The organism is Campylobacter gracilis, assembly GCF_001190745.1.
In the GTDB taxonomy this organism is placed as follows: domain Bacteria; phylum Campylobacterota; class Campylobacteria; order Campylobacterales; family Campylobacteraceae; genus Campylobacter_B; species Campylobacter_B gracilis.
In genome coordinates, this window is record NZ_CP012196.1 from 2,230,016 (window position 1) to 2,281,652 (window position 51,637).

Below are 51,637 nucleotides of genomic sequence, written 5' to 3' on the forward strand. Positions count from 1 at the left end.
AGCTGCGCTGAAAGCAAAGCTTTAAATTCCGTAAAAGTCTCCACAATAAATCTTCGCGAAAATTCCGCAAGAAATTTCAGACGAAATTTTATATTACATTGTACGAAAAATTTTACTTGCAACGGCGCAAATAGCGCGAGTTCACTAAGCCGTGCTAGCGCCGCGAATGATCCAAATTTAAGCTCCGCAAAAAGCCTCGCCGCCGCCCATACGCGACGCTACGAGAGAAATTTTACATGGATCCTTGCAAATGATCCGGGAGCTGCTCGCACGCCTCGGAGCTTTGAATTTAAAAATTTAAAGGTGCGGAATTTCGCGAAGAAATCTAATTCGGTAGAGAATTCTAGCTCCGCTCGAAGCTTAAATCCCGCGCAGAATTTCGATTTCGCGCAAAGCTCTGATTCTACACAGAGCCCTGCTGCCGCGCAAAATTCTGCCTCTGCACAAAACTGCACGCAAGGCTCAAATCCCGCGCAAAGCCGCACGCAAAACCCCGCTCCGCCTAGCAGGCTGTGGGATCTGGGGCTGCTTTTCGTGGCGATCGTTTGGGGCTGTACCTTCGTGCCGGTTCAGCGTGCGCTGCATAGCGGCGACGTTTTTAGCTTTTTGTTTTGGCGCTTTTTGGCGGCGAGCATTTTTACCTACCTCGCCTGCCTGCGCTTCGGCGTCAAATTTGACCGCGGCACGATAGAGCGGGGTGTGTTTTGCGGGCTGATGTTATTTTGCGATTTTTCGTGCCAGACCATAGCGCTTGATTATGCGCTATCATCGACGGTAGCGTTTATTTTGGGGCTTAACGTCGTCATCGTGCCCTTTTTAATGCTTGCGTTTTTCGGCAAAAAAGTCGGTCCAAGCGCCTTTGGCGGCGCGGTCGTGGCGCTTTTGGGGCTGTATCTTTTAAGCGGAGCAAGCGGCGCGGTGGGATTTGGCATAGGCGAGCGACTGACGCTAGTTTCGGCGTTTGCATACGCGCTTCATATCGTTTTTACGGGCGTCTGCGCGCGCAAAAGCAATCTCTACGGCTTTGTGATCGTGCAGTTTATCTGCGTCTGCGTTTGTGCGCTGATCGCGGCAGTTTTTGTCCCGCACGCGGAATTTGAAGGCGAGATAAAGGTACTTGGAAATTTGATCTTTTCGCCGGACTTCGATTTTGTTTTCGCGCTGGTTTTAACCTCGATCTTTGCCACCGTCGCGGCGTTTGTGATCCAAACAATGGCGCAAAATCGCGGCGTAAGCGAGATAAAAACGGTGCTTATTTTCGCGCTGGAGCCCGTAGGCGCGGGCATAATGGGGTATGCTTTCGGGGAGAAGCTAAGCGCGCTTCAAATTTTAGGCGCGGCGCTGATACTAGCAGGTATCCTGCTTAGCGAGCTGGGCGGGCTTTTAGGCGCGAAGTTTGCTAAAGATCGAGCTTGCGAAAAAGCAGACTGAGGCGACTAGGATTATCGAAGCGCCGCTGGTTAGATTGAGCTTAAAGCTCAAAACAAGCCCCGCCGCGCAAAAAAGCGCCGATAGCCCGCAACTTATCGCCATCATCGAGCCTAAGCTTTTTGAAATTTTTTCGGCGATAAAGGGCGGGATCGTCATTAGCGAGATCACCAAGATTAGCCCCACGATCTGAATCGACGCGACCACCGCGAGGCTCGCCATCACTACGAGGACGTAGTAAAAGACGCTCGTATTTACCCCGCGCAGCAGGGCGAATTCCTTATCGAAGCTGATCGCTAAAAACTGCCTGTAAAAGCATGCTGTAAGCGCCGCAAACGTCGCGCCGCAAATGCCGATGAAGATTAAATTTTCGTGATTTATCGCTAAGATCGAGCCGAATAAAAAGCTCATCAGATCGGATTTGTACCCAGGCGTAAGATCGGCGAAGATTATCCCCAGCGCCATCCCAAACGCCCATATCGCGCCGATTACGGCGTCGAAGCGCTCGGTGTTTCGCAGCGTGACGTAGGCGATGAGCAGCCCCAAAAACAGCGCAAATACGCTAGCTCCCAGCACGGGCGAGATGCCTAAAAATAGCGCGATGCCGATGCCGCCGTATGCGCCGTGCGCGATGCCGCCTGCTATGAAGCTCATGCGATTTATCACGACTAAAGAGCCCACGACGCCGCAGACTATACTGACCAAAAGCCCGCCGAGTAGGGCATTTCGCATGAAATCATAGGATAGAATTTCAGCCATTTTCGCCCTCCTTGCAGCAGCATTCGTTAAGCGCGAGATCGACGGCGCAGAAGTGCCCGTGCTCGCGTCGCAGGTGATCTAAAAATTCCGCTCTGCCCCCCGGATCGATCTCATGAGTATGCGCCGAGCCGTTTGCGACGTAAAGCGCGCGGTTTGCATAGTTTAGCGCAAGCTGCACGTCGTGGCTGATTAGAATTATGCCGCAGCCGCTCTCGTTTAGGGATTTTAAAAGCTCGTAAATTTGGACCTGCCCCATCGTGTCGATGCTCGCTAGCGGCTCATCAAGAAGTAAAATTTTAGCCTTCGCACACAGCGCCCGCGCGATGTAAACGCGCTGTCTTTGTCCGCCGCTAAGCTCGCTGATACGGCAGTCCGCAAGGTCTTGCATGCCTACGCGCCCCAGGGCTTGCATGGCTTGCTCGCGCTCGGATTTGGAGTAGAAGCCTAAAATTTTCTTATCTATCAGCCCCATTAAAACGACTTCGAGCACGCTTATGGGAAAGCTTTTGTTTATCGCGATGAACTGCGGCACGTAGCCCATTTGCGCCCTGGCAAGCGCGGGAGATCTGCCTAAAATTTCGATCGTGCCCGAGCTTGGTCGCAGCAGCCCCAAAAGCAGCTTTAAAAGGGTGCTTTTGCCGCCGCCGTTGGGCCCGAAAATCGCCAGAAAATCGCGCAGCTCGTAGCTTAAGTTTATATCTTTTAAAATTTCGCGTTTTTCGTAAGCAAAGTTTAAATTTCTTATCGTCACGTCCGCCATGAACGCCCTTTCACCTAGATTTTGAAAGCATTTATTATAGCCCAAATTCGGAAAAATTGCCAAATTTTGCTATTATTACAAAAAATTTAAAGGCTAGCGGTGGAGAAAATCGGCGAAAAATCAGATGAAAATAGCTGGGATAAAAAGTCCGAAAGTTACGCGAAATTTAACGGCGAGCTAGGGGATTTCGGCAAGCGGGTATTTGAGATACTGCGCGGTTGGGGCGTGAGCTTTGCGGGCAAAAGCGTGCTCGACGTGGGCGCCGGCACGGGAGTTTACTCGCTGTATCTCGCGTCGCTAGGCGCCAAGATCACGGCGATCGATAGCTCGGAGGGGATGCTGCGCGAGCTAAGGCGCAGCGCGGAGGAGTTTGGCATCCCTTTGCAAAACGTATTAAATTTAAGCTTTGCGGAGTTTTGTGAGCGGCTGAGCCGCGATGGTTTTGCAGATGCGGCGGGCGAAGATTTTAAAATTTATCCGCGCCCGCAAAGTAAAATTTCAAACGTGAAAGCTCAAGAAAGCGCTGCGCGGGCTTTAAATTTGAAAGACGCTATGAGCAAAACCCGCGAGAGCGAAAATTTTAAAATTCCCGTAGTTTTTGATATCGCGTTTCTTACGATGAGCCCTGCGCTAAAAAGCACGGAGGATTTTGAGGCGTTTTTAGCTTTGGGCGAGCGCAAAATTTATCTAAACTGGGCGAGCGAGCGCAATTCATCGATGCTTGCGCCGCTGTTTGAGCGCTTCGGCACAGGAGCTAAAAGACTTGCTACCGCCGCCGAAAAATTTGAGGCGCTACTAAAGGCGCGCGACATCAAGTTTAAAAGCGAAATTTTAACCGAGAGGCGCGAGCAAAAACGCAGTCTGCAAGAAGCTGTGCAAAACGCTGCGTGGCACCTGCATATGGACGGCGCGGAGGCTAGCGAGCGCGAGATCGAGGAGATTTTGAAAAAGTGGGTTAGAGGCGGGATGATAAACGATGAGATCGAAGCGAGTTTTAAGCTGTTTTATATTTAGCCTGGTGCCGCTTTTGGGGCTTTGCGGCAATCTTTTTACGCCGCTTGAGATGCCTAAATATGACCCGCAAAAGGCGCGGCTGGGCGCAAAAATTTTTACCGATGTAAGATTTAGCCGCAAAGGCCGTTCCTGCGAGAGCTGCCACAACTTCTATCTAAATGACTCAGGCGCTTCGGTGCGCGATGGACGCGTGCCTACGCTCATAAATTCTTATTATTTTGATCGCTACTTGGGCGATTATAATTTCGCGGGCTTTGAAGCTCGGATCGCGGTGTCGGTTTTTAGCGAGAATGAACTGGACGCGAGCGAAGATAGAATTTTAGAGCTTATCAGGAAGAATTTAGCCTACAAGCAGGCTTTTGAAAGTGCTTACGGCGAGGCGAATACGGCGAACTTCATTGATGCGCTGAAGGAATTTTTAAAGTCCAAAACGGCGATAAATTCCAAATTTGACCGATTTTTGCGCGGCGAGGTTAAGCTAAATGATGCCGAATATAACGGATATGTGCTTTTTGTGCGGCTGTGTTCGGCATGTCATAACGGCGTTAGCCTAGGCACCGGCAGCTTTACTAAAATTCGCCCAAGCGTAGAAGAGGAGGATGCGCCTAGACACAGGCTCACTTCTGACGGATTTGAGCTGCGCCGCGTGCCTAGCTTGCGCAATATCACGCAAACTGCGCCTTACGTAAACGGGCAGACGGATTTGCGTCTTGCAGTGCGGCAGATCGCGAAGGATCTGCTAAAATACGATCTTAGCGATGGGGAGCTTGATGCTTTGATGAGCTTTTTAGCTACACTTAAGGGCGAGATGACGGAGGCGCAGGATGAAAGATAAGATAATGTGGGCTTTGATGGTGGGGATTATGATATTAGGCATAATCATCGCCGGGAATTATTTCTCGTCGCTAAGAGATGTAGCGAGATTTAGCACGATTTCGCGCGAGCTAGCTTTGATCGATAATGCCGACAACCGCCTAAATATACTATTTGATGCAAAGATCGCAAGAAGGGACTTTTCTATCGCAAATGCTGATATGCGTGGCATCTATCAGGTGCTGCAAGCTCTGCAAAAAGATAAAATCATCGATAAAATCGGACTTAGCAGCGATGTGCGCGCGATCGGAAGCGCTTTTAGCGATAAAATTTCGCTTTTGGACGAGCTTGGGGCTTTAAATTCGCAGAATTTAATCCTTTTTCAAAGCCTGCAGCAAAAATTTTTATCCAGTGGCGCAAATGCACAAAGAGCAAATCTCTACTCTCAAATTTTAGGGCTTAACTATAAAAATCGCTCCGAAATTTCCGCTTTAAAAAGCGCGCTAGAAAGCGCGGATGCGTCAAGCCCAGACGAAGCTGCGTTTATAGGAATCGCGCGGCAAATTTTAAGGAATTTCGAGCGTCAAAATATCATCGTAAGTGATAATCTCTCGTTGCTTAACGAGCGCTTCGCAAGCCTGCGCGAGCGATTTTCTTACGCTAGCGAGGAATTTTACGGCTCGTTTATGCAAATGACGATGCTTTACACGGCGGTGTTTTTGTCGTTTTTACTGCTTACTTACATCATAAATTCCGATGCTTTGCGTAGTAAACGCGCCCTCGCGCCCTATCACGCGCTATGCGAGCAAGCAGGCGAAGCGATAGTTTTAGCAGATCAGAGCTTTAAAATTTTATACGCCAATAAAAGCGCGCTTAGCTTAAGCGGCTACGAACAAAGCGAGCTGCAAGGGAGCGATCTTGGAGTTTTGATGCCCAAAGATAAAGGGATCGAACTTCCTGCGATGGTAAATAAAGGCGCCAAAGATACGCGCCTGCTTCGTAAAAACGGCGAGCTAGCCGATGTGAGCCTAAGGCTATCAAATATCGCAGCTGCATCCAAGCCGCCGCTATATGCGCTTTACGCTCATGACATCGGCGAGCGCGAGATTATGAAGCTAGCTCTTGCGAGCGCAAAGGAGAGCTTAAACAATCAAGTCTATATCGATCATCTTACGGGCCAGGGCAATGAAGCAGCGCTATATGAGCTAATAAACGCCGAAAAAACGGGCGTAGCGATCTACATCACTATCGTAAATTTTGCAAATTTACGGCTTTTTTACAAGGCGGAGACGACGAATGAAATTCTGCGCTCCTTTGCGCGTACGCTTGCGATGTGTATCGAATCGCACGAGATCAAAGCTAGTATCTTTCGCATCCAATCGGATGAGTTTTGCCTATTTTACGAGGGGCTAAATGTCGCGCGCGATGTGGAGATCATAAATAAATATTTCACCGATAAGGTCTTTAATCTCCATACCACCGAGGGCTTTGCCTCCGCGCCTTTAAATATCACGATGGGCGTAAGTGAGCGCGCCGACGTAGCGGGTGGTGCAAATAGGGTCTTTCAGGCGGTCATGGCGATGTATGAGGCGCAGAGCAAAAACGAGCACGTAGGCTTTTACTCGCGCCCAAATGCGATTGAGGAAAAATATTTGCAAAATCAGATTATGATCAACACCATTCAAAACGCGATCAAGAAAAATCAAGTCTTTGTACTCGTCCAGCCGATATTTGATATCACCCACCGAGATCCTAGTGGTAACACATACGGCACCGAGGGCGGCGACTACGTCCCATTAGTATATGAAATTCTAATCCGTCTAATCGACCGCTCGGGAAAGACGCGTTGCCCGGGTGAGTTTATCGACATCGCAAAGCAGACCTCGCTCTACATCCCGCTAACTCAGGTCGTAATAAACGAGGCCTTTCGCTTGCTAGACCGCTTCGCAGGGACTTGCTTTAGCATAAATCTTTCATATTTTGACATCGCAAACGAAGGCATCAAGGAGCTTTTAGAGCGCAAGCTCGCATCCAGTCCAAATGCTTCAAATTTATTTATTGAAATTTTAGAAAGCGAGGAATTCGACGATTACGAGAGCCTACGCAGCTTCATAGCCGTAGCCAAAAACTATGGCTGCAAGGTCGCGATAGACGATTTTGGCAGCGGATACTCCAACTACTATAGAATTTTAACGCTCGACGTGGATTACATAAAGATCGACGGAGCGCTCATCAAAAATATCGCAAACGACAAAAACTCGCGCGCTATCGTCGAAACGATCGCTAACTTCGCGCGCAAGCAGGACTACGAGCTCATCGCCGAATACGTAGAAAACCACGAAATTTCAATTATCTTAGAAGAGATGGGGATTAAATATATGCAGGGCTACTTCTACAGCAAGCCAATGGAGCCTTCGAGGATAAAATTCTAACCTCATCTCGCCGCAGCCTTATAGCTAGCCTTTTAAATTTATGAGCCAAAGATCGCCTCCGTAAAGTAAGAAATTCTGATTTAGCAAGCCGCCGCTTTAATTTATAGGAATTTATCCTGGCAAATACTACGCGGTTTTATCGCAAACTTATGGCGTGCCTTATAGCTAGGATTGCCATAAAAGCTTGCGCGTGGCAAATTAAGTGAGAGCTAAATTTAAAATTTAATAGCGGATTTATGGATAAAATTTTACGAAGTCCAAAATTTTAAAATTTCAAGCCGTAGAATTTTTAAATTTGAAATGCGTTAGCTACAAATTTAGGGCTAAATTTTAAAATTTCGTAGCGATAAAATTTTAAATTCCGCGCCTTAAATCCGCCTGCAAATTTTAAAATTTTATGGCGCGAATTTCGATCCATTCGTTTTATAACATTTCGCGCGAGCTTTGCAAAATAAAAATTTTAACGAGCTTTGCTCTAATTAGCGATAGAGCTTTCAAATGCAGGCGGAATTTTTAAGTGCAAACTTTCCCGCTTCAGCGCAAGAAATGGCTTAGCTTTAGATTTTAGCGCATTAGCTCAAGCAAATTCGCTCTAAGCCTTCATACTCCCCGTATCCTTAAATCTTTGATGCCACGACAGCGCCTCGCTTAGGATGTGCGGAGTATGCCCTGCACAGGGCTGCGCGCAGGCGCGCTCGAAATAATCTCTCAGCGCGTCTTGGTAAATGGGATGTGCGATGCTTATCATCGCGCGAGCCCGCTCACGAGGGCATTTACCACGCAGATCGGCGATGCCGTACTCGGTGATGATGACCTGAGTATCGTGCTCGGTATGATCGACATGGCTTACGAAGGGCACGATAGCGCTAATCGCGCCGTCTTTAGCGAGCGATGGGCTCAAAAACAGCGACAAATATCCGTTACGAGCGAAGTCACCGCTACCGCCGATGCCGTTTTTCATCTGCGAACCCATGACGTTAGTGGAGTTTACATTGCCGTAGATGTCTGCCTCGAGCATGCCATTCATCGATACGACGCCGAGCCTTCTGATAAGCGCTGGCGAGTTGGAGACGTCTTGTGAGCGCAGTATGATGTGCTTGCGGTAGAAATCGATGTTTTTTTGAAATTCCTCGACGCCTGCGGGGCTAAGCGATAGCGCCGTGGCACTTGCAGTGCCTACGACGCCTCTTTTGATGAGATCTAGCATGCCGTCTTGAATCACCTCGGAGTAGCACTGCAGCCCTTGGTAGCCAGCATCTTGTAACGAGCTAAGCACGGCGTTAGCGACGTTGCCGATGCCCGATTGTAGCGGCAGTAGCTTCTTTGCGGGAAGTCTGCCGCAAGCTTCCTCGTTTTTTAAGAATTTTACGACGTTGCGCCCAATCGCACTTGAAATTTCATCCACGGCGGTGAAATTATTGACGCGATCATGCGTCCTAGCCTCTATGACAGCGACTACTTTTGCGGGATCTACATGCATGTAGGGGCTGCCTACGCGATCACCTACATGCTTGATCGGCAGATCCTCGGCATGCGGCGGCAGGCGCAGATCCGTAACATCGTGAATACCCTCCAGCTCAAGCGGCTGATAGTAATTCACTTCTAAAATCACGCGATCGGCGATATCGAGCCAGGCTTGGTTGTTGCCTAGCGATGTAGACGGTACGAGCTCACCGCTTTCTTTAATCGCCACTACTTCGATCACAGCAAAGTTTAAATGTGGAAAAAAGCCCGCCTTAAGCTGCGCGGCAAGGCTTGATAGATGCACGTCCGCGTATCGCACGGCGCCGCTATTTATCGCACGGCGCATATCGGTATCCGTAAAAAACGGCGCGCGAAAGCTCACAGCGCCTGCTTTTGCCAAAACTCCGTCTAAAAGCGGATCGGTCGATGCGCCTGTAAAAATTTCGATTTGATAGGGCTCGCCTTTTTCGTGCAGCGCCGTCGCTCGTTGCGCCAGGGCTTGTGGTAGCGCTAGCGCGCAGCCCGCCCCAACAAAGCCGCTAAAGCCCACCGATGCGCCGTTTGGGATCAGCTCGCAGGCTTTCTCGGCGCTCATAACTTTTGATTTTAGATATTCGTTTTGCACGCGTGAGTTCATTTTCCGTCCTAGCCGTGATTTGGGCGAAATTATAATATTTTTGCGCTAAATTTCAAAATCTAAATTTCGTGCGCGAGCTAGGCTATAGAGCAAAATATGAGGCGCGGTCGGTTGGGATACGCCGCCAAACGCCTCCGATCAGGCTTTTTGCTTCGGCAGTTTGAAATACGCGCTTGCACAAGCGCTCGGTAAATAGGGTTTTAAGCGTGATTGAAGCTTGATTTGATGATCTCGCCGCGATACCATCAAACGTTCATCGCGCGCCAAATTTTGCGGAATTTAGGCGCAAAATTTACGCATAATTTGTGGGCCGCGATATTTAAATTTAAGCTTCCTTTTGCAATTTAATCGCTCACCGCACTTAAATTTAAATCTCCGCCTCGCAATTTTAAAATGGGTGTTTTGAAATTTATCGCTCGTGGCGTTTAAATTCCGCGTCTAGCAAGCCTTGAACCCATATTTGAAATTGCATCGCTTGCGGTGCACGCATTTGCCCGCCACACCTGGGTTTTAATCCGCATTAATTGAAATTCCCTCTGTCTGAAATTCTTACCTCTTCGCACAAGACGGCAGTTTAAAATTTCAAATTTCGCGCTTTTTTGGGAGCGGTTCGACGTAGATACGCAAAATTTTGATATTTTACGCTTGCGAAATTCTAAAAAATTATATCATCATCACGGTTAGATTGCAGATTTTGTTTAAATTCTAGTTCTTAAAATTATAGCTCCAGCCGTTACGCACGATTTGCAATCCAAAGAGCCTTGTTACACAAATTCTAATCTCTGCTGGCCTAAAAATCGATGCCGCTTACGACGCAAATTTAAACGCGTTTTAGAATTTAAAATTTAGTCTGCCTTGTCACCATTTTCGGCCGAGCTTTATAAAATTTCGGTAAATTTTATTTTGCTAAAATTCCCAAAATTCTACCGCCGCAAAATAGGGTGAAATTTTATCTCTGCGGCTTGCCGTCGCCGAATTTTGCGACTATCTCCTCGCTGCAGCTCTCCTTGGGCGCCCAGCCATCGCGCTTCATCCGCGCCAGATTGTCGCACGCCTCCTGCGAGCCGCCTTCGCAAAGCTCGTCGTATATCACGAGACTGCGGCACTGCCCGCTCGCGAAACTCTCCAGCGCCGCGGCATTGCCCAGGCAGGCTCGCTCGCGCAGATCGCTCATCGCGCGCCCACCTGCACCGCCCATTTTATCTCCCTGCTTCCGCTCGGCGAGGGTGGCGAGCTCGCAGGCGTCTGCGAAAAAGCCCTGCGCTTTGAGGCGGTTTCGCACGACGCCGCGACCGCCCAGCTCGTATCTCATCGCCGCTTCGTAGCATGCGGCGGCGTCCTTTTTACCGCACTTTGCTAAAAGCGCGCTAGTTTTTGCGCCGCTAAATTTAAACTCTTTGGCTTTGCCGTCCGCGTTTGCCAAACTAAGCGCCAGCGCCGCCGCCAGCGCAAGTTTTAAAGCTTTCATCTCTGCTCCTTTTTTCGTTTATCTGCCGTCCGCCCCGATTTACTGCTTCATTGCACCACATCCACGAAAATCGCTCATTCGAAGCAGAACGGGGCTGCTACGCGGTGATCGGCGCCTTTAAATGCGGATCGCACGCTCATCTAGGTGCGAGTTGTAAAATTTAAGCTTTCGTGCGGCGAAATTTGCAAAGCGTCCGGCAATCTACGCGGTCTAGCCCTAAAAAGCAATTCTGCGCCGCTCAAAGAAGCGCTTTGCCTCTTCCGTACTAATTTTTCGGTAGTAGATCGAGCACCGCGCAGGCGCGCTTGTTGTGCATTTTGCACGCCCTATCTAGCGCCTGCCCCGAGAGCTCAAAGCTTTGAGAGGTGCCGATTCCTTGGAGATATTTGACCGACAGCTCGTAGCATGCCTCGCTGCTGCCGGCATCGCACTGCTCGCGAAAAAGCTCAAACGACGCCACGACGTCCTTCTCTACGCCCAAGCCGCGCCCTAGCGCATCTGCGTAGAAAAAGCACGAGAGCTGATCTTTGCGCTCGCAGCCGCTTTTCAGACCGCGCGCGACGCGCTCGCAGGAGCCTTCGTCGCTTTTTACGATGCAGCTTTGCAGATCCGCCCGCGAAATTCCGTCCGTTTGGATGACCGCATCGGCACTGCTTTGCGAGCCGGCGCTTGCTTCGCCGCTCTTTAGAAAGTGAGCGTTTTGCGCGGCGGTCTCGCCGATACTCGTTGTTTTGTCTGCTTTGCCCGCCGCAGAAATTTTATCTACTCGCGCGCTCTCGTCGCAGTTTGCTGCAAGGGCGCAAAATAGCGCTAAGAATAGAAATTTTTTCATACCCGCCTCCGTTAAATTTAGCGCCATTTTAATCAAAAATGCTGAATTTAAGAGAAATGCGTTCTACTCCAAATTCCAGCTCCGTGTCGCAATGTGTTTGGAGCGCAAAATTTAAAGCGCGGCGCCGAAGCGATCGATCATAGGCTCTTTAGCGCCGCAAGTACGTTTTGCGCGTCCTGCTCGGGTTCAGCGATGCGACTAAAGCGCTTTATCTCCTTGCCGCCTCGGAAAATCAGGGTTTGGCGGTGGTAAAATTTCTTCCCGTCGCCGGTGGTGAAAGTCTCGAGCCCAAGCGGCGCTTCAAGCTCGAATTTTTCGTCGTTTATAAACTCAAACGTAGCGCCCGTAGCGCGCTTAAACTCGCTCGTGCCCGCCTCGCCCATGCTGCCTACGGCGATAAGCTCGAAGCCGAGGGCTTTTATCTGCGCAAACGCGCTCTCGTAGGCCTTGCACTGAAGCGTGCAGCCAGTAAGGCCCGCTACGCCGCGCAACTCCTCCGGCAAAAATTTGCCGCTGTCGCCCATTTTCGGGTAGGTAAAAACCACGCAATTTTTCGGTAAATTTATCATCTCTCGCCTTTTGATCGAAATAGGTCGCAAAAATAGCATAAAAAATCTTAAACCCGCTTAACGGATGAAATTTTAATAAAATTTAGCGTAAAATAAGGGGTAAAATTTCGGCAAATCAAATTTGGAGTTAAATTTTGGATATTGACAGAGCGATAGAGGAGCTGGCAAAAAAGCAGCAGCAGTGCAAGATAAAATTTCTAAAACCGCTGATTTTATTGCTATGCATCGCAGTTTTTTCCGTCGGCTGGTTTATCCACGGCTTGATCCAAAACGAATACTCCTCCGCCGTGCTGATGTCCGCGATGATCCCGATAATTGCGGTAAGCTGCTTATGGGGGATTTTTGATGATTCCATCGCCAAGTGGGAGTACAACGCCTTTTATAAAAACGCCTTCATTCGCGCCATCATTTCAGATATCGACCCCGCCTTTAGATACGAGCCGCAAAGCGGCATAGACGAAGAAGAGTTCCGCAAAACGGGCATCTATTCGAACAATGAATTCGTAGCTGAGGATCAGATAGACGGCGTGTATAAAGGGGTAAAATTTAGCCTAAGCGAGGCGATAAAAATCTATGAAACGCGAGAATCTATGAGGCTTGTAGAGTTATCCCAAAGATCCAAGAGCGATCTTTCTGCGACTTTTTTGCTATCGGCGATCGCGCTTTGGAACGCTTGGAGGCTCGGCGAATACGTACAGGCCTTTAGCGGCTCGGTTTTGGTGTGCGAGTTTTATAAGAAATTTAAGGGGCAAACCATCATCGCGGACCGCTCGCCAGGCACAAAATTTTTAGGCGATCAGGAGCTGATGGACGACGTGATTTTCGGAGAAGAATTTCGCGTATTCGCAAGCGATAAGATCGAGGCGCGGTATCTTTTGACGCCTAGCTTTATGGGGCGTCTAGGGGCTTTGAAGCTTAGGCTTGCGCCCAATATCGCTCTTAGCGCGGCGTTTATGGACGGCAAATTTTATCTATTTTTAAACGGCGCGAAAAACCGCTTCGAAGCCGCGCTGTTTTCGCCGCGCACTACGCTAAGAGACGCCGAGCGGATAAAGGCTGAGGTTTTACAGCTTCTTGGTATCATTGACGAGCTGCGTTTAAATGAAGGATTTTTTGGCGGCGCAAGCGAGAGCGGCGAGCCCGCAAATAGCCCGCCACCCGGCGGCGAAGAGCTGCAGAGATTGCGCGATAAAGGCTTGAGCTCGCGCGATCGCTGATTTGAATTTTAAAACGCCATCTCGCGGTTTAAAATTTAACGCTTTTAGTAAAATTTCAATTTCATTACCTGCGTCTTTAAATTTAGCGCTTTTTGAAATTCGGCGTCTCTTGAAATTTAATGCGGCGCAAGCGAGCAAATTTTACCGCTTGCGGCAGTAGCTTGAAATTTTAAAATTTGATCTCGCACACGGCAAGATATGTGATGAAATTTTACTCGTTGTTTCCCGCGATCGTTTCGATTAGTTTGCGTTTGTTGCGGCGGTTGTAAAGCACCGACGAAAGGAGCGATAGCGCGATGAATAAGATCCCCACGGTGCCGGTTATGATTTCGCTTACTTCAAATTTCAGCTTGGCAAACATTATAAACGCCAAACACGCGATGGCGTAGTGCGCGCCGTGCTCCAGATACGCGAAGTGCGACAGCGTGCCGCGGGCGATGAGATACAGCGTGATGGAGCGCACGAACATCGCGCCCGCGCCGAGACCTAGCATGATGATGAAGATATTGTCGCTTAGAGCAAACGCCCCGATCACGCCGTCGAAGCTAAAGCTCGCGTCCAGGGTCTCTAAGTATAAAAAGCCCGCAAGGCCGTTTTTTACGCCGTCCGTGCCGAAAAGGCGGTCGAAGCAGGAGATGAGTAGATAGAGTAAGATCGCGCCGAAATACGCCGCGCCGAGCGTAGCCGAGCCCGTTTTAGCAAGCAGCACGAGCCCTGCGGCTAGAGCGATCAGCGTGGGCGCGTTTGGAATGCGCTTTAAAAATCTCACGAGCCCGTTATTTTCGATTATGCCTAGCCAGTGTAGCTCGCGCTGCGCATCGAAGAAAAAATCGCAAAAGACCATCAGCAAAAACGCGCCGCCGAAAACGTAAATTTGCGCTTCGTTCTCGCTTAAAATTTCATGGTAGCGCTGCGGCTGCTTAAGCGCCAGCACGAGGGTTTCCCAAAGTCCAAGATGCGCGCTTGCGGCGACGATTAGCACGGGGAATAAAAATCTCATCCCAAAAACTGCGATCGGAATACCCCAGAGGATAAATCTACTCTGCCACACCGGTGCCATATCTTTTAGCACCTTGGCATTGACTACGGCGTTGTCGAAGCTGAGGCTGATTTCGAGCACGCATAAAAGCACGCAGATGTATGCAGCACCCGCGCCGCCGATGTAAAACGCGATAATTACGGCGATGAAGCTAACCGCAAAAGATGAGTAGAAATACTTCATATAAATTTTATCCTAGCCGATTTTTTGCGCGATTTTAGCAAAATTTAGCCCTAAATTCTATATAATTGCAAAAATTCCAAAAAAGGCAAAAGATGCTTACCAATCCCGTATTTATCAGTATCTGTGTGATGTGCGCGCTGTGCTTACTGAGGTGCAACGTAATGCTCGCGATCCTAATCGGCACGATATGCGCCGTGCTCTCAAGCAAGATCCCGCTGGGAGATGCCATAAATTTATTCATAAACGGCAATCCCGAAAACGCCGGCAGCCTCGGCATGGGCGGAAATTTAGAAACCGCACTTTCGTATCTGCTGCTAGGCGTCATCGCAAGCGCGATCTCAAAGACCAACTTAACGGCGATCTTGGTGCGCGCGGTGGCAAATTTAATCAGCGACAAAAAATACGTATTTATATTTTCAATCGCCTTTTTTGCGTGCTTCTCACAAAATTTAATCCCCGTGCATATCGCCTTTATCCCGATCTTGATCCCGCCGTTAGTTAAGATCATGAACTCGCTAAAGATCGACCGCCGCGCCGTAGCGTGCGCACTGACGTTCGGCTTGCAGACGCCGTATATGGCGCTGCCGCTGGGATTTGGACTTATCTTTATGGGACTAATCGAAAAAAATATGAACGCAAACGGCATCGCAGTAAGCCTAAGCGACATATCGAGCGTAATGTGGCTAAGCGCCGTGCCTATGCTCGCAGGTCTCATCCTAGCCGTGATCTACTACCGCAAGCCAAGAGAGTATGCCGAAACCAAACAGAGCCTGGATGCGCATTTTAGCGAGCTTAAGATGGGTATGCACGAATGGGGCGCGCTAGCGGGCATCGCGGTGTGCTTCGCCGTGCAAATTTGGATCAAATCGCTTCCGTTTGCCGCGCTTAGCGGAATTTTAGTAATGCTTGCTAGCAAAGGCATCGAGTGGAAGAAGCTCGATAACGTATTTGACGAAGGCGTGCATATGATGGGCTACATCGCGTTTTTGATGCTGATCGCCGCAGGATACGGCACGATCTTAAAAGAAACCGGCGGCGTGGATGAGCTGGTGCACGTAGCGAGTACTTTAAGCGGCGGCAAGCTCGGCGGTGCGCTGCTTATGATCGGTATCGGACTGCTAGTGACGATGGGCATAGGCTCGAGTTTCGGCACGATCCCTATCATCGCTACGATTTATTGTCCGCTAGCCGCGCAGCTGGGCTTTAGCACTGCAGCGACGATCTTTATTATCGGCGTGGCAGCGGGTATCGGCGATGCGGGCTCGCCTGCGAGCGATAGCACGCTTGGGCCTACCGTGGGGCTGAATATCGACGGCGAGCATAGCCACATCTGGGATACCTGCGTGCCGACCTTTATTTTCTTTAATATCCCGCTTATCATATTCGGCATAATCTTTTCGATGATGCTTTGAAATTTTATAAAATTTAACTGCGCGGCGTTGCCCGTAAATTTATAAATTTACGGACGCAAATATTTTTAAATTTAGCCGTGCGGCTTTGCTTTTAAATTTGCCTGCGCGATTTTGCCAAAATTTATCTGCGCTGCTCGCACGCGGTTTGCTTAAATCTAGCCGCTTTAAATTTAATCGCTCGCGGCGCGTTGATAAAAATCATTGCTAAAATTTGAAATTTCGCATAAAATGGGCGAAATTTCATAGCAAGGAGCGGTGGTGGAGCAAATTTATCCTTACGTGCAGATCGTGCATCTCATCTGCGCCATTATCTTTTTAGGCTATATATTTTTCGATGTCGTGATTTTTTCGCGGCTTAAAGGCGCGCTGGGCGCGGATTTTGAGCGCGTTAAAAAGGCGATCGGCTCGCGCGCGATTAAGATTATGCCGGTTTGCCTTTTTACGCTGATAATCACCGGCGGAATGATGATGAGCCGCTGGGTCGGGAGTGCTAACGGCGGGTATTTCGGCACGCCGCTTCAAAAAATCTTTATGCTAAAAGTCACGCTCGCGCTCATCATCGCCGCGTGCGTAGCGATAAATTTAAGTTGTCGCGCGATGGGAAAGCCCGCGCCTGAGTTTTTACGAGAAAATATCCACAAAATCGCCTTTGTATTCGGCTTCATCATCGTGCTTTGCGCCAAGCTGATGTTTGTAGTATGATTTATGGTACAAAATTTAGCGCTGGCGGCGTGACTTTTATCGCGAAATTCTGCAGCGTAGCAAAGATTTAATTTCGCTTGCTTTTGAATTTTGTCGTTTGCTAAAAATTTTAAAATTCCATTTTGCTAGGCGGGTGTAGAAATTTAAGAATTTTAAATCCTGCTATGTTTGCGCCAAAACGCGAAATTTTAAAATTTCACTCCTTTCTTGTGCTGTTTTGTCAAATGCAACCTGCAAGATTTAATCTCATAAAATTTTAAAATTTCATCGCAAGCTTTAAAACGCCCATAAAATTTTTAACCCAATCCTACGCTGAAAATTTTGTAAAATTCTGTGACTTTAAAATTTTGCAAAATTTTAAAAATTTTAAATTTTACCGCTAGGACGCGGATGAAAATTCTAAAAAAGCTCGCGTGGAATCGAAGCAAACAATGAAAAAGCGAATTTATTTGGCGACTTTACTTACTATTTAATAATCATTAAAGATATAAAAAGCTAAAATTGCTTTTCGCCTGCAGGCGAATTTAATGTCTGCTTGCCATTCGGGCGGAATTTTGAGGTTTTCCGTAGCCGTGGCAATGGTTTTGAAATTATTTATGAGAAAGGAAAAAGGATGAAGAAATTTATCTTAAGTCTGCTTGTCGCAGCTTTGGCCAGTAGCGCGCTTTGCGCAAGATCGCTCTCCGAGATCAAAAGTAGCGGAGTGCTTAGAATAGGCGTTTATGACGCGCAGCCGCCGTTTAGCAAGATAGAAGACGGCGTGCATCAGGGCTTTGAGGTCGATATGGCAAACACCATCGCCAAAGATATGCTTCCATCAGGCGGGAAGGTGGAGTTTACCTCCGTGCTTGCAAATCAGCGTATAAAATTCCTACAAGAAGATAAGGTGGACGCGGTTATCGCAACTCTTACCGTAACTCCGGAGCGCGAGAAGCAGATCGATTTTACGACCCCGTATTTTAGCGTCAATATAGGCATTTTGACCCGCGTCGAAGATAAGATTAAATCCTTAAATGAATTGCAAGATAAAACTATTTTAGTTCTTAGCGGCGGTACCGCAGAAACATACTTTGAAAAGCAAGGCTATAATATCGCCAGATGCGATAACGCAAACGCTTGCTACAAGGCGCTAAAAGCTGGACAGGGCGACGGGTATGCCGATGATAACCTGGTCGTGCTGGCTTATCCGGTATTAGATAAAAAGGTTGAAGTAAATATCAAAAATTTAGGTACTTCGGATTTCTTAGCCATCGGTGTGAAAAAGGGTAATTCGGAGCTTTTGGATTTTCTAAACGGCGAGCTAATCAAGCTAAGCAAAGAGGGCTTTTTCAAAAATTCGTTCGATAATTTCATCGAGCCTTACTACAAAGGAACTGCAGAGAAAAAGTATTTCTTGCTGGACGATCTTTATAGCTTGCTATAATTTTTAAAAAGAGGGGGACGCTATGAAAAAGATAATCTTGGCGTTAATGCTGGCTGTGTGCTCGCTTCTTAGCAACACTTTGACTCAAATCAAAGAAAAAGGGGTTATTCGAATCGGTATAGATGGCTCGTCTCCGCCGTTTAGTGTCGCTAAAGATGGCGGATATAGCGGCTTTGAGATACTCTTAATCGAAGGACTTGTTAAAGAAATTTTCGGTGATAAAGGCAGCAAGATACAATATGTCGTAACGGTAGGTGATGACCGCATAAAAGCGGTACAGGATAACAGAGTCGATTTAGATATCGCGCTAATCTCGGTTACGAAAGAGCGTGAGAAGCTAGTAGATTTCTCCGATCCATACTTTAGCGTAAATATCGGCGTGCTAACTCGTAGCGACGATAATATCAGAAAAGTCTCCGATCTAAACGGAAAGACTATACTAGCGCAGCCCGGCACTACTGTGTTTGATTACTTTACGAAACAGGGCTATAACGTAGTACCGTGTGCGAGCGCGAATGAATGCTTTAATGACCTAAAATCGGGTAAGGGCGACGGATACGGCGATGATAATCTACTTGTATTTGCTTATGCCGTAGTCGACCGCAAAGTCGAAGTAAATATCAAGAATTTAGGCTCGACGGACTTCCTGGCCATCGCGGTGCAAAAGGGCAATACTGAGCTGCTTAACGCGGTAAATGCGGGATTAATTGAGCTAAGTAAAAAGGGCTTTTTTACAAAAATTTTTGATGAGAGTATTGAGCCTTTTTATAAAGGCACCATTGATAAAAAGTATTTCTTGCTGGACGATCTTTACAGCTTGTTTTAATTTAAAGTGGCGATGGATGGAATTCTATTCGATTACGAAATTTTAGTAAAATTTAAAGGAATTTTATGAAAAAGATTATATTTGCGTTGTTAATCGCTTCGTGTTCGTTATTTGCTAACTCTTTAGCGCAGATCAAAGAAAAAGGGCTTATTCGCATTGGGATAGACGGCTCACTGCCGCCACTTAGCGTCTCCGAGGACGGCAAATACAGCGGTTTTGAAATTTCGCTTATTGAAGAGCTTTCAAAGGAAATTTTCGGCGATAAGGGCGGCAAAATCGAATATGTTGTAACTCTAGGCAACGACCGTATCACAGCCGTGCAAGATAACAAGGTTGATTTGGATATCGCAGCCATCACGGTTACGAAAGAGCGCGAGAAGCTAGTGGATTTTTCAAATCCCTACTTTAGCGTAAATATCGGCGTGCTAACCCGCACCGATGATAATATAAAAACCGTAGACGATTTACAAGATAAAGAAATTTTAGCAGAGCCCGGCACTACGGCGTTTGATTATTTTAATAAGGAAGGCTTTAAAGTTATCTCATGCGCTAGTTCTAGTGAATGTTTCCGAGCGCTAAAATCCGGTCGCGGCAGCGGCTATGCGGACGATAATATGGTAGTTTTGGGCTATTCGGTTGTAGATCGCAAGGTAGAGGTAAATATCAAGAATTTAGGCACGACGGACTTTTTAGCTATCGCGGTGCAAAAAGGCAACGATGACTTGCTAAACGCCCTAAACGACGGGCTTGTCAAGCTCAGCAAAAACGGCTTTTTCAAGAAAATTTTTAACGATAGCATCGATCCCTTTTACAAGGGAAAGGCTGAGAAAAAATATTTCTTGTTAGATGATCTTTATAAAATGTTTTAATTCAAAAGGACGAAATATGAAAAAAATTCTACTAAGTATTTTGCTGGGTGCTGGCGCGCTTTGCGCTAACTCATTAGCAGATATCAAGCAAGCAGGCGAAATTCGCATAGGCTTGCAAGATTCCCAGCCTCCGTTTAGCTTCGATGATAACGGCACGCTGAAGGGCTTTGAAGTTGATTTGGCAAATGAGCTAGTCAAAAATCTATTTGGCAATAAAAAGATCAAAATCGACTTTATCTCCGTAGCATCTAAAGATCGCGTTCCCTCACTGGAGCAAAACAAAGTAGATCTCATCATATCCAAGCTCACCGTCACAAAAGACCGCGTTCAGAAAGTCGATTTTTCTTACCCGTATTATTCAGTGCAGATCGGCGTGCTAAGCCGCAAGGATGATAATATTTCAAGAATCGATCAGATCGCGCATAAAAAAATTCTAAGTGTTAAAGGCACAACTGCCGAGGAGCACTTTAAAAACGCGGGTTATGAGATTGCGACATGTGCCGATGCCAATGAGTGCGTCGCCAGACTAAAGGCTGGCGAAGGCATAGGCTTTGCCGACGATAACACGGTCGTGCTCGGATACGCTAGAAACGATGCCGCGCTTGATGCAAAAATCATTAACCTTGGCAAGGTAGATTATATCGCCGTTGCCCTATCTAAGGGCAATACCGAGCTACTTGATGCGGTTAATAGCAGCCTGGTAAAAATGTATAAAGCAAAATTTTTTCACAAGGCTTTTGACGAGGATATCAAGCCATACTACGGCGGCAAGATCGATAAAAAGCACTTCACACTCGATGAGGTTTATAGCCTGTTTTAAATTTAGACGTATTTAAAATTTTAGGCGCCCTTTGACATCCAAACATACACGCAGCTGCGATATTTGATCGCAGCTCGTTTTTGCCGTCAAGGCTTCGGCGGCAATTTATAATTTAAATTCCGTATTTTTACGGATCCGGTTGCAATATAAAATTTTATGATATTTTGATATGCGGTTGTGAAAGGGCGCGGCTTATAAAAGATAGCCGGTCGTGCGAAATTCTAATCCGAGTAGTAAAATTTTATATCCTTTTTCAGTTGCGTCGGCAATATATTAAATTTAGCCCTAAAAATTTTAGAAAAATGCGATAAATTATTGTATCCGACCATTTTGGCGGCTTCGTTTACGCTGATTTGATCTAGACTCAATAGCTCTTTTGCAATCTCAAGTCGCTCATTTGTCAGCATCGCATAAACGCTCGTGCCGAAATATGCTTTAAAATCCCTTTTTAGTGCAAATTCGTTCGTAGCGCAAAGATGAGCGAGTTCTTTAATGCCAGGTGGATTTTGCATATTTTCGAGTAATATTTTCTTTGCTTTTTGAACTGTTTTTATGCGATTTTCATCAAGGCTAAGCGCATTTTCGGGCTCATTAAATTTATGAAAACTTCTATAAAGCATCTCTAAAATTTTACTTTCCATAAAAATTTCGCGTATTTTACCATCGTATATCGCGGCATTTTCGAGCTCTTTGAGGATGATATTTTGCACGGCGCTTGTTTTAAATTTCTTCATGCAAACGGCTTGATCTAAATTCAAATTTTTTAAAATTCCCAGCTCATTTGCAAAAGCGGTGCTAAGCGCTATGCAGGAGCTTTTATAGTGTTTATTTTCAAGCTCGTGAACGCCACGCAATTTGCTTTGCATAGTTCCGAGCCAAAACTCACCTTTATTTAAAACGAATTGATCTTTATCCGATCTGAAGCAGATAGGATTTTCGCCAGTATTGAAAAATAAAAATGAATAGCGGCTGCCCCGTTCGTGGCGATGCAAAAGGGAATCTCTGCAAATTATATCGCTGCTATAATATCCTATCTCTCCGCCCGTATAAAAGGAGCTAAAGTCGAATTTTATACTTTCGCTTTCAAGCTCAGTTTTGTTATACCCACATTGCTTGGACGGCTCAATGTCGTTAGATATTTTTTGCAAAAAATCGTCTAAACTTATCTCTTTACTCATCTTATCCCTTTAGCGTTTAAAATACTCCCTCTGCCGTTTAGTATTTCTTGATAATGCATATCTTATTATAGTAAAATGAGTTTAAATTTTAATAAGAAAAGGATCGTTTGTGCGCGCAATATATAAATTATCGCTGATCGTTGCTATAGCGACAGCCGGGATATCGAGTGAGTTAGAAAAACAGGACAAAAGCGTAAATTTGGGTGAAATTACCGTAGTCAGTGCTACGGGCTATCGGCAAAATATCCAAGACGCACCCGCTTCCATCTCCGTTCTCACGCGAAAAGAGATACGAAAGCGCAACTACCAAGATATCTCCGCGATGGTAGAGGATTTGCCAAGTGCCTTTACCGCAACGCTAGGCGCTGCATCGAGAAAAGGCATAAGCCTAAGAGGCCTATCTCAAAAATATACGAAAATTTTAATCGACGGCAAGCCTGCGACCAGCGATAGCGCTTATAAAGGATTAAGAAGTATTGGCAGCAGCCAGAATTTCTTGCCTCCCGCAAATGCGATAGAGCGCATAGAAGTCATCCGCGGTCCTATGAGCTCGCTTTACGGCAGCGACGCTATGGGCGGAGTAATAAATATCATAACCAAGGGCTTTTCAAATGAGCTTAGCGGCAACGTAAACGGATACTATACTTTCGCTAAAAAATCGCAAATAAAAGGTGATTATCAAACGGGTTTTTATCTAAACGGAGCTATCGTCCCGGACGTACTAGGTATCGCACTTTACGGCAGATTTTTTGAAAAGATAGAGGACAAAGAGCCTTATGCGAATAGAAATAATGAAGAGACGAATATGGGCGCAAAACTGATGTATAACATAACGCAAAACGATGAGGTAGCGCTTGATTATCGTAAAGTAAATAATAAATTTAGGCGTACATACGGGCGTACGCGAACAACCTCGGGAGGCAATAACGATATTGCGAAAGAGGATATGAAAGGCTACACTGCAAGCCTGTCTCACCAGGGAAAATACGATAAGTTTATGATAGATAGCTATGCAAACTACGATAGCATGAAAGAAAGCGGCGCCCAGGATCTGCATCTTAGAACGACTACGCTAAATTCTAAAGGCTCATATTTTTTCGATTCAAATGCTTTGAGTTTGGGCGTACAATACCGAAGCGAGAGATTAAACGAAGCCGCTACTACCGCAGATGAGGCAAATGTCAAAAGATGGGATTATTCGATCTACGGCGAGGATGATTTTTATCTAACTGACGATTTAACGCTAACCGGCGGAATCAGATATAACCGAGATAAAGACTACGGCGGCCATATATCTCCGCGCGCTTATGCCGTTTATCGTTTAAACGAAAGTTTTTCTATTAAAGGCGGCGTTTCGACGGGATATTCAACTCCGGATATTAAGCAGCGTAGTGAGGGCCTTGCCTTGCCGTTTGCAGGAGGCCAGGGAGCGCAGATAGGTAGAAGCTCTTTAAAGCCCGAAAGCAGCATAAGCTACGAAGGCGGGTTTTCTTACGACGATAATAATAAATTTAACTTTAGCGCTACTGCGTTTTATACCGAAATCAAAGATGGAATTTCTACCAAATTGATTTGCCGTCCAAGACCGGGAAATCCTTGCGTGCATAACGGCAAAACTTACAGGCGCGGTATTTGGGATACTATAAATATTGGAGAAGCTGAGGTTAGGGGTCTAGAGCTAAGTAGCGATTATCAAATTTTAGATAATTTGAAGCTGCATGCAAACTACGCCTATACGAAATCCGAGCAAAAAACGGGTAGCGAGAAGGGCAAAACCTTAAATAATTTTCCAATCCATTCGGTAAAGCTAGGATTTGATTACGACGTAAGCTCCAAGCTAAACTTATGGTCGCAAATAAATTATTATAGTAGGACGCGCGATAGCCTAAGCTACGATGAGGATATCCGCTCATACACGCTTTTTGATCTGGGCGCGAACTATAAAGTTACAAAAGACGCAAGTTTAAATTTTACGCTTTATAACATATTCAACGAATTCGTACTAACGCGCTCGGGAAATTATCAAATGATGGTCGTAGACGGGATGAAGGCGCAGGTTGGATTTAACGTGAATTTTTAAATTCGCGGCGCATAAAATTTCGTCTGCGGATTTAAAATTTAAGGAAATTAATGGCGATTCTAAAAAGGAAAAAATTTTGGTTCAATGTCCATCTTGTTTTGACGCTTATATGCTGCGTACCGATCTTAATCATAGCCCTTAGCGGCGCTATTATCTCGTATCACGACGAGATTATAGATGCGTTAAATCAAAGCAAATCTTTCGTGAGTCCGAGCGGAAAAGATGCCCTCGAACCCGCCGAAATTTTAAATATTTTCAGAAAAGTCAAGCCCGGTTTTACGCTCAGTTATTATAGGATTCCTCAAAACAAAAACGAAGCGATTAGGCTTTCCGGTACAGATTCTAGCGGCGAGTTTAAATCATATTTTATAGATCCTTATAGCGGCGAAATTACTTCGGAAAACATAGGCGATACGTTTATCGGCGTAATACTAAACCTACATACCAATCTGGGATTTGGGCTAAGTAAAAACGAAACTCTGCGGCTAATAGGCAAAAATATTGTGGCGCTTAGCACGGTTATGTTTATTTTAGTCTTAATTTCAGGCGTGGTGATCTATTATCCTAGCTTTAGAGGAAAGATTTTACGCGCATTTAGGATAAATTTTAAAGCTAGAGGTTACACGTTTTTATATAGCTTGCACGGCGCGGTCGGAGTTTTGCTGCTGCCCGTTTTACTTACGATAAGCGCTAGCGGGCTTTATTGGTCGTATGATTGGATAGCCAAAATCACCAACAGAGCGCTAGGGGAAAAGGAAATTTTTAGAAAAACGAGTTTTACCGAAGTGCGAGGATTTTCGCTTGAGGATGAAGATAAAATTTTAAATTTGCAGACGGCATTTGATATTTTTAAGCGTGAATGCGGTGAAAACTACGAATTCTTTAACATCATCGCCCAAAAAGATGGAGAAAATTTTATGATCTTTTATTTCGATAAAGGCGAAAAGAGCGAAGAGCATATGAATACGATGAGTGTAAACGTTAAAAAGGGCATCTTGCGGCATGCTCGCTATGATGATACGAAAAGCACCATGCCGCGCCCTTTTGCTATACATAAAGCCGTTTTGAGCGTGCATTCGGGCTATATCTTTGGCGAGGCGGGCAAGTTCTTGTTCTGCGTGGCGGCTATTTCTGTGTTATTTTTTATAGTTACGGGGTTTTGGATGAGCATAAAAAGAATTGGCAAGAAAAGATAAATCCATGAATTCAAAGCGGAGAGATAGCTTATCTGCAGCGTAAATTTAAAATTTTATCCGAAGCGGTATCGCTTCTTTTCAGTTAATAAAATTTTATATACAGCGCTTTGAAATACTGCGTGCAGAGTCTTTGTGGGCCTTGTGCCGCATCTTGATTTTGTTAAATTTGCTCCGGCGTTTCAACCGCGCTTATTTGCCGCTCATAAAATCCCTAATATTTTGCGCGATCATCTTTATCAGCCGTTTGCGAGCCTCGATGCTTGCCCATGCGATGTGAGGCGTGATGACGACGTTGCGGCGATTTTTCACGCGCAGCAGCGGATGATCCGCCCTCATCGGCTCTGTTTGAAGCACGTCAAGCGCTACGCGCAGGCCTCGCTCGTCCACGGCGCGAGCCAGCGCCTCCTCGTCCACGATGCCGCCGCGGCCGAAATTCATCAAGATCGCCCCCTCTTTCATCTTTGCAAGCTCCGCCTCGCCGATCAATCCCGCCGTTTTTTCATTTAGCGGGGCGTGGATCGAAATAATGTCGCAAGCTCTCAAAAGCGCGTCCAGGCTCACTCTGGCAAACTCGCCGTTATCGTTTGCGCCGCTGGTGGAGTAGTATCTCACGTTCGCGCCGAACGCGGCGGCGATGCGGGCGACCTTTTCGCCGATCTGTCCAAGCCCGATGACGCCGAATTCCTTGCCGTAAATTTCGCTGATCGGCGCGTTAATGTGAGTAAAAATTTCGCTCTCGTACCATTTGCCGCTGCTGCCGTAATCCGCGTAGTATCCGAGCGCGTTGGTTAGCGCGAACAGCGACGCGAAGGTCTGCTGCACGACGCTGTTCGTCGAATAGCCCGCCACGTTTTTCACCGCGATGCCGCGAGCCTGCGCGGCCTGCATGTCGATGTTATTCGTGCCCGTGGCGCTGACGCAGATCAGCTTAAGCGCGGTTTGCGCCATGATCTCGTCCGTGATTAGGACTTTGTTGGTTATGACGACGCCCGCGCCGGCTAGTCGCTGCGCAGTTTGCGCGGACTCGGTCATCTCGTAGCTTTCAAACTCGCCCAAGCTTGCGATCTCGCTAAGATCGGCATCGCTTCCCAGCGTCGCGGCATCCAAACATACGATCTTCATATTTTCCCCTTTGCGTTTTAAAATTTTCAGCCGTAGCCGCGCAGTCAAATTTAGCCGTTAAATTTCCTCGCGCGATCGGAGCGCGGCGCTTAAACGGCAAATTTTAACCTCACGAAATTTAGCTATTGCGAATTCTGTCCTCGCGAAATTTAATGCTCGCAGCGCGCGGGGCGTTAAATTTTAAAATTCTAATTTCGCGCCGAAGCAAGCGGCAAATTTTACTTCCGCTGAAATCTGCGTCTAAATTTAAAATTTCAATTTGTGCCGAAGTGAGAGATAAATTTAATCGCCGCCGCTCGCATTTAAATTTTAAAATTTAACTCGCGCAAAACTTGCTCTACGCGGAATTTTAGTTCACGTGAATTTGATCTGCTCAAAATTTTATCCGTGCAGAATTCTAGTCGCGCCGCTACATTAAATTTTACCGTAGTCTCTTAGCGTTAAATTTCGCCGCCGCCCAGCGATAAAAATTTACCGCCGCGATAGCCTTGCTGCCAAAGCTATCGCCAAAATGCTCCGCCCTAAAATTTCTCAAATTTTATCAAATTTCCGCGCCGCTACTTTGCGTCCTCGATGTAGTGCCCTACAAATTTTGAGAGATTATTGAGTATCTCGCCGCCTTTGCGGAAGCCCAGTGCGCAGCCTTCATAGGCGAAAAATACTCCCGCTTGGTAGCTCTGGGCGCGCTCGTCTTTATTTAACTCGTAAAATTCCTGATATAAAAATTTCTGATTTCCGTATTCGCCGCCGTTTTCCTCTATCTTTTTGCCGTCGGCGTCGAAAATCGCCACATTCGCCCCCTCGCGCGCCAAAAACGGCTTTTTGATCATCTTTTTGCCGATGATCGGCGAAAAGGAGCTTTGCAGCAGCAGCGGGTGGTTCGGATACAGATCCCACAGGATTTTCATAATCCCTTTGCTTTGGAAAAGCAGCGTGTATGCGGGGTTTAGGATGATCGCCTTTTGATTTTGCACGATGTTTTTTAAGATGAGCGCGAGCTCACCCTCCTCGATCGCGATCGCCTCCCAAGGGATGAGCTTGAACCAATACTCGTAGTTTTCGCCGTCAAAAAACACGCCCTCTTCGTCGTTAAATTCCACCTCGTCCACGTAGGCAAAGCGCGTCTTAAAGCCCGCATCCTCCGCGGTCTGCTGCAAAAGCTTCGTCGTCTTTTCGTCCTCGACGTTGCCCGCGACGCTGCTAAATAGAATTTTCCACCCCTCGTAAAATTTGGAAAAGTCCTCGAGCTCGCCGTCAAGCACCACGAGCCGCTTGAAATTATCGCGCAGCGCGTCGTAGAGGTCGTTGAACTGGCTCGCCTCGTCCATGCCGTTTTCTTTGAGCATCGCCCACTGGATGATCGCCGTCTCAAACACCGCCGTGGGCGTGTCGGCGTTAAATTCTATCAGCTTGATCGGCTTGCCGTCTAGCCCGCCTGCAAAATCGAAGCGCCCGTATAGGTGCCAGTGCACCTCATTTTCCCAGCTTTGTTTGATGAGATCGACGAGGCTGAAGGGGACGCCGAGCTCGTGGAAGAGGTTGTTATCGATGACGTGCTGCGCGGCCGCGACAAACATCTCGTATAGCTCGTTCGCCGCTTCGTAGTACGCATCCGCCTCCGCAGCGCTCACGCGTACGATCTCGTCGCTGACGTAAGGGGTCTCGTCGGCGTCCGTATGCCAGTAAAAGCCGAGCTTTTCGAGATATTCGTTGCTTAACGGCGTTATCTTTTTTAGTTGCATTTTTATCCTTTTTTTAAAATTTTAACTCATTTGTGCCGCGATCTTTGCGGCTTTTGCTAGTTTTGATACGCATACGTCTTCGCGTAAATTTAAAGCGCGCACGGCAAAATTTAATTAGCGTAGATCATGCGCGGCAATCGTGCGCAAATTTAAGCTGCATGAGATCTGCGGCTAAATTTTAAATGGCACACAGACGGTACGCACCGGGCGCGGCAGAAGCGATGAAATTTAGTCAAACTTCAATCGTGCGTTTTTGAAAAATCTGCGTCAAATCAATGCTAAATTCGCGCAAATTTTAAAACTCTACGCTCTAAATTTAAACTCGCTGCGCAAAGCCGCCGTATGTTTCAAAACGTGCTTAGCCGCCGAAAAATCCACCGCTCTTGCCGCCCTTGCTTCCGCCGAAAAAACCGCTTCTGCCGCTTCGCGCCTTATCGTTTTGCTGCTTTGCTTGATTGAAGCTATCGACGCTTCTAGAATATGCGCTCGGGCTTTTATAGGCGGTTTGGCGCTGGCTTTGGTAGGCGGGGTTGTTAAACAGCTTGCCGCCGATCCACGAGCCGATGATGGCGCCTGCGGCGCTTGCCAAGATCGCTTCGCCCAGGCTCATGCCGCCGCTGCTAAGCTGCGCGTTTTGATTGGTTAAATTTGAAGTGCCGGCGTCGATTTTGGCGTTTTCCTCAGCCAAAAGGGCTTTGGTTTCTTCGTCGCTTAAAATTCTCTCCGTGCCGTCGAGCGATTTTAAGATGATCTGGGTCTTTTCGCTCGGGAATTCCTCTAAAATTTTATATTTTCCCGGCGCGACCTCTTCGAGCCTGACGAGCGCGCCTTCTTGCAGACGGACATTTTGCTCCTGCCCCCTATCGTCGCAGCCTGCTAACGAGCCCGCCATAACGAGCCCGAAGCCGCTTACCAGCGCATAGCTAGCGATTTTGCGTAGTTTCATTTAGATCCTTTCAGTGATTTTATATCTAGGCTTTGATTTATCAAAAGTTCATTTCCCTCGACGCGGATAAACTCGCTCTTGCCGATATTTTCGATGATTAGACTTTGCGCTTTTGGACGCTTTTTGCGTTTGAGCGATTTTACGAATTTTGCAAGGCTCGTCCATTCGCTACGATCGAAGGTTTTTTCTTTGATTTCGACATCGTAGGGTTTGGCCTCGCGGCTTTTGCTCGAAAGCAGCGGTTTATCGAAAAACGACAAAAAATACCTGAGCTTCTCGTCGCGCTCTTTATACATCAGCTTGATTTCATCTTTTGAGGCGATTAAAATTTCCTCTTTTTCTTTGTGAAGTCTGTCCTTATCACTTTGCAGTGCTTCGATTTTGCCCTTTAGCTCGGAGATTTCTTTGATGAGATAGTCGATGAAGCTTTGAGTGCCCGCCCCGCCGCCAGTACGCGAGCTTTTCGCAGAGCTTTGCGAAGCGGGCTCGCTTTGTTGCATTTCATCATCTAAAAGCACGTAGCGCACGCCGCCGTTTTCCTCGGCGCGCAAGGAATTTCTGCGGATGCGGTTATAGACGGCTTCTTTTGAAATTCCTAAAATTTCGGCTGCTTCGCCGATCGAGACTTTTTTCATACAAAGATGCCTTTTAGCGTTTTAGGTAATTATTGCTAAATTTGCCTAAAATAGGCATTAAACGCTTCGTTTACAAAGATAGACTCCGCTTTACCGCAGCTGGTGCGCGATAAAATTTCGCTCGCTTGCGCCTGCGCGATATAAAATTTCGCTTCGCTTGCAAAGCCGCGTAAAATTATTTTTTGCTGAGGTTTTAAAATTTTAGCTCAATAATGTTGCTTAATTAAGTATATTTTTTATACACTTACAAAAATTTTTAGTATTTCAAAGGAGGCGAAATGCCCGAATCGCCTAAATATAAAAAATCCGAAATTCGCTGTAAGCTCATTTTAGACGCGGCGCTGGAGCTGTTTTTAGCCAAAGGCTACGAAGCTACGAGCTTAAGCGATATTATCGAGCTTAGCGGTGGCTCGCTATCGTCGGTTTATAAGTATTTTGATAACAAAGAAAGCCTATTTTTGCGCATAATCGAACTGCAAAGCAAAAAGCTCGACGAGCGAATGAACGAGCGCATGCGAATCAACAAAGACCTAAAATTGCGTGAGTATCTGCAGGAGTTTGCAGGGATTTATCTGGAGTTTCTTTTCGCTCCGGAGGCGATAAAATTCTACCGACTGATACTTTTCAGCGGCTTTAACGGAGCGCTTAGCCAGAGCCCAAAAATCTTTTTAAAAAGCGGCGTGCTAGGTTCGCCGAATGCGCTGGATGAGTATTTGGCGGCGCATGCGGACGAGTTTGCGCCCGGACGCACGGCAAAAAGCCTAGCGCTATATTTTTGCTTTTTGCTTAGAGAGCCGCATTTTAGCAGGCTGCTATTTTTCGATGAAAAGCTAAATTTCAAAGCGAGCGAGCTAATCAAGGACCGCATCGATATGTTTTTGCTAGGCGTAAAAAAACGCTAGTGGCAGAATTTTACAGCGCAAATTTCGCGCTTTCGCGCCTTTAAATTTTATGAGCGGTTTGGGACTTAGAATTTGATTCTATCCGTTACTAAGCGCTATAAAATGTCGCATATCCCGCGCTTAAAATTTTAATTCTATCGGCGCACAATTTTTAAAACGATTGGGGCTGAAATTTTTATTTTCCGCATTAAATTCTGTGCCGAAGTTAGAATTTCGTCGCGAAATTTCGCGCCGCTTGCCTGTGCCTTTAAATTTGTGCCACGCAGATTTTAAATTTAATAAAACCTCTTATAATCCCGCGAAATTTCAGATCAAAAGGATAAAAAATGGATTATGATATCATCGTAATAGGCTTTGGCAAGGCGGGCAAAACCCTTGCCGCAAAATCCGCCGCACTGGGCAAAAAGGTCGCTCTCATCGAGCGCTCGCCGCAGATGTACGGCGGTACCTGCATCAACGTAGGCTGCATCCCGACCAAGCGGCTAGTTACGGCGAGCAAGGAAGCAGGTTTCGTAAATTTTGGCGTGCTCGGAGAGTATTTCGTGCTGAGCATGCAGAAAAAGGACGAGCTCGTAGAGGCGCTGAGGGCGAAAAATTTAGCTATGCTAAAGGGTAACCCGAATATAGACGTAATTGACGGCGAGGGCTCATTTACGAGCGCGAATTCCGTGCGCGTGCTAAGCCCTGACGGGCAGACGCGTGAAATTTCAGCAGAAACGATCGTCGTAAATACGGGCTCGAGGGAGGTCGAGCCTAGCTTTGAGGTAAACTCGCAGATCGCTTATAGTAGCGAAGAAATTTTAAATTTAAAGATCCTGCCGAAGCATCTAGTAATCATCGGCGGCGGATTTATCGGGCTTGAGTTTGCTTCGATGTTTGCGGGGTTCGGCTCTAAAGTCAGCGTGTTGATGCGATCGAAATTTATGAAAAACGAGGATGAGGACGTGGCTGCCAGCGTCAAATCCGCTCTGCAGGCCCAAGGCGTGGAGATTATCGAAGGCTGCGAGTTTTTGAGCTTAAAGGGCGACGAGCTAAAATTTAACCTCGCGGGCGAGAGCAAGGCGGTCACGGCGGATGCGTTTTTATACGCCCTCGGTCGTCGCGCGAATACTGGCGAGCTAAATTTAGCCGCTGCGGGGGTGCAGACGGACGCGCACGGCAATATCATCACGAATGAGCATCTGCAAAGCTCGGCTGCTGGCATCTACGCAGCAGGCGACGTGCGCGGCGGAGAGATGTTTACCTACACGAGCTTAGACGATTTCAGGATCATTTTTAGCGCGCTTTTCGGAGACGGCGCGCGCACTACGAAAAACCGCGCACCGCATGCAAGCGTGCTGTTTACCCACACGCCGCTAGCTCGCATCGGCCTTAGCGAGAGGCAGGCAAGAGAGAGTGGGCGCGAGATCAAGGTGCTGAAGCTTTCGATGGCAGCGGTGCCGGGCGCCAAGGTCGTAGCGCACGATGAGGGAATGATGAAAGCGGTCGTGGACGCGGCTAGCGGCGAAATTTTAGGCGCGGCGCTTCACTGCGTAAACGCGCACGAGATCGTTAATGAGCTGGCAATCGCCATGGCACTGGGCGCAAAGGCGGACTTTTTCAAAAATCAAATTTTTACGCATCCTAGCATTAGCGAGGCGCTGAACGATCTTTTCGGACAGTTTTAAATTTGAAATTTAACGGCGCTCGAGCTTGGCGATGCCCGGGCGCCCTAGCGCAAATCGACCGCGAAATTTAATACGCCGGAGCGGGTTAAATTTAGACTGGGTTAAATAGTTTGAGTCTTTGCCGTCAGCTTCTTTCTTGGATACCAAAAGTTAGCTATAAAAGAAATGATTGAAATAGTTAATTTATAAAATATCCGCGTTTAGGAATAGCAAGATTACAATCTATTTGGCACTCGGTAAGAGTATGCGGATAAAATTTCTTCTCGCAGTTTATATAGGCAAAAACGATTTTGTCCGTCGCTTCGTTTAACATAACTCTATAATCGCTAGCCGACCATTGCGGGCATTCGTACGCTAAGTCCAAATCCACGCTAACTACCAAACTATCGAATACAATCGAGTTTAATTCCTCGTAGACTAGTCTTAAGCTCTTTTGATCTTTCAGCGCTCTAATTTTATTTATCAAGCGGTATTCGTCCGATTTGATGATCTTTGCACCCAAGAGATCCTTCGCTTTTCCGTCGCCGTAAATCGATAGCTCGGTAGGATAATCTTTAAAATTTAACTTTAAAAGTTCGTCTAAGCCGCAACCGTCGTATTCTTTCATACGAAATAAAATTTTATTTTCAATAAACCATGTCGCTATGCAGCAGCATACTTGCTCGGGATTAAAAGGATGTAGATTTAAAATTCTATTTTCTAACGATAAACACAAATTTCTAATTTTGGGCTGCATTATTTCATCCTTTATTTCTACCTATATCGACGATCTCAACAAAATTTTAGCCATTTTTTCTTTATACTTAATTTTATATTTAGAATTTCACAAATTTAATACCTTTATTAATCCCCAAATATCAAATAGGCTAAATTTTTGCTCAAATTCCCATACGCAACTACCCAGTATTCTCGTACGATATTTTTGATTTGTAAGTTATCGCCCAGAAAGTCGGCAAATATTTTAATCCTATCCCCGTCTACCGAGCCTAGCTCTTCATCCTCTTTCTCAAACGAAGCGACAATTAAATGCGACAGAGCAATCTTATCGTGGAAATTCAATGTCTTGTTTTCTAGTAGATTTAGCATAGACGTAATTTTGCCGATGTCTGCTAATTCTAGCTCCCAATCCTGCTCATCTCCCGTCGAATCTAACCCCAAAAGCTTATTTAATTTTATTGCGCTTTCTTTTCTTACGAAATAATCGGTCATTTTATTATCCTTTATATATGTTTTTGCCGCGATATTTAGACGACTGCGCCATCTAGCAGTTTCCTAGAATTTTGCAAAGCCCATACGAAATTTTCGAGCTCTACGCAGTCTTTTAATTCAAATCCAAAATTTAACAAACCAACCGATAGGGCGTCGCCATCTTTTATGACATGCGCTATTAGATTGCCTTTATGTTCTATACTCACTTTATTTTCATATCTTGTAAATTTAAAGATATTTTTCGAGCATCTTCCGTTTCTTTTTGAAAATTTCTCAAACTGCTCCGTAAAATTCGGTGTTTGATTTCCATCTTTTAGCCATAATCCCCCAGCATATAGCGCCCATATAAGCTCGTAAAAATTGATATTATGCCGAGTCTCGGTAGCAGCGACCAAAAGCTTATTCGTTTCATGGTTGATCTGTATTAAAGCCTCTCTGTCCATATGCCAAATCTCGGCTACTACTTTTTCTCTATCCGGCACGGAGGCAATTAAAAATTCAAATTCATTTTTTATCATATTAAAATCCTATTTTTTGTTTTTTACTACCTAATTTAATTTGAATGCTCTATCGTTCGAGCCTAAATCGTATTTATTCCATTCTTTTATGACGTCTCGCGCCTTTTTTACTACGATATGCCAATTTGGATCCTCTATAATGGCGCGATCATCGGTTTCGTCTTTGGCTTGATAATGTTTTATAGCATCTCTAAATTCTTGCAATAATTCTATAAGTTTTGGCGGGAATCCTAAACGACAAGCCGTATTTTTTACAAAATCGTCGAAATCAAAATCATCAAAAAGCGTGCACATTAGCTCTATATACGATGAAATATAGCCCTCTACGTTGTTCTCATTCAACCAATACATTTTTTGCTGCTTTATGTTGGAAGCCTCTTCTATATTATTATAAATGCCCTTTACGCGGAATTCCTGTCCTTCTAAATTAAGCATCTATTTTTCTCCATAAATCTTTCTATTAAGCTTATCATATCTAAATCAAATTTCTATCCATATCAAATATTTTGGGATAGTTTTTATAGTTTATTTCGATATAATCGCCTTTTTTAAATTTTGTAGCTCGCGTCGATAAAACCTCTAAAACTACAAATTCAAATCCAAAAAATAGCTCATCCCATCCCTCTTCTCCTTCTTCGAGACCTGGATCGCAGCATCCTTCAAAATCATCATAAAATCTGACTTTGTATATATTATTTTCATCAAACTCAATGATAAACTCTCTTTTGTTTAGTTCATATATATTTTTCGCCAAATTTTTCATAATATCGCGTTCGTTGTCCGAAAATCTTAACAAAAAATTCTCGTAAATTTCTCTTCCGCTTAGCATTGTGCTCCTTTTTGCAGTTTAGCAAAGATTTGTCCGCTTGTGCCTGTTAATCGACTTCTTGGCTATTGTATTTCGCACTCTCGATCTCCGCAAGCGTTAATTTTGCCAAAGGATTGATAAGCTTAGCGATACAATATTTATTATCGCATGTAATCACGCTTTGGCGCTCATCTACTTTCATTGCGTTGGAGCAATTCGGGCACATTACATAGCCTTCGCCCAAATCAACGCCAATCGGAAAATTTAACCCTCTCTGCTCTTTCAAAAATCTAAAAAATTCCTCTTTCGAAATTTTGATATTAGAAAATAATCGAAAAATTTCTTCTGCCTTTTGCCTTATCTCGCCTTCTTTAAAAAATACGTTAGGAGCCTTTTTAAAATCTTCATCAAACTCAGAAAATCTACCCACCATCATATCCAATTCTTTTAATGCCTGCTCTTCCGCTTTATTGGTTGCGCAATATTGCGATTCCAAATCATACATCTTATAAAATTCATCGCAAAACAGCTCTATATCGCACCAATCGTATATGAATCCAGCTACTAAATAATACAATTCTTCATTTTGCTGCATATTTCGCCTCATTTTAAATTTTATCGCCATTTTTATTATTTACGCCTTTTAGAATTTCATGCAATAGCTCGTTTTCGGCGGCATTTTTCTCATCTAGTATTGATACGCCCATAGTTGTTGGAGTAATCTTAGATAAAAACAGATTTACAAGCTCCGTTTTTTCATCGATTCCGTATGACAATGTAACGATATCCAATAAATCGTGCCGCTCTATAAAACTATCAAAGATATCTTCTAATTGCGACGCTTTCTCTGCGTAGAAAAATATCCACTTGACGCCTATAAGAAAATCCGTTGTGATATTACTAAAGATATCTATCTTGTCCATAAAGTGCGATCCGATAAGCAAATATATGTCCGAGCCGCTTTTAGACAAAGAGTCAAGCTCGCAAATAGAACCGATATTTTTGTAATTTAGCATTTTATTCCTCGTCGCGCTGATTTTGCACCTTCTTTAGCCACTCCTCTTCAAATTTATAATATTTCTCAAACTTTTTATTCTTTTCTATTTGATTCCACTTTTCTATCTCAGCATAATCTTGCAGTTTGCCTCCGCATTTAGGGCAAACGCTCTTATCTTTAATGCCTAAGAAATTTACTCATATTTTTGAAATTTTATCGTAATTTTCCTGTAAAATTTTACTTAAATTTGGCTGTAGCCGTCGCTTAAATTTTATCCCTTTGAAATTTAAATTTCAACCGTTATCTGGCGTAAATTTCGCCGTTTTTTAAAATGCGCGCCTCAAACGCCGCTTTAAAATTTACACAGACACGAGCGGGCGAGGAGTCGCCGCGATAAATTTAAAGTCAAATTTTATTTCTAGCCATTTTTTAATTCGTTTCTTATTTTTAATATATTAAAATCCCGCTCCGTTTCATTTGCAAATTTGAAACGTATTTCTAAAAAGGTAAATCAATGAGCGAAAGAAATTTACAAATTTTAGGTTGGGCGGGCACATGCCTGTCGGTCATCATGTATGTGTCCTACGTACCAAACATAATGGCGAATTTAGACGGCAACAAAGTCCCGTTTCTCCAGCCGCTTGCAGCTGCGATAAACTGCACGATATGGGTCAGCTACGGTCTTTTAAAGCCTAAAAAGGACTATCCGCTCGCCGCGGCGAATTTCCCGGGGATCATCTTTGGGCTACTAACCGCAATAACGGCGCTTTAACCGCGCTTTTAGCGGCTTGATAAATTTCAAAATCGCCCGCACCGCACTTTGCCTGCCACGTCCGCAACGCTTTTTAGCTGCCTACTACGCTGCAACTGCTAGCTCGCTGCCGCACCGCACCCGAGTAGCTTATCGCAAGCGCGCCCGCACCTCACAAATCCATTACGACGCGGCTTTAGAATTTCACAAAATCGCCTACGCTGCATTCAAATCTGCCGAATTTAAATAACTTTTATACAAAATTTGATAAGCTTATTTTGATTAAAATTTTATCTTTAAAAGGACGAAAAATGAAAAAGGTCATCACTTGCGTCGATCAAAATGCGCTTGCCCCAGCGGTTAGAGATTACGGAATTTACGTCGCTAAAACCTTGGGTGCCGAGCTTGTGTTTATTCACGTGGTTGAAATCCCGGAGCTTGGCGAGAATTTTTATGGGCTAGCCGCAGGCGGGATCGTCCTAGGAGAGAATGATATCCTTGCAAATAGCTACGGAAGTCCCACACTAGGCGGCGTGGATGCGGAGAAAGACCACGAAGAAGCCGAAGCGATGCTGGATGAATATATCTGCGCTGCGACTGCTGCGGGCGTAAAGGCGAGTAAGATCATTAAAGATGGCGATTTTATCGACGTTATCGCCGAGTATAAAGACGAAGCCGAAATTTTTGTGCTCGGTATCAAAGGCTCAAATAACGAGGACGTAGGCTTTAATGCAAGCGTGCTGATAAAGGAGCTTCACGTGCCGTCGCTGCTAGTAAATAAGGAATTTTCGCCGATTAACTCCGTGCTCATTGCGTTTGACGGCACTGACGCGGCGAAACGCACGCTTGAGTTTATAAAGAGCTCAAAGCTTCTTGCGAGCGCACATAAGCATGTCTTGCACATCAATGCGGGTGCCGCAGAGGGCGAGCGGATGCTTAATCTGGCGCGCGAAATTTTAGGCACTCAAAATGCCACTTTCAAATGCATCCAAGCGGAAGTGCCCGCCGATGAGATCATCAAATATCGCCGCGCCAATAACCTCGATCTGATCGCTACCGGTGCCTTTACGAAAGGGTTTTTCAAAAAGCTCTTTTTAGGCAGCGTCTCCGAGGATATCTTGCACAATGCGCTTGTACCGGTGCTAGTGCTATCGTAATCGCAAGACCAAACGCCGATAAACGCCAAATCCCGTCGCTTACGTTATTTTAAAGCGGCGGGATTTTAGAATTTTAAATTTTTAAATCCTTTGCTTTTTAAATTCATATACTTTTTAAAATTTATATAAATTTTGCTTAAAAATTCGTCAATAGATCTTATTAAATTCCATTAAATTAGTAATTGCATATAAAATTTTATGATTTAGTTTATTAAAAATTTTATTATTATTTAAGAAGAATTGTAAGATAATCTCGCCAGTAAATTGATATAGATTATAAAATCTAAAAAGGATTTTTATGAAAAAGAGTAAAATTTTACTTTCTTTTGCACTACTTTGCTCGCCGTTTTGGCTTACTGCGGCGCAAAATAGCGGCGCTTCTCAAGGCCAATCCGCTACCGCAAGCTCTGCCTCTAAAATTTCGTCGTCGCAAAGCTCGCGCGCATCCACCGCACCGCGGAGCTCCACGCCGCGGGCTTCAAATTTAGCCTCTAATAGCACGGCGCCGAAAAACTCTGCACAAAAGCCTGGAAGCCCTACCGCTGCAAATTCCGCGCCGCAGGGCAACGCCGTCGTAAGCCCCGCTACTAAAGGCGTTGCACAAAATTCCATGCCGCAAAGCGGTAGCACGGCAAATTCTACGTTGCAGGGCTCAGACGGCGATAATCTCGGCACCATAAACGTCACGGGCAAGGCCGATCTGTCCACTACCGAGGGCACGGGCTCTTATACGACGGGCAATATGAGCACCGCGACGGGGCTAAATTTAAGCATAAGAGAAACGCCGCAGTCCATAAGCGTCATCTCCAATCAGCTTTTAAAAGATCTGAGCTTGCACAACGCCGAAGAGGCTCTTTCAAAATACGCCACCGGCATTTCGCTAAATAACGACGCAGGCGGCAATCGCATCGTCTCGCGCGGCTTTTATGTCGATAATATCCAAGAAGACGGCATCGCAAGCTCGGTTTCTAGCTCCGTGTTCGGGCCGCTGGGCTCATCGAAGGAATTTACCGATTTGGAATTCTACGATCGCGTCGAGGTTCTGCGCGGCGTAGCGGGCCTTACGCAAAGCAACGGCGAGCCCGGCGGCACGATAAATTTAATCCGAAAGCGTCCGAGCGATCAGTTCGGCTTTAACGCAAGTCTAAGCGGCGGTAGCTGGGATAATTATCGCGGTATGATCGACGTAACGGACGCGGTAAATCAAAGCGGTACGGCACGCGCGCGGTTGATCGGAATTTTAAGTAAAACGGGCTCGTTTAAGGACTATCCGCGCAACGGCTATCGCGAAGGCGTCGGCGTTTCGACGGAATTTGACGTGACCGATAAGACGCTTCTTAGCGCAGGATTTTTGTGGCAAAAAACCGTCGGCGTATATGATATTTACGGCGTGCCCGTTTTAGATAATCATGGAAATTTACTAAATTTACCGCGCAGAAGCTACTTCGGTTCGGACTGGGATAAGAGCAAATATGAAAAATTTAACGTCTACAGCGAACTCTCGCACGAATTTAGCGATGATCTGAAAGCCTACGCGAGGCTCAATTATACCGATAGCGACAGCATGTTAAAATTCGGAGCGCTCGGCGGGGCAAATCCTTACAACGGCAGCTCGTCGCATACGGTGCGATATAGGATTTACGATAACGACTCCAAAGAGATCGGGTTTCAAACGGGGCTAGACGGCAAATTCGAAGCATTCGGGCAGAAGCACGACTTTTTCTTAAACGGCTCGCTTAGCAACGAAAAGCTTAATTGGCGCGAGACTAGGACGAGAGATTCTTCTCTGGCGTCGCTGGGGATGAATATTTATAACTGGGACCGCTCAAGGATTGCCCAGCCCGATTGGAGCAGTGCCGCTAGCTTTAAAGACCGAAGCTCCACTACCATAAAACAGCGCGCGATCTCGCTCGGGACTAGATTAAACTTAACCGACAATTTTCACTTTTTGCTCGGCGGGCGCTTTTCGAAGGTAACTTACAGCAGGTATTATTATAATATTTTGCGCGGTACGGCTTCGCATAGAGCGAGCCCGAGCAAATCGGATTTCACGCCGTATGCAGGGGTGGTCTGGGACTTTGCGGATAATTTTTCGTGGTACGCAAGCTATGCCGAAATTTTTAAGCCGCAAGCCGCGCGCGATAAAGACGGTAAAATTTTAGATCCCGTCGTCGGCTATAATTTAGAAACCGGCGTGAAGGGAGAATTTTTTGACGGCGCACTTAATACGAATGTCGCGCTATTTCAGATCATTCAGAAAAATAGGGCGATGAGCGATCCTCTTAATACGAACTACTCCATAGCCGAGGGCAAGGTGCGAAGCCGCGGCGTGGATGCCGAGCTGCAAGGCTCGCTTACTGAGAATTGGAAATTATTCGCAGGATATACTTTCAACCGCAGCGTCTATTTAAAGACGGAAAGAACCTCCGCGACGGTTGATTATAGCAAGGGCGCAAACGCCAAACGCTACATTCCGAAGCATCTGTTTAAGCTCTATACGAACTATGAAATTCCGCTCGGCGAAAATCGCAAGATCACCCTGGGTGCGGGCGTGCGCTATCAGAGCAAAACCGCTTCGATATATCGCGAAAACGTTGCGTACTACGCCGCACCGCAGAAGGCTTACGCGCTGTGGGACGCGAACGTCGGCTATCATTTCGACAAGCACTTTAGCGTAAATTTTGCGGTCAAAAACATCGCGGATAAGAAGTATTTTCAAAACACGCAAAATCGCGTCGCGGGGATGAATAATTACTACGGCGAGCCGCGAAATTTTATGCTAACGCTTAATTATACGTATTGAGTGCGGATGAAATTTGCGCTTATGCGAACTCGGACCGACCGAGCTTGCACGCGGCCTTGGATAAATTCCGCGCTTCATAAGGGCGCGGATGAGGCGGGCGCAGAGGCGCGAGGCTAGGCTTTGTCGCAAGTAGCACGTAGCGAGGCGGGTAAAATTTGAACGAAGCCGCGGGATTAAAATTTAACTCGCGATTTGGTTGATTGGCGATTGATTAGCGCGGGCGATCGCGGGCGATGCGGGCAAGGGCGATAAATTTAATCCCGCGAAATTCCAAGCGAATTAAACGCGCAGACTTGCGAGCATAAAATCCGCTCGCGAGCCTGCGGGATCAAATTTAATCCCGCGATCTCGCTGCAACCGGCGCTAAATTTTAAAATTTAAAGAGAAAATTTGAAAACGCTAAAGCAATTTTTTGAAATTCTACGTCCGCACTGGTTCGGCAAGGGCGCGGCGAAGCTGTGGGCGCTACTGCTGCTCGCGCTTGGTTTTAGCCTCGCTATCATCAAAATCAGCGTGCTGATGAACGCGTGGGATAAGCGCTTTTACGACGCGCTAAGCGAACTTAAAGGCGAGCTCATTCCCGCGCTCGTGGGCGAGTTTTTGCTCTACACGGCGCTCATCGTGCTTTTCATCGTCTGCGGTAGCTGGCTTCGCAAACTGCTCGTAATCGTCTGGCGCGAGCGGCTAAGCGCGATGATGGAGCGCAAATGGCTACATAACGCAAACTTCTACCGCACGAGTCTTGAGGGGAATTTCAGCGCTGTAGGCGGATCAAATTTAGAAAAACCCGGCGACGTAAATTTAGATGAAAATTTAAACGAGCACGCAGAGTGTTCCGCAGCCGAGGCGGATAGCGCGGCTTTGCATAGAGATGTAAATGAGCTTGAAATTTTACCGAGCACGGCGAAGCAAAATGCAGCAGGGCAAAGCGGCGCAAGCGAGAATAAAATTTCATCCAAAACTCGCGCAGATTGTGAAATTTCAAAAACGATTGCAAAGCTAGACAACCCCGATCAGCGTATCGCCGAGGACAGCTTGCTGCTCGTGCAAAAAAGCGTCGATCTCGTAAAATCGCTCGTCTATAATCTCGCCAAGCTCATCGCCTTCGTTGCGATATTGTGGCAAGTCTCGAAGGTGCTGAAATTTGAAATTTTCGGCATGCGCTTTGAGATCGAAGGCTTTTTGCTCTACGTCGCGCTCCTTTATACGCTACTTTGCTCGCTGATTACGCATCTCATCGGGCGCAGGCTTAGGGGGCTAAATTTTGCCAAGCAGCGCGCCGAAGCCGATTACCGCTCGGATCTGCTGCTCGTGCGCGAAAACGCAGAAGCCGTAGCCTTTATGCGCGGAGAGGATGCCGAGCGCGGCCGCTTTCGCGCGAGCTTCGGCAAGATCATGAGAAACTGGCGCAGCATCATGAATACGGAATTTCGCCTCGAATGCTTTTCGGCAAGCTACCTAAAAATCACGAATTTAATCCCGATCTTTGCCTGCTTGCCGCTGTATTTGTCGCGCGCGATGAGCTTTGGCGACATGATGCAGGCGCGCTCGGCGTTTTACAGCGTGCAGGACGGATTTGCATGGTTTATGGACTATTACAAGCAGATCATGGAGTGGGCGGCGAGCGTGCAGAGGATCTATGAGTTCATCTCGCGCATGGACGGCGAGAGCGCAAATCTGCGTGCTTGCGTCAAACAAAGCGACGAAAATTCCGCTCGCTGCGAGGGCTTGTCGGTCTTCACGCCTGCGGGCGAGCCGCTGATCGAGGATCTACGCTTCGAGCTTGCGCCCGCGCAGTTTATAATGCTGCGAGGCAAGAGCGGCGCGGGTAAAAGCACGGCTCTGCGCTACGTCGCGGGTCTTTGGAGATACGGTCGCGGCGAGATCAGCCTGCCGCGCACGGGCGTGATATTTATCCCGCAAAAGCCCTATCTAGCACCGCTTAGCCTAAAAGAGCTTATCGCTTATCCGCAGCCGCCGCGCGCAGACGATGCGGAATTTTTAGAAATTTTACGCCGCGTAGGGCTTAAAAAATTTGCCCGCATGCTAAACTCGCGCGCCGATTACGTTAAAATTTTAAGCGGCGGGGAGGCGCAGCGGCTTAGTTTTGCGCGGATACGCTACCACAAGCCGAGCTTTGTTTTCGCAGACGAGATCACCTCCGCGCTCGATCTCGCCTCGGCGCGCGAGCTACTACTGGGTTTGCGCGCAGATCTGCCGAGGCTCGGCATGCTAGCGATCGTGCATCAAACGGGGCTTGAGGACATATTTGAGCGGACGATAGAGCTTTAAATTCGGCCCTTTAAATTTCACGCGCCAGGGATTTCGCCTTTAAATTCATATCTTTTTAAATCCAGATTTATTAAAATTACTCGTTTATATTAAGCGACGATAAAATTTAGCCGAGGCACTCGGTGCCTGTGCGCATGAGTAATTAGCGCTCGCTACATAGGTGCAGAAGCTCGCATCCGTATATGCTCGGACCCATACATGTAGTCGTCAGCACGGCGGCGTCATGGGCCATACGACTACGTAGCGGCGAGCGGCTTGGAGGTCGGTAAACGGCGCGCGATCGCGATTTTGCGCGAAATTAAGTCGGTAAAATTTAAACGCAAGATGATCCGCCAAGAAGACGGCGCCTAGATAAAATTTTAAACCGAGCCGCGATCGGTAGCATAACGGCGTGCTAAATGAGCGGGCTACGTAAGCGGTGCGATGCGCGGGCGTCGCAATAAGTCGGTAGTGCGTCAGTCAGATGGCATGTAACACATCGGCGGTGCAGACGGCACGTCGTAGTCGAGAAGCGGAGCGGCGATACGTACCTACTCAGCGCCGTATGACATAATCTTCGCTCGGACAAATAATTCATCATAACGACGCGATGATCGAAGCGAACAGCGCGGCCGTGACAGCGGATCGACAGCACAAAGCGGCGCGGCATGATTGCGGCGACGATAGCATAAAATGCCGCAATATGGCAACCGCGATAACAGGATGCGTATAGGTAAAGCGCAGTGCAAGTAGTGCAAACGCGTGATACGATGATGGTGATCCACGGAGCATATAAGTGAAACAGCGGTGCGGACGGCGCAACAACGCCGCTGCGATACTATAGCGGCGATCGGCGAGGCGTACCGGTGCAGCAGCTTAGCGCTTGCAGGCACTCCGCGTGAAGTCGCTAAATTTTAAAAACAAAGCAAGGAGATTTGATGCTTAAGGCGGGGATTGTTTATAAATTTGCGCTCATCGTGCTGCTAGGCTGCGCGCTTTGCGTTTTGGGCTTTTCAGGCGTTAATTTCGCGCGCGGCGAATATGACGAGGCGTGGATGAGCCTGCATAAGATCGCGGGATTCGGCCTGCTTTGCGTCGCGATCTTGCATTTAATCACGAGGCGAAAGAAGCTCATAAAGCTCTGGGGCGAGTTTTTGGACGTGATCTTAAGTCGCAAGAATCCGGGCTTTTGCAATATGGACCGCATCATCGGCGCGATCGAGTCCTATAATATCAGAGAGATCGCTGGTAAAATGGGCTTTGGCGCCGATGAACTCGCTGCAATTTTAAAATCGAACGGTATCAAGCTCGTAAGCGCAGATCAAGATCTGCGCGAGCTTGCGAAGTTCAACGACGAAAAAATTTTCTTCATCTTGGTACTTTTAATCGAGGCAAAATTCGGTAAAGCAAGCGGATGTAAGGTCTAAATTTAAAAGGCTTAATAGCCCGCGTTTGCGATCGCTTCGGCTTGAGAGTGCGCAATGAGCGGGTCGATGATCTCGTCGAACAAGCCGCCCGCCATGATCGCGTCCAGGCGGTAGAGAGTTAAATTTATGCGGTGGTCGCTGATGCGGTTTTGCGGATAGTTGTAGGTACGAATTCGCCCCGAGCGGTCGCCGGTGCCCACCTGATCCTTGCGATCTTTGCGCTCTTTTTCTAAGCGCTCCTGCTCCTGCATATCGTAAAGGCGCGCCTTCAGCACCTTCATCGCCGCCTCTTTGTTTTTGTGCTGATCCTTGCCGTCTTGGTTGGTGACGACTAAACCGGTCGGGATGTGAGTGATGCGAACGGCGCTATCGGTGGTATTTACGGACTGCCCGCCGTGGCCGGAGCTGCGCATAACGTCGATACGAAGGTCGTTCGGATTGATCTGTATCTCGCTATCCTCGATCTCGGGCATCACGGCGACGGTGATTGCAGAGGTATGCACCCTGCCCTGGCTCTCCGTTTCTGGGACGCGCTGCACGCGGTGGGTGCCGCCTTCAAATTTCAGCCGCGAATACGCTCCCGCGCCCTTTACGAGCAAGATCACTTCTTTGTAGCCGCCGACGCTGCCTTCGCTAGTGCTTACGATCTCGCATTTATAGCCGCGAAGATCGGCGTAGCGCAGATACGCGCCGAGCAGATCGCCCGCAAACAGCGCCGCTTCGTCGCCGCCTGTACCGGCGCGGATCTCTAAAAAGATATTTTTATCGTCGTTGGGGTCTTTTGGAAGCAGTAAAATTTTGATTTTTTCTTCAAGCTGCGGTTTTTGCGTCTCTAAGTTTTTAAGCTCCTCTTTGGCTAGCTCGCCGAGATCGGCATCGCTTAGCAGAGCTTTGTTTTCTTCGATCTGATTTAAAATTTTAAGATACTCGCTAGCCGCCTCTTTGATCGGCTCGATACTGCGCTGCTCTTTAGATAATGCCGTCATATTAGCGATATCTGCGGTAATTGCGGGATCGCTAAGCATGCGCGAAAGCTCGTCATAGCGATCCAAAAAAGGCTTTAGTTTATCGGCTAGCATTTAAATTTTATGCGTAAGTAGCGCTTACACGGCGGTTTTTAAAGAATTTACGAGTTTGGCTAGGCGGCTTACTTTTCTGCTCGCGGTCTGTTTTTTCAAAAAGCCCCTGCTTACGAAGCTGTGGAAGCTTTCATTAGCCGTTTTCAGAGCCTGAGTCGCTGCGTCTAGATCCTTGCTCTCGACCGCCTCTCTTACGGCTTTTGTGATATTTTTTACTCTGGTGCGATAAAATCTATTTCGCTCCGTTCTTTTTATGGTTTGTCTCGCGCGTTTTTCGGCGGATTTGTGATTTGCCATAACGTTCCTTTTCGGTTAAATTTGAACCTGCGATTATACGTAAAAGATATTTAATCTACGCTTAATTTAAGTGAAATTTAAAATAGCTCGAATTTATGAAGATTAAACTTTTTTTTGGTAGAATTTTACGATTTTTATATAAGGATTTAATAATGAAACTTTTCGGGACGGACGGCGTACGAGGCAAAGCGGGAGAATTTCTAACCGCCGAGCTTGCGATGCGACTAGCTATGGCCGCAGGAATTTATTTTAGGAAAAATTCCGTTACGAATATGATTTTAGTCGGCAAAGATACCCGCAGAAGCGGCTATATGATAGAAACCGCGATCGTTGCGGGTCTTACCTCGGTAGGCTACAATGTCCGCCAGATCGGCCCGATGCCTACTCCTGCGATTGCTTTTCTTACGGAGGATATGCGCTGCGACGCAGGCATCATGATAAGCGCAAGTCACAATCCATACTACGACAACGGCATTAAATTTTTCAACAGCGAAGGCTTTAAACTCGACGAAAAAGAGGAAGCGCAGATCGAAAAAATTTATTTCAGCGACGAACTCATCGCCGAGGCGCGCACCAAAATGATGCAAATCGGCGCCGCAAAGCGCGTGGACGACGTCATCGGCAGGTACATCGTACATATTAAAAATTCCTTCCCGAAGCAAAAGACTCTGCACGGGCTTCGCGTAGTGCTTGATTGCGCAAACGGAGCAAGCTACAGGGTCGCACCTACTGTATTTAACGAGCTTGGGGCTGAAACGATCGTCATCGGCGACGAGCCTAACGGAAAAAATATTAACGATGCTTGCGGCGCGCTAAGCCCGCAAAATTTAGCCTCGGAAGTCAAAAGATTGCGCGCCGATGTCGGGTTTGCCTTCGACGGGGATGCCGATAGGCTCGTAGTCGTGGATGAAAACGGCGAGATCATCCACGGCGACGCGCTACTTGGAATTTTAGCAGTCTATTTGAAAGGAAAAAATCGCTTAGCAGGCAATAAAATGGTAGCCACAGTGATGAGTAATTCTGCGCTGGAGGATTTTTTAGCTAAACACGACATCGCGCTTCATCGCTGCAATGTAGGCGATAAATTTGTACTTGAGACGATGCACGAGCTAGGCGCAAATTTTGGCGGCGAGCAGAGCGGGCATGTGATTTTCGGCGATTACGCTAAAACGGGCGACGGCATTGCAAGTGCGCTGCAATTCGCCGCCTGCATGCTGGATACGCATAAAAAAGCGAGCGACCTTTCGGCGATGCTTAAGCCATATCCTCAAATTTTACGAAATTTAAAGATCGCGGATAAAAAACCGCTTGAAAAATTAAAAGGGCTAAAGGAGCTTGAAACAAGCCTTAAAGCGGACAAAATCCGCTCGCTCTTTCGCTACTCCGGCACCGAAAACGTTATCCGCCTCTTAATCGAGGGTAAAAACGAAAAACTGCTGCAAAAGCGAATGGATGAAGTGGAAAAATTTTTCATCAAAGCCCTAAATGAATAGCGATTTTATAAAATTTTACGGCTCGGCAAACTGCCCGCTCCACACGAAAAGCGCGGATAAAAAGCGCAGGTTTTACATATTTAAATTCGAGCTGCAAGATGGCTAAGACCTGTATTAAATTTATCCTGCTTTTCGCGGTGATCTTTGCGATCGATCAAACGATCAAGCTCGCGTTTTTAAACGGCTTTTCGTGGCAGGGGGAGTTTTTTTCGCTAGAGCTTACGCTTAACCGCGGCGTTGCGTTTTCGATGTTTGCGTTTTTGGGCGAAAATTTAAAATTTATCCAGATCGCGCTGATCTCAGCTCTTGCAGGATACGTGTTTTATCACAAGAAATTCTTTTGCGAGCACTGGATGCCGTTTGCGCTGATGCTTGCTGGAGGATGTTCAAACCTGCTCGATCGCTTTATTCGTGGCGGCGTCGTAGATTATGTCGCATGGCATAAGTGGTTTGAGTTTGCGGTGTTTAATTTCGCCGACGTGATGATCGATCTAGCCGTGGTGATTTTTATTTTTCAGGGCTTACGCACCGCAAAAAAGGAGAAAAATGAAGAGAAATAATTACATCGCTTACGCGCTTTGGTTTTTAGGTGCGTTTTCATGGATCGCAGCTATGCCTATCGGTGGCGGACTGCATAGAATTTACTGCGGCAAATTTATCAGCGGATTTGCTCAAATTGCGCTATTTTGGCTAGGGAGCTTTACACTATGGTTTTTAGTGGGCTTTTTGTTTTGGGCGATTTGGGGAATTTGGATTTTGCTAGATATATTTTTCGTAGGAATTTGGGTGGAAGATTTAAATGCTTTTGCAAGCGAGACCGAGGAGGACGACTACGAAGGACGTCTAAAAAAAGTCGATGCGCTCTTTGAGCTGTATCAAAAAGGCGCGATTTCTAAAGAGGAATTCGAGGCGCGAAAAGAAATTTTAATAAGAGATTAAGGAGAAAAAATGAGTTACTATTGGTTTAAATTTGTCCATTTTGCGGGCTTTATTTCATGGATGGCGATGCTGTTTTACATGCCGCGCCTGTATGTTTATCATGCTGAAAATTTAGACAAGCCGGATTTCGTAAGGGTCGTTAAAAAGATGGAGCGGATGCTGTATCACGCGATTGGCTGGATAGCGATGGCAGTGACGGTTTTTAGCGGCGTGATGCTTATCATTTTAAATCCGGGGCTTATGAAAATGGGGTATTTTCATATAAAATTACTAGCCGGAGTTTTGTTAATCTGTTATCATTTGTGGCTGTATTATTATATGTATAAATTTGAAAAAAACGAGTGTCACAGGAGCGGAAAATACTTCCGTGCGATCAACGAAGGCCCTACGATCATAATGTTTATAATACTTTATGCAATGCTAATAATGCCGAATTTACCGAGCAACTAGCCCGTTTTGATAAAAATTTAATTAAAATTTGCATAAAATTAGAGCAAAATTTTAAAGGAAGCATGTGCAACATATCATTAAGAAAATTTTATCAAGCGAAAGTAGTGCCGGCGTTATATTACTTCTATCCGCGGTTTTTGCGATCGTAGCTCAAAACGTAGAATTTTTATCAAAGTATTATGAAGCGTTTTTGCATCTAAGTTTTACAATAGGCGTGGGTTCTGCGAAGCTCGACGAATCGATGCATTTTTTAGTAAACGACGTGCTTATGGCGATATTCTTCTTTGCCATCGGACTTGAGCTCAAGCGCGAAAAGATCGAAGGGCAGTTGCGCCATTTCTCTCAAATTTTACTTCCTAGCTTCGCGGCTTTGGGCGGAGTAATGATGCCCGCAATCATATTTTCGATCATCAACTGGGGCGATGCCGTCGCGATGAAGGGCTGGGCAATCCCTACGGCGACCGATATCGCTTTTGCCGTGGGCGTTATGGCGCTTTTAGGCAAAAAAATCCCGGCTAGCCTTAAAATTTTCGTTTTGACACTTGCGATAATGGACGATCTGTGTGCAATTTTAATCATCGCTTTGTTTTATTCCTCTACCATAAACGCAATCTATCTAGGCGGCGCGGCTGCCTGTGTCGCAATAATGCTAGCGATGAGCAGACTTGGCGTTGATAAAAAGCTTCCGTTTATCATCGTAGCCGTTGTGCTGTGGGTAATGGTACTAAACTCCGGCATCCACGCGACCATCGCAGGAGTACTGGCGGGCTTTTGCATCCCGCTTAAGACCCGCTCGGGCTCTATGCTAAAGGATATGGAGCACGGACTAGCCTACCCAGTAAATTTCTTCATCTTGCCGATCTTTGCCTTTACAAACGCAGGCGTTTCGCTAGCGGGCATCAGTCCTAGCTTCCTTTTCGGTCCGGTGCCTATGGGCATTATGCTCGGACTATTTTTTGGTAAACAGATCGGAATTTTTGCCTTCAGCTGGATCTTAATCAAAGCCAAAATCGCCTACATGCCCGAAAATGCAGGCTGGCCACAGCTTTACGCAGTAGCAATCATCTGTGGTATTGGCTTTACGATGGCGCTTTTCGTCGATGGCCTCGCATACGGCGGCAGCGATATGTATCATTACACGGACAAGCTCGCGGTATTTTTAGGCTCGATAATTTCCGGGGTAGTGGGATTTTTCGTCGCAAAAGCAGTCGCGGTAAAACAAAGCTAAAATCCGTAAAAAGATTAAAATCTTAAAATTCTACCGCTCAAAAATTTTAAAAATTCAAGAGCGACTCTAAATTTTAAAAATTTATACGCTACAAAATTTAGCTTAAAATTTTAGCTTAAAATTCTGTTTGATCCAAGCGCAGCTTAAATCACCAAAATCCCCGCATTTTGCATTAAGCTTAGCGCGCATTCGTCGTAGTATCCGCGCTCATGGTTCGGCGCATCGTAGGTAGCTACCGCATCGCGCGGAACGATGACGTCCTTATCCTCGCCAGTTTCGTTGAGATAGGTGCGCAGGCTAAGCGTGAACTGCATCACGCAGATGTCGGTGCAACAGCCCGTAATCACAAAGCGATCGAAGCCGTCCAGAATTTTCTTATCCAAATTATGAAAGCCGTTCGTGCTGCGCTTAAAAGTGACGTTTTGCTCGCTTACGTAGGGCGCGAGCTCCTCGATCACCTCCGCTTCGGGCGAGCCAACTAGACAGTGGATCGGGTAGCGCTTCATCTCCAAATCCCGCTCGGCGTGAGCGTCACAGATGAAATGCACATTTTTCGCCGCCTCAATCTGTTTAAGCACCGCAGGAGCGATCTTTGCTATGCTGGGATCGGCCATCGCGCCGAATTTTACGAAGCCGTTTACCATATCGATCACAAATACCAAAGTTTTCATCAAAACTCCTTATAAATTTCAGGTTTCATATCTTTTAAAAGATCCATTTTAGCGCGAAATTTTAAAATTTCATCTAAATTCGCTCGAGCAATCTTCACGGCCTCTTTTTTGCCTAGGCGCGCGACGATCTCACCGCCCGGACCGATCAGCATGGAATTTCCGCCGAAACTCTCGCCCTGCCCCGTATCGCCGCAGCCGTTTACTGCGCAGATAAAAATTTGATTTTCGATCGAGCGGGCCTTAGCGAGCGTGATAAAATGCTCTATGCGGCTTTGCGCAAACTGCGCGATCACAAAAACTATCTGCGCGCCGCAAAGCGCTAAGGCACGAAAAATTTCACAAAAGCGCAGATCATAGCAGATCACGACGCCGATTTTGACCGCGCGATTTTGAAATTTTATCTCGCAAATGCCTAGCTTATCGCCGCCGCTTACGATCTCGTTTTCGCGAGCGAGCGAAAAGGCATGGATCTTGTCGTAGCGTAAAATTTTGGCTCCGTTTTGATAGACGAAAGCGGAATTGTAAATTTTATCTTGCCTAGAATTTATCGCTCCGCCAATCAAAACGGCGCCGTTTTTTTGCGAAATTTCGCTTAAAAATTTTTTCGTATGAGCAGCGTTCGTATCGGCGAGCTCTTTAAATTTAGCCGTATTAAAACTCGTATTAAATGCCTCGGGCAGCACCGCTACGTCCGCACCGCGTTTTAACGCGCGGTTTATCAGCTCGCGCGCGCGAATAAAATTTTGCTCGCAATCTGCAAAATTTTGAGCTACTTTCACATCCATTTGCAAAATAGCGATTTTCATAAAACCTCCTATTTAGGCGCTAAGCGCATAACATTTGCATGCGTAAGCGCGATAGCTATGGCATCGGTGATGTCAAGCGGCTTAATCTCCTTATTAATCCCCAAGATCCGCTTCACCATGAACGCAACCTGCTCCTTCGCCGCCTTTGCTTTGCCCGTGACCGATTTTTTTACCTGAAGTGGCGTATATTCGGCAAAATTTCCAAAAATTTGTAAAATTTTAAGGGCCAGCGCGCCGCGAAACTGAGCGAGCTTTAAAACAGACTGCGGATTATAGGCATAAAACATCGATTCTATCGCAACCTCATCGATCTTATGAGCGCTAAAAATTTGATCGATCGCCTCACTCATCTGCGTCATTTGAAATTGCACGTTTTCGGCCTTCATTTTCACAAGTCCCGCCTCTATGAGGGTGATTTTATTCACATCTTTTTTCAAAATCGCATAGCCTAAATTTCTAGTTCCCGGATCGATTCCTAAAATTTTCATATCCACCTTTCACGCTTATTCACAGTTTAATCACCGGTGAATAAACTTAAATTTACCACAAATTTAGCGAAATTTAGCTAAAATCTTAATCTAATTTGTAAGGGAATTTT

At 46.3% G+C, this 51,637-nt stretch carries 49 protein-coding genes (1 of these 49 only partly in view); 25 read left to right on the top strand and 24 right to left on the bottom strand.

Annotated elements, in window-relative coordinates; translation table 11 throughout:
- Window positions 1-1,431: the 3' portion of a DMT family transporter gene (locus CGRAC_RS11625; protein ID WP_005872811.1), read on the top strand. 99 nt of this gene lie to the left of the window's left edge; 1,431 of the gene's 1,530 nt are visible here — the last part of the coding sequence; its start codon lies off the left edge, out of view; the stop codon is at window positions 1,429-1,431.
- Here CGRAC_RS11625 and CGRAC_RS11025 read toward each other — a convergent pair.
- Both CGRAC_RS11025 and CGRAC_RS11030 read right to left on the bottom strand, forming a co-directional pair.
- Window positions 1,384-2,187: a metal ABC transporter permease gene (locus CGRAC_RS11025; protein WP_005872814.1), complete on the bottom strand. Its 804-nt coding sequence runs from the start codon at window positions 2,185-2,187 to the stop codon at window positions 1,384-1,386. The genes CGRAC_RS11625 and CGRAC_RS11025 overlap by 48 nt on opposite strands.
- Window positions 2,180-2,947 carry a metal ABC transporter ATP-binding protein gene (locus CGRAC_RS11030; RefSeq protein ID WP_005872816.1) on the bottom strand — a complete coding sequence of 256 codons (768 nt, stop codon included), beginning with the start codon at window positions 2,945-2,947 and terminating at the stop codon, window positions 2,180-2,182. Before CGRAC_RS11030 ends, CGRAC_RS11025 begins: the two co-directional genes overlap by 8 nt.
- A gap of 99 nt (window positions 2,948-3,046) precedes the next feature.
- Here CGRAC_RS11030 and CGRAC_RS11035 point away from each other — a divergent pair, with 99 nt between their 5' ends.
- The 3 genes from CGRAC_RS11035 to CGRAC_RS11045 are packed head-to-tail and all read left to right on the top strand — an operon-like array spanning window position 3,047 to window position 7,206.
- Entirely contained in the window at window positions 3,047-3,961 is a 915-nt protein-coding gene (locus CGRAC_RS11035) for a class I SAM-dependent methyltransferase (RefSeq protein WP_005872818.1), read from the top strand.
- On the top strand, window positions 3,924-4,796 hold the full coding sequence (locus tag CGRAC_RS11040; RefSeq protein WP_005872820.1) for a cytochrome-c peroxidase: 873 nt from the start codon (window positions 3,924-3,926) through the stop codon (window positions 4,794-4,796). The genes CGRAC_RS11035 and CGRAC_RS11040 overlap by 38 nt, the downstream gene beginning before the upstream one ends.
- Window positions 4,786-7,206: an EAL domain-containing protein gene (locus CGRAC_RS11045; protein ID WP_005872822.1), complete on the top strand. Its 2,421-nt coding sequence runs from the start codon at window positions 4,786-4,788 to the stop codon at window positions 7,204-7,206. The genes CGRAC_RS11040 and CGRAC_RS11045 overlap by 11 nt, the downstream gene beginning before the upstream one ends.
- Window positions 7,207-7,798: 592 nt before the next feature.
- On the opposite strand, the gene CGRAC_RS11050 is transcribed toward CGRAC_RS11045, so the two are convergent.
- The 4 genes from CGRAC_RS11050 to CGRAC_RS11065 all read right to left on the bottom strand — a co-directional run bounded on the left by CGRAC_RS11050 (window position 7,799) and on the right by CGRAC_RS11065 (window position 12,176).
- On the bottom strand, window positions 7,799-9,307 hold the full coding sequence (locus CGRAC_RS11050; RefSeq protein WP_005872827.1) for a succinate CoA transferase: 1,509 nt from the start codon (window positions 9,305-9,307) through the stop codon (window positions 7,799-7,801).
- Between the two features lie 949 nt (window positions 9,308-10,256).
- On the bottom strand, window positions 10,257-10,775 hold the full coding sequence (locus CGRAC_RS11055; protein WP_005872831.1) for a hypothetical protein: 519 nt from the start codon (window positions 10,773-10,775) through the stop codon (window positions 10,257-10,259).
- A 265-nt stretch (window positions 10,776-11,040) separates the two neighbouring features.
- Window positions 11,041-11,607 (bottom strand): tetratricopeptide repeat protein, encoded by a 567-nt coding sequence (locus tag CGRAC_RS12645; protein ID WP_227940499.1) that lies wholly within the window; start codon window positions 11,605-11,607, stop codon window positions 11,041-11,043.
- A 137-nt stretch (window positions 11,608-11,744) separates the two neighbouring features.
- A complete protein-coding gene (locus tag CGRAC_RS11065) occupies window positions 11,745-12,176 on the bottom strand; it encodes a thioredoxin domain-containing protein (protein ID WP_005872837.1) in 432 nt (143 codons plus the stop codon).
- Between the two features lie 134 nt (window positions 12,177-12,310).
- On the opposite strand from CGRAC_RS11065, the gene CGRAC_RS11070 reads away from it, so the two are divergent.
- Window positions 12,311-13,393: a DUF3137 domain-containing protein gene (locus tag CGRAC_RS11070; protein ID WP_005872839.1), complete on the top strand. Its 1,083-nt coding sequence runs from the start codon at window positions 12,311-12,313 to the stop codon at window positions 13,391-13,393.
- 211 nt (window positions 13,394-13,604) lie between these two features.
- Here the strand turns inward: CGRAC_RS11070 and CGRAC_RS11075 are convergent, their stop codons facing one another.
- Entirely contained in the window at window positions 13,605-14,615 is a 1,011-nt protein-coding gene (locus tag CGRAC_RS11075) for a DUF475 domain-containing protein (protein WP_005872842.1), read from the bottom strand.
- Window positions 14,616-14,707: 92 nt separating this feature from the next.
- Between CGRAC_RS11075 and CGRAC_RS11080 the strand changes: the two genes are divergently transcribed.
- The 6 genes from CGRAC_RS11080 (at window position 14,708) to CGRAC_RS11105 (ending at window position 20,667) form a co-directional block, all read left to right on the top strand.
- Window positions 14,708-16,027, top strand: coding sequence for a Na+/H+ antiporter family protein (locus CGRAC_RS11080; protein WP_040304313.1), 1,320 nt, complete (start codon window positions 14,708-14,710; stop codon window positions 16,025-16,027).
- A 258-nt stretch (window positions 16,028-16,285) separates the two neighbouring features.
- Window positions 16,286-16,729 carry a hypothetical protein gene (locus CGRAC_RS11085; protein ID WP_005872849.1) on the top strand — a complete coding sequence of 148 codons (444 nt, stop codon included), beginning with the start codon at window positions 16,286-16,288 and terminating at the stop codon, window positions 16,727-16,729.
- 613 nt (window positions 16,730-17,342) lie between these two features.
- Entirely contained in the window at window positions 17,343-18,152 is an 810-nt protein-coding gene (locus CGRAC_RS11090) for a transporter substrate-binding domain-containing protein (RefSeq protein ID WP_005872856.1), read from the top strand.
- Between the two features lie 22 nt (window positions 18,153-18,174).
- Entirely contained in the window at window positions 18,175-18,978 is an 804-nt protein-coding gene (locus CGRAC_RS11095; protein WP_005872858.1) for a transporter substrate-binding domain-containing protein, read from the top strand.
- 65 nt (window positions 18,979-19,043) lie between these two features.
- Window positions 19,044-19,847, top strand: coding sequence for a transporter substrate-binding domain-containing protein (locus CGRAC_RS11100; protein ID WP_005872860.1), 804 nt, complete (start codon window positions 19,044-19,046; stop codon window positions 19,845-19,847).
- Between the two features lie 16 nt (window positions 19,848-19,863).
- A complete protein-coding gene (locus CGRAC_RS11105; RefSeq protein WP_005872862.1) occupies window positions 19,864-20,667 on the top strand; it encodes a transporter substrate-binding domain-containing protein in 804 nt (267 codons plus the stop codon).
- Between the two features lie 221 nt (window positions 20,668-20,888).
- Here the strand turns inward: CGRAC_RS11105 and CGRAC_RS11110 are convergent, their stop codons facing one another.
- Entirely contained in the window at window positions 20,889-21,845 is a 957-nt protein-coding gene (locus CGRAC_RS11110; RefSeq protein WP_005872864.1) for a helix-turn-helix domain-containing protein, read from the bottom strand.
- A gap of 133 nt (window positions 21,846-21,978) precedes the next feature.
- Between CGRAC_RS11110 and CGRAC_RS11115 the strand changes: the two genes are divergently transcribed.
- Both CGRAC_RS11115 and CGRAC_RS11120 read left to right on the top strand, forming a co-directional pair.
- Entirely contained in the window at window positions 21,979-23,925 is a 1,947-nt protein-coding gene (locus CGRAC_RS11115; RefSeq protein WP_407637302.1) for a TonB-dependent receptor domain-containing protein, read from the top strand.
- 50 nt (window positions 23,926-23,975) lie between these two features.
- On the top strand, window positions 23,976-25,121 hold the full coding sequence (locus CGRAC_RS11120) for a PepSY-associated TM helix domain-containing protein (RefSeq protein ID WP_005872868.1): 1,146 nt from the start codon (window positions 23,976-23,978) through the stop codon (window positions 25,119-25,121).
- Between the two features lie 189 nt (window positions 25,122-25,310).
- On the opposite strand, the gene CGRAC_RS11125 is transcribed toward CGRAC_RS11120, so the two are convergent.
- From CGRAC_RS11125 to CGRAC_RS11140, 4 genes are all read right to left on the bottom strand, one after another.
- Complete coding sequence (locus CGRAC_RS11125) at window positions 25,311-26,243, bottom strand: D-2-hydroxyacid dehydrogenase (protein ID WP_040304316.1); 933 nt, start codon at window positions 26,241-26,243, stop codon at window positions 25,311-25,313.
- 557 nt (window positions 26,244-26,800) lie between these two features.
- Window positions 26,801-27,985: a glutathionylspermidine synthase family protein gene (locus tag CGRAC_RS11130; RefSeq protein ID WP_005872873.1), complete on the bottom strand. Its 1,185-nt coding sequence runs from the start codon at window positions 27,983-27,985 to the stop codon at window positions 26,801-26,803.
- A 358-nt stretch (window positions 27,986-28,343) separates the two neighbouring features.
- Window positions 28,344-28,931: a UPF0323 family lipoprotein gene (locus CGRAC_RS11135; RefSeq protein WP_050346357.1), complete on the bottom strand. Its 588-nt coding sequence runs from the start codon at window positions 28,929-28,931 to the stop codon at window positions 28,344-28,346.
- Window positions 28,928-29,566: a helix-turn-helix domain-containing protein gene (locus CGRAC_RS11140; protein ID WP_005872880.1), complete on the bottom strand. Its 639-nt coding sequence runs from the start codon at window positions 29,564-29,566 to the stop codon at window positions 28,928-28,930. Before CGRAC_RS11140 ends, CGRAC_RS11135 begins: the two co-directional genes overlap by 4 nt.
- Window positions 29,567-29,844: 278 nt before the next feature.
- Between CGRAC_RS11140 and CGRAC_RS12800 the strand changes: the two genes are divergently transcribed.
- Together CGRAC_RS12800 and CGRAC_RS11150 are read left to right on the top strand one after the other, a co-directional pair.
- A complete protein-coding gene (locus CGRAC_RS12800; RefSeq protein ID WP_050346358.1) occupies window positions 29,845-30,468 on the top strand; it encodes a TetR/AcrR family transcriptional regulator in 624 nt (207 codons plus the stop codon).
- Between the two features lie 326 nt (window positions 30,469-30,794).
- Complete coding sequence (locus CGRAC_RS11150) at window positions 30,795-32,135, top strand: FAD-dependent oxidoreductase (RefSeq protein ID WP_005872886.1); 1,341 nt, start codon at window positions 30,795-30,797, stop codon at window positions 32,133-32,135.
- Between the two features lie 178 nt (window positions 32,136-32,313).
- Here CGRAC_RS11150 and CGRAC_RS11155 read toward each other — a convergent pair whose 3' ends face one another.
- From CGRAC_RS11155 to CGRAC_RS11185, 7 genes are all read right to left on the bottom strand, one after another.
- Complete coding sequence (locus CGRAC_RS11155) at window positions 32,314-32,871, bottom strand: hypothetical protein (RefSeq protein ID WP_005872890.1); 558 nt, start codon at window positions 32,869-32,871, stop codon at window positions 32,314-32,316.
- Between the two features lie 107 nt (window positions 32,872-32,978).
- The gene (locus CGRAC_RS11160) at window positions 32,979-33,344 is read right to left on the bottom strand and encodes a hypothetical protein (RefSeq protein ID WP_005872892.1); all 366 of its coding nucleotides are present in this window, start codon (window positions 33,342-33,344) and stop codon (window positions 32,979-32,981) included.
- A gap of 35 nt (window positions 33,345-33,379) precedes the next feature.
- Entirely contained in the window at window positions 33,380-33,862 is a 483-nt protein-coding gene (locus CGRAC_RS11165; RefSeq protein WP_005872893.1) for a hypothetical protein, read from the bottom strand.
- 30 nt (window positions 33,863-33,892) lie between these two features.
- On the bottom strand, window positions 33,893-34,297 hold the full coding sequence (locus CGRAC_RS11170; RefSeq protein WP_005872895.1) for a hypothetical protein: 405 nt from the start codon (window positions 34,295-34,297) through the stop codon (window positions 33,893-33,895).
- A gap of 40 nt (window positions 34,298-34,337) precedes the next feature.
- Window positions 34,338-34,691 carry a hypothetical protein gene (locus CGRAC_RS11175; RefSeq protein WP_005872897.1) on the bottom strand — a complete coding sequence of 118 codons (354 nt, stop codon included), beginning with the start codon at window positions 34,689-34,691 and terminating at the stop codon, window positions 34,338-34,340.
- A gap of 46 nt (window positions 34,692-34,737) precedes the next feature.
- The gene (locus tag CGRAC_RS11180) at window positions 34,738-35,265 is read right to left on the bottom strand and encodes a hypothetical protein (protein WP_143297828.1); all 528 of its coding nucleotides are present in this window, start codon (window positions 35,263-35,265) and stop codon (window positions 34,738-34,740) included.
- Between the two features lie 13 nt (window positions 35,266-35,278).
- Complete coding sequence (locus CGRAC_RS11185) at window positions 35,279-35,686, bottom strand: hypothetical protein (RefSeq protein WP_005872901.1); 408 nt, start codon at window positions 35,684-35,686, stop codon at window positions 35,279-35,281.
- A gap of 495 nt (window positions 35,687-36,181) precedes the next feature.
- On the opposite strand from CGRAC_RS11185, the gene CGRAC_RS11190 reads away from it, so the two are divergent.
- The 5 genes from CGRAC_RS11190 to CGRAC_RS11215 all read left to right on the top strand — a co-directional run bounded on the left by CGRAC_RS11190 (window position 36,182) and on the right by CGRAC_RS11215 (window position 44,076).
- Window positions 36,182-36,439, top strand: coding sequence for a SemiSWEET family transporter (locus CGRAC_RS11190; RefSeq protein ID WP_005872903.1), 258 nt, complete (start codon window positions 36,182-36,184; stop codon window positions 36,437-36,439).
- 290 nt (window positions 36,440-36,729) lie between these two features.
- Window positions 36,730-37,575, top strand: a complete 846-nt coding sequence (locus CGRAC_RS11200) for a universal stress protein (RefSeq protein ID WP_040304318.1) — start codon at window positions 36,730-36,732, stop codon at window positions 37,573-37,575.
- Between the two features lie 298 nt (window positions 37,576-37,873).
- Window positions 37,874-40,378, top strand: a complete 2,505-nt coding sequence (locus CGRAC_RS11205) for a TonB-dependent siderophore receptor (protein ID WP_005872909.1) — start codon at window positions 37,874-37,876, stop codon at window positions 40,376-40,378.
- Between the two features lie 390 nt (window positions 40,379-40,768).
- The gene (locus tag CGRAC_RS11210) at window positions 40,769-42,670 is read left to right on the top strand and encodes an ABC transporter ATP-binding protein/permease (protein WP_005872912.1); all 1,902 of its coding nucleotides are present in this window, start codon (window positions 40,769-40,771) and stop codon (window positions 42,668-42,670) included.
- Window positions 42,671-43,587: 917 nt separating this feature from the next.
- On the top strand, window positions 43,588-44,076 hold the full coding sequence (locus CGRAC_RS11215) for a hypothetical protein (protein WP_005872917.1): 489 nt from the start codon (window positions 43,588-43,590) through the stop codon (window positions 44,074-44,076).
- An 11-nt stretch (window positions 44,077-44,087) separates the two neighbouring features.
- Here the strand turns inward: CGRAC_RS11215 and prfA are convergent, their stop codons facing one another.
- Together prfA and rpsT are read right to left on the bottom strand one after the other, a co-directional pair.
- Window positions 44,088-45,155, bottom strand: a complete 1,068-nt coding sequence (gene prfA, locus CGRAC_RS11220; RefSeq protein WP_005872919.1) for a peptide chain release factor 1 — start codon at window positions 45,153-45,155, stop codon at window positions 44,088-44,090.
- 24 nt (window positions 45,156-45,179) lie between these two features.
- Entirely contained in the window at window positions 45,180-45,452 is a 273-nt protein-coding gene (gene rpsT, locus CGRAC_RS11225) for a 30S ribosomal protein S20 (RefSeq protein ID WP_005872921.1), read from the bottom strand.
- Window positions 45,453-45,604: 152 nt separating this feature from the next.
- On the opposite strand from rpsT, the gene glmM reads away from it, so the two are divergent.
- The 5 genes from glmM to nhaA all read left to right on the top strand — a co-directional run bounded on the left by glmM (window position 45,605) and on the right by nhaA (window position 49,562).
- Entirely contained in the window at window positions 45,605-46,945 is a 1,341-nt protein-coding gene (glmM, locus tag CGRAC_RS11230; RefSeq protein ID WP_040304321.1) for a phosphoglucosamine mutase, read from the top strand.
- A 98-nt stretch (window positions 46,946-47,043) separates the two neighbouring features.
- Window positions 47,044-47,505 (top strand): signal peptidase II, encoded by a 462-nt coding sequence (gene lspA / locus CGRAC_RS11235; protein ID WP_005872928.1) that lies wholly within the window; start codon window positions 47,044-47,046, stop codon window positions 47,503-47,505.
- On the top strand, window positions 47,492-47,884 hold the full coding sequence (locus CGRAC_RS11240) for an NINE protein (protein WP_005872930.1): 393 nt from the start codon (window positions 47,492-47,494) through the stop codon (window positions 47,882-47,884). The genes lspA and CGRAC_RS11240 overlap by 14 nt, the downstream gene beginning before the upstream one ends.
- Before the next feature lie 9 nt (window positions 47,885-47,893).
- Complete coding sequence (locus CGRAC_RS11245; RefSeq protein ID WP_005872931.1) at window positions 47,894-48,334, top strand: CopD family protein; 441 nt, start codon at window positions 47,894-47,896, stop codon at window positions 48,332-48,334.
- A 64-nt stretch (window positions 48,335-48,398) separates the two neighbouring features.
- Window positions 48,399-49,562 (top strand): Na+/H+ antiporter NhaA, encoded by a 1,164-nt coding sequence (gene nhaA, locus CGRAC_RS11250; protein ID WP_005872933.1) that lies wholly within the window; start codon window positions 48,399-48,401, stop codon window positions 49,560-49,562.
- A 143-nt stretch (window positions 49,563-49,705) separates the two neighbouring features.
- Here nhaA and CGRAC_RS11255 read toward each other — a convergent pair whose 3' ends face one another.
- From CGRAC_RS11255 to ruvC, 3 genes are read right to left on the bottom strand one after another with little or no spacing between them, the layout of a single operon-like run.
- A complete protein-coding gene (locus CGRAC_RS11255; RefSeq protein ID WP_005872935.1) occupies window positions 49,706-50,233 on the bottom strand; it encodes a cysteine hydrolase family protein in 528 nt (175 codons plus the stop codon).
- A complete protein-coding gene (locus CGRAC_RS11260) occupies window positions 50,233-51,039 on the bottom strand; it encodes a nitrilase-related carbon-nitrogen hydrolase (protein WP_005872937.1) in 807 nt (268 codons plus the stop codon). The genes CGRAC_RS11255 and CGRAC_RS11260 overlap by 1 nt, the downstream gene beginning before the upstream one ends.
- 8 nt (window positions 51,040-51,047) lie before the next feature.
- Window positions 51,048-51,527 carry a crossover junction endodeoxyribonuclease RuvC gene (gene ruvC / locus CGRAC_RS11265; RefSeq protein WP_005872939.1) on the bottom strand — a complete coding sequence of 160 codons (480 nt, stop codon included), beginning with the start codon at window positions 51,525-51,527 and terminating at the stop codon, window positions 51,048-51,050.
- Between the last annotated feature and the right edge of the window lie 110 nt (window positions 51,528-51,637).

Excerpts from the sequence above, each read along its gene's own strand:
- CGRAC_RS11050 (WP_005872827.1), bottom strand. The coding sequence starts at position 9,307 with ATGAACTCACGCGTGCAAAACGAATATCTAAAATCAAAAGTTATGAGC.
- CGRAC_RS11030 (WP_005872816.1), bottom strand. The coding sequence starts at position 2,947 with ATGGCGGACGTGACGATAAGAAATTTAAACTTTGCTTACGAAAAACGC.
- CGRAC_RS11100 (WP_005872860.1), top strand. The coding sequence starts at position 19,044 with ATGAAAAAGATTATATTTGCGTTGTTAATCGCTTCGTGTTCGTTATTT.
- CGRAC_RS11075 (WP_005872842.1), bottom strand. The coding sequence starts at position 14,615 with ATGAAGTATTTCTACTCATCTTTTGCGGTTAGCTTCATCGCCGTAATT.
- CGRAC_RS11255 (WP_005872935.1), bottom strand. The coding sequence starts at position 50,233 with ATGAAAACTTTGGTATTTGTGATCGATATGGTAAACGGCTTCGTAAAA.
- CGRAC_RS11080 (WP_040304313.1), top strand. The coding sequence starts at position 14,708 with ATGCTTACCAATCCCGTATTTATCAGTATCTGTGTGATGTGCGCGCTG.
- CGRAC_RS11065 (WP_005872837.1), bottom strand. The coding sequence starts at position 12,176 with ATGATAAATTTACCGAAAAATTGCGTGGTTTTTACCTACCCGAAAATG.
- CGRAC_RS11150 (WP_005872886.1), top strand. The coding sequence starts at position 30,795 with ATGGATTATGATATCATCGTAATAGGCTTTGGCAAGGCGGGCAAAACC.
- CGRAC_RS11095 (WP_005872858.1), top strand. The coding sequence starts at position 18,175 with ATGAAAAAGATAATCTTGGCGTTAATGCTGGCTGTGTGCTCGCTTCTT.
- CGRAC_RS11045 (WP_005872822.1), top strand. The coding sequence starts at position 4,786 with ATGAAAGATAAGATAATGTGGGCTTTGATGGTGGGGATTATGATATTA.
- CGRAC_RS11240 (WP_005872930.1), top strand. The coding sequence starts at position 47,492 with ATGAAGAGAAATAATTACATCGCTTACGCGCTTTGGTTTTTAGGTGCG.
- CGRAC_RS11135 (WP_050346357.1), bottom strand. The coding sequence starts at position 28,931 with ATGAAACTACGCAAAATCGCTAGCTATGCGCTGGTAAGCGGCTTCGGG.
- CGRAC_RS12800 (WP_050346358.1), top strand. The coding sequence starts at position 29,845 with ATGCCCGAATCGCCTAAATATAAAAAATCCGAAATTCGCTGTAAGCTC.
- CGRAC_RS11170 (WP_005872895.1), bottom strand. The coding sequence starts at position 34,297 with ATGCTTAATTTAGAAGGACAGGAATTCCGCGTAAAGGGCATTTATAAT.
- glmM (WP_040304321.1), top strand. The coding sequence starts at position 45,605 with ATGAAACTTTTCGGGACGGACGGCGTACGAGGCAAAGCGGGAGAATTT.
- CGRAC_RS11040 (WP_005872820.1), top strand. The coding sequence starts at position 3,924 with ATGAGATCGAAGCGAGTTTTAAGCTGTTTTATATTTAGCCTGGTGCCG.
- CGRAC_RS11260 (WP_005872937.1), bottom strand. The coding sequence starts at position 51,039 with ATGAAAATCGCTATTTTGCAAATGGATGTGAAAGTAGCTCAAAATTTT.
- CGRAC_RS12645 (WP_227940499.1), bottom strand. The coding sequence starts at position 11,607 with ATGAAAAAATTTCTATTCTTAGCGCTATTTTGCGCCCTTGCAGCAAAC.
- CGRAC_RS11090 (WP_005872856.1), top strand. The coding sequence starts at position 17,343 with ATGAAGAAATTTATCTTAAGTCTGCTTGTCGCAGCTTTGGCCAGTAGC.
- CGRAC_RS11140 (WP_005872880.1), bottom strand. The coding sequence starts at position 29,566 with ATGAAAAAAGTCTCGATCGGCGAAGCAGCCGAAATTTTAGGAATTTCA.
- CGRAC_RS11125 (WP_040304316.1), bottom strand. The coding sequence starts at position 26,243 with ATGAAGATCGTATGTTTGGATGCCGCGACGCTGGGAAGCGATGCCGAT.
- CGRAC_RS11175 (WP_005872897.1), bottom strand. The coding sequence starts at position 34,691 with ATGCTAAGCGGAAGAGAAATTTACGAGAATTTTTTGTTAAGATTTTCG.
- CGRAC_RS11165 (WP_005872893.1), bottom strand. The coding sequence starts at position 33,862 with ATGATAAAAAATGAATTTGAATTTTTAATTGCCTCCGTGCCGGATAGA.
- CGRAC_RS11155 (WP_005872890.1), bottom strand. The coding sequence starts at position 32,871 with ATGCAGCCCAAAATTAGAAATTTGTGTTTATCGTTAGAAAATAGAATT.
- CGRAC_RS11025 (WP_005872814.1), bottom strand. The coding sequence starts at position 2,187 with ATGGCTGAAATTCTATCCTATGATTTCATGCGAAATGCCCTACTCGGC.
- CGRAC_RS11055 (WP_005872831.1), bottom strand. The coding sequence starts at position 10,775 with ATGAAAGCTTTAAAACTTGCGCTGGCGGCGGCGCTGGCGCTTAGTTTG.
- CGRAC_RS11200 (WP_040304318.1), top strand. The coding sequence starts at position 36,730 with ATGAAAAAGGTCATCACTTGCGTCGATCAAAATGCGCTTGCCCCAGCG.
- CGRAC_RS11205 (WP_005872909.1), top strand. The coding sequence starts at position 37,874 with ATGAAAAAGAGTAAAATTTTACTTTCTTTTGCACTACTTTGCTCGCCG.
- lspA (WP_005872928.1), top strand. The coding sequence starts at position 47,044 with ATGGCTAAGACCTGTATTAAATTTATCCTGCTTTTCGCGGTGATCTTT.
- CGRAC_RS11180 (WP_143297828.1), bottom strand. The coding sequence starts at position 35,265 with ATGCAGCAAAATGAAGAATTGTATTATTTAGTAGCTGGATTCATATAC.
- rpsT (WP_005872921.1), bottom strand. The coding sequence starts at position 45,452 with ATGGCAAATCACAAATCCGCCGAAAAACGCGCGAGACAAACCATAAAA.
- CGRAC_RS11160 (WP_005872892.1), bottom strand. The coding sequence starts at position 33,344 with ATGACCGATTATTTCGTAAGAAAAGAAAGCGCAATAAAATTAAATAAG.
- CGRAC_RS11105 (WP_005872862.1), top strand. The coding sequence starts at position 19,864 with ATGAAAAAAATTCTACTAAGTATTTTGCTGGGTGCTGGCGCGCTTTGC.
- CGRAC_RS11215 (WP_005872917.1), top strand. The coding sequence starts at position 43,588 with ATGCTTAAGGCGGGGATTGTTTATAAATTTGCGCTCATCGTGCTGCTA.
- ruvC (WP_005872939.1), bottom strand. The coding sequence starts at position 51,527 with ATGAAAATTTTAGGAATCGATCCGGGAACTAGAAATTTAGGCTATGCG.
- CGRAC_RS11185 (WP_005872901.1), bottom strand. The coding sequence starts at position 35,686 with ATGCTAAATTACAAAAATATCGGTTCTATTTGCGAGCTTGACTCTTTG.
- CGRAC_RS11245 (WP_005872931.1), top strand. The coding sequence starts at position 47,894 with ATGAGTTACTATTGGTTTAAATTTGTCCATTTTGCGGGCTTTATTTCA.
- CGRAC_RS11110 (WP_005872864.1), bottom strand. The coding sequence starts at position 21,845 with ATGAGTAAAGAGATAAGTTTAGACGATTTTTTGCAAAAAATATCTAAC.
- CGRAC_RS11190 (WP_005872903.1), top strand. The coding sequence starts at position 36,182 with ATGAGCGAAAGAAATTTACAAATTTTAGGTTGGGCGGGCACATGCCTG.
- CGRAC_RS11120 (WP_005872868.1), top strand. The coding sequence starts at position 23,976 with ATGGCGATTCTAAAAAGGAAAAAATTTTGGTTCAATGTCCATCTTGTT.
- CGRAC_RS11130 (WP_005872873.1), bottom strand. The coding sequence starts at position 27,985 with ATGCAACTAAAAAAGATAACGCCGTTAAGCAACGAATATCTCGAAAAG.
- prfA (WP_005872919.1), bottom strand. The coding sequence starts at position 45,155 with ATGCTAGCCGATAAACTAAAGCCTTTTTTGGATCGCTATGACGAGCTT.